Genomic DNA, 54984 nt, shown 5'->3' on the forward strand with positions numbered 1-54984 from the left:
TGGTTTAACTACCCCGCCACAACCTGGGGAAGCCAAGGTGGTGCGCAGTCTGCTCTTCCTGCTGGATCGCTGATTCAGTAGGCGCAGGTGCCGCTGGCACGCTGCTCACGCAGGCGCTCGTGCTGCTGGGCGATCAACTGCACCGCCAGGGTCGGGTGGTTATGCAGCAGGTTCAGGAAGCGCAGGCGATCGAGCTTGACCAACTCCACCGGCGTGCGGGCGACGGCGTCATTGCGATAGACACCGTCCTTCCAAACGATGTCCTGGTAGCTGAACAACTCACCCGGCCTGCAGCAGAGCTTGTCGCCGTTGGCATCAATCACCTCGACGATGCCGCGGCGCACGCCGTAAATGGCGTTAGCCGTCTGGCCACTGCTGAAGATCGCAGCACCGGTGGGGAACGAGAGGGTCTCGCTGTCCACCTGGGCGGACATCAACTCAATCGGGGTCGCGATGGTGGACGTGAGCATGCGTCTTTGACCTCCCGTACCCCAAAACCTGATCGGCTCAGCTTGACACCTACAGCCCGGCAATCCAGGACGCCCAGACAACAAAACAGAAGAGATCAGAAATCTTCGGTTTTGCTTCAGCTTTCGAGGACGTCCGTGAGGGCGAGCTGCCGATCGCGCACCGCCGGCTGAAGACCATCCCCCTGACCGACCACGGGCAGACGTGGCGGCCGAGCCGTCCAGTGATGGCACCACAACTCGCCTGCCAGCTCCGGATGAATCGGCAGCTTGCGCAGACGGCACCAACCCAATTCCACCCCCTTGGGGGAGGCGCAGTGGCGGCAACTTCTGCAGCAGGGACGCGGGCCTATCGCTTTGGAGGCTTGGGCTGCCAACCGTAATCAGGCCGTCCCGTGGCGGCCATAGGAAGCCGCAAAGCTCCGGGTTCTCTTCCCCTTGTTGAACAAGATCCATAGGATCCGCCTGAGCATTGGACTGCCATGGCCGCCTCGCCTTCCCTCCAGCGCACGCCGCTCTTCGATGCGGCGCGGGAGGCCGGCGGACGGATGGTCCCGTTTGCCGGCTGGGAGATGGCCGTGCAATTCAGCGGCCTGATCGACGAGCACCAAGCCGTCCGTGAGCACTGCGGCCTGTTTGACATCTCCCATATGGGCGTCCTGCGCCTGCGGGGAGCCAACGTCAAGGACGCCATGCAGGGCCTGGTGCCCAGCGACCTCTTTCGGATTGGGCCTGGCGAGGCCTGCTATTCGGTCCTGCTCAATGCCGAAGGGGGCATCCGGGACGACCTGATCATTTACGACCGTGGCTGGCTGGAGAACGAGCAGGTCCACGAACTGGTGCTGGTGATCAACGCCGCCTGCGCAGAGAGCGACACGGCCTGGATGCGCAGCCAGCTGGAGCCCGCCGGCATCGAGCTGATCGACCTGAAGGGCTCCGGCACGCTGCTGGCCCTACAGGGACCGGAGACCGCACAGCTCCTGGAGGAGTTGGCGGGCTGCTCCCTCGCTGGGTTGCCGCGCTTTGGCCACCGGGAGCTGACGCTGCCTGGCCTGGGTGAGGCGTTCGTTGGACGGACCGGATACACCGGTGAGGACGGCTTTGAGCTGCTGCTCTCCGCCGATGCCGGCCAACGCTTCTGGACCACCTGCCTGGAGCGGGGCGTCAAACCCTGCGGCCTGGGTGCCCGCGACACCCTCCGACTGGAGGCGGGCATGCATCTCTATGGCAGTGACATGGATGCCAGCACCTCGCCCTTGGAGGCCGGCCTGGGCTGGCTGGTGCACCTGGAGATGCCCAAGGACTTCATCGGCCGCCCGGTCCTCGAGCAGCAAACCGCTGACGGGCTGAAACGGCGCCTGGTTGGGCTGAAGCTCCAGGGCCGCGCCATCCCCCGCCATGGCTACCCGGTTCTCCAGAACGGAGAGGTGGTTGGAACCGTCACCAGCGGCACCTGGTCCCCGAGCCTGCAGGCCGGGATTGCCCTGGCCAGCGTGGCCACCGGCGCCGCCAAGCTCGGCACCAGCCTGGCCGTCGAAATCCGGGGCAAAGCCGAAGCCGCCGAGGTGGTCAGGCGCCCCTTCTACCGGCGCTGAGCCCACTCCAAGTGGGACAATCGCCGATCACCCACTTGTTTCCCCATGCGCAGCCACGGATGCGGCGACCTGCGTCAGAGCGCCACCGGCCAGGCTGTGCAGCTGTGCGGCTGGGTCGACCGCAGCCGTGACCACGGCGGTGTGATCTTCATCGATCTGCGCGACCGCAGCGGCACCGTTCAAATCACCGTCGACCCCGACAACGGCGCCGAGATGTTCGCCGTGGCGGAACACCTGCGCAACGAAACAGTGATCCAGGTGGAGGGCAAGGTGCGCGAGCGCCCCGCCGATGCCATTAACGACAAGCTCTCCACCGGTCAGATCGAGGTGCTGGCCAGCTCCATCCGCGTGCTGAACAGCGTCAAGGGCAACCTGCCCTTTGCCGTCTCGGTGCACGACGAGGAGAACACCCGCGAGGAGCTGCGGCTGCGCCACCGCTACCTCGACCTGCGCCGCGAGCGCATGAACAGCAACCTGCGCCTGCGGGCCCAGACGATCCAGACCGCGCGTCGCTTCCTCGAAGAGCAGGGCTTCATCGAGGTCGAGACACCCGTGCTGACGCGCTCGACCCCCGAAGGCGCCCGCGACTACATCCTCCCCAGCCGGGTCTGCGGCGGCGAGTGGTTTGCACTGCCCCAATCCCCCCAGCTGTTCAAGCAGCTGCTGATGGTGGGCGGCATCGAGCGCTACTACCAAGTGGCCCGCTGCTTCCGCGACGAGGACCTGCGGGCCGACCGTCAGCCGGAATTCACCCAGCTGGACATGGAGATGAGCTTCATGGATCAGGAGCAGATCCTGGAGCTCAACGAATCCCTGATCGCCGCCATCTGGAAGAGCGTCAAAGGCATCGAGTTGCCCCGACCCTTCCCGCGCCTGACCTGGCACGAGGCCATGGAGCGCTATGGCACCGATCGCCCCGACACCCGCTACGGCATGGAGCTGGTCAACGTCAGCGACCTGGTGGCTGACATGGGCTTCAAGGTCTTCAGCGGCGCCGTGGCCTCCGGGGGCTCGGTCAAATGCATCGCCGTCCCCGGCGGCAACGACGCCGTCTCCAACGTCCGCATCAAACCCGGCGGCGATGTCTTCAGCGAAGCCCAAAAAGCCGGCGCCGGCGGCCTGGCCTTCATCCGCGTCCGCGAAGGCGGTGAGATCGACACGATCGGCGCCATCAAGGACAACCTCAGCGACGAGAAGAAGGCGGAGCTGCTGAAGCGCACTGGCGCCGAGCCCGGCACCTTGATCCTGTTCGGGGCCGGCGACACCGCAACGGTCAACAAGGCCCTGGACCGCGTCCGTCAGTACCTGGCCCGGGAACTGGGCATGGTCAAAGCCGACGGCGAGAACGACAGCTGGAACTTCCTCTGGGTGGTGGATTTCCCGATGTTCGAGTTCAACGCCGACGAGAACCGCTACGAGGCGCTGCACCACCCCTTCTGCGCCCCAAACACCGACGACCTCGGCAGCGATCCGGCCGCCTGGGCCGAGACCCTGCCCGGCGCCCGCGCCCAGGCCTACGACCTGGTGCTCAACGGCCTAGAGCTCGGTGGCGGCTCTCTGCGCATCCACGATTCGGCCCTGCAGCGCCAGGTGCTGGAGACCGTGGGCCTGCCCCTGGAGGAGGCCAATGCCCAGTTCGGCTTCCTGATGGAAGCCCTCGACATGGGCGCCCCGCCACACGGCGGCCTGGCCTTCGGGGTCGACCGGATGGTGATGCTGCTGGCGGGCGAGGAGTCCATCCGCGACACCATCGCCTTCCCCAAGACCCAACAGGCGCGCTGCCTGATGACCAGCGCCCCCGGCGGCGTGGCCGAGAAGCAGCTCGAGGAGCTGCATGTGGCCAGCACCTGGGTGGACGAGGAGGACTGATCCTTCCCGGCAGAACCCGAATACAAACAAAGGCTTTTGGGCACTGTCTCAGTTGAGACCTGAAGCTTGATGGTGGCAATCGCCATCGGCCTATGGCCAAAGGTCCTCCCCGTCCACCAGCAAACTCCGGCAAAAAGCGCGGCAGCAGTGACCTGGTGCGCCTGTATCTACAGGACATCGGTCGCGTTGACCTGCTCAGCCATGAGGAGGAACTCACCCTGGCCCGGCTGGTCCAGCGTCGCGAACGGCTGCTGCAGGAACGCCGCACACTCGCCCAACAATCGCCGGAAGTCCAGGTCCTGGAGGAGCTGGAGCACAGCCGCCAACAGTTGGCCTCCCATCTGGGGCACTGGCCCAGCCTTCAGCTCTGGTCCGAACACCAGCAGCGCAGCGGCGCCGAGCTCAAAGAGTCCCTCAAGGCAGGCCATGAAGCCTGGGCCACCCTCTCGGAGCTGAGCATCGCCGAACTCAAGCAGGCGCTCCACCAGGGGCGCCGGGCCCGAGATCGGATGATCCAGGCCAACCTGCGCCTGGTGGTGGCCGTCGCCAAGAAATACCAGCAACGGGGCATGGAGCTGCTGGACCTCGTGCAGGAGGGCACCCTGGGCCTCGAGCGGGCGGTGGAGAAGTACGACCCCACCCGCGGCTTCCGCTTCAGCACCTACGCCTACTGGTGGATCCGCCAGGGGATTACCCGGGCCATCGCCACCCAAAGCCGCACGATCCGCCTGCCGGTTCACGTCACCGAGAAGCTCAACCGGATCAAAAAAGCGCAGCGCCAGATCGCCAGCGAACACGGACGTCTGGCCTCCGTGGCCGACCTCGCCAAGGAACTGGGCCTCAGCGAAGAGGTGATTCGCCTCACCCTGATGCGGGTGCCGCGCTCGGTCTCCCTGGACACCCGGGTGGGCCGCGACCAAGACACGGAGCTGGGGGATCTGCTGGAGGACGGCCACGCCACCCCGGAGCAGGCCCTGACTAAGACCCAACTCCACGACGACCTCGAAGCCCTCCTCGAGGAGCTGAGCGGCCGCGAGGCCGAGGTCATCCGCCTGCGCTTCGGCCTGGAGAACGACACCCCGCAAACCCTCTCCCAGATCGGCGAAGACCTGCACCTCTCCCGGGAGCGCGTCCGCCAGATCGAAACCCGCGCCCTGCTCAAGCTGCGGCAACCCCAGCGCCGCTGCCGGGTGCACGACTACTTGCTGAACATCGACGGAGACAGCGCTCCCAGCGGCTGAAAATCCAGCTATCAATCGGGCAGAGCCCAGCCAAGGGAGAGCGCGTGATGGCCAATTCCATGCCCAGCATTGACATCGGCATCCCCGAGGCCCAGCGCCAGGAGATCGCCCAGGGCCTCAGCCGCCTACTGGCGGACACCTATGTCCTCTACGGCAACACCCACGGGTTCCACTGGAACGTCACGGGGCCGATGTTCAACACGCTCCATTTGATGTTCATGGACCAGTACACGGAGCTCTGGACCGCCCTGGACGTCATCGCCGAACGCATCCGCGCCCTCGGGGTCGTCGCCCCCCATGGCGGCAGCAGCCTGGCCAAGCTCGCCTCCATTCAGGAAGCCCCCCAGCAACCCGCCGCCCTGGAGATGGTTCGGCTGCTGGTCAGCGGCCATGAGTCCGTGGCCCGCACCGCCCGCAGCATCTTCCCCCTGGCCGATGCCGCCAGCGATGAACCCACGGCCGATCTGCTCACCCAACGGCTGCAGATCCACGAAAAAACCGCCTGGATGCTCCGCAGCCTGCTGGATCAATAAGCCTTCGCGGCGAGGGCCCCTAGATCAGGCCGGTACATTGAAGGGTCGCTTCAAGAGCCATGGCCAAATTCGTCTTCGTGACCGGTGGCGTGGTGTCCAGCATCGGCAAAGGGATCGTGGCGGCCAGCCTGGGCCGCCTGCTCAAGAGCCGCGGCTACAGCGTCTCGATCCTGAAGCTCGACCCCTACTTAAACGTGGACCCGGGCACGATGAGCCCGTTCCAGCACGGTGAGGTCTTCGTCACCGAAGACGGCGCCGAGACCGACCTGGACCTGGGTCACTACGAGCGCTTCACCGACACCGCCATGTCGCGCCTGAACAGCGTGACCACCGGTTCGATCTATCAGTCGGTCATCAACAAGGAGCGCCGCGGCGACTACAACGGCGGCACCGTGCAGGTGATTCCCCACATCACCGGTGAGATCCGAGAACGAATCCATCGGGTGGCCGCCAACAGCGGTGCCGATGTGGTGATCACCGAGATCGGCGGCACGGTCGGTGACATCGAGTCCCTGCCCTTCCTCGAAGCCATCCGCGAATTCCGGGGGGATGTGGGCCGCAACGACCTGGCCTACGTGCACGTGACCCTGCTGCCCTACATCGGCACCTCAGGCGAACTCAAGACCAAGCCCACCCAGCACTCGGTCAAGGAGCTCCGCTCCATTGGCATCCAGCCCGACGTCCTGGTCTGCCGCAGCGACCGCGAGATCAATGAGGAGCTGAAGGGCAAGATCGGAGGCTTCTGCGGCGTCCCCACCCGGGCGGTGATCCCCGCCCTGGATGCCGACAGCATCTACGCCGTTCCGATCACCCTCGAGAAGGAGGGGCTCTGCCGCGAGGTGCTCGATCTGTTGGGCCTGACGGACCACGAGTCCGACATGCAGCGCTGGGAGCAGATGGTCGCCAAGCTGCGCAACCCCGGCCCCTCCGTGAAGGTGGCTCTGGTGGGCAAGTACGTGCAGCTCAACGACGCCTACCTCTCGGTGGTCGAAGCCCTGCGCCATGCCTGCATCGACCGCGATGCCGCCCTGGATCTGCATTGGATCTGTGCCGAGCAAATCGAAGAGCAAGGGCCGGAGGCCCTGCTGCGCGGCATGGATGCCGTGGTCGTCCCCGGTGGCTTTGGCAACCGGGGCGTCGACGGCAAGGTGGCGGCCATCCGCTGGGCCCGGGAGCAGCGGGTCCCCTTCCTGGGCCTCTGCCTCGGGATGCAATGTGCCGTGATCGAGTGGGCCCGCAACCAGGCCGGACTGACGGGAGCCACCAGCGCCGAACTGAACGCCGACAGCCCGCACCCGGTGATTCACCTACTGCCCGAGCAACAGGATGTGGTCGATCTGGGCGGAACGATGCGCCTCGGGGTCTACCCCTGCCGCGTCGCGCCCGGCACCCTGGCCCACCGCCTCTATGGCGATGAGGTGGTCTACGAGCGCCACCGCCACCGCTACGAGTTCAACAACGCCTACCGCAACCTCTTCCTGGAGTCGGGCTACGAGATCAGCGGCACCTCCCCCGATGGCCGCCTGGTGGAGCTGATCGAGCTGAAGAACCACCCCTTCTTCACCGCCTGCCAGTACCACCCGGAATTCCTCTCCCGCCCGGGCCAACCCCACCCGCTCTTCCGTGGTCTGATCGAAGCGGCGCAACAGCGCCTGCCCTCCAGCCCCAGTGAAGCGATTGCCCAAGGGGCGAACATCTCGGCGGCATGAGTGAGCAGGAGCCATTGGGCTCCAGCGGCCTACCCGTCGTGGAGACCTTCCACTCCCTGCAGGGGGAGGGCCTCCATGCCGGCCGCAGCGCCTTTTTCATTCGCCTGGGGGGCTGCAGGGTCGGTTGCAGCTGGTGCGACACCAAGCACTCCTGGCCCGCCGAGGTGCACCCGCAGCAGAGCCTTGAGGAACTGGCCTTGGCCTGCGCAGAGGCGGCCTCAGCGGGCGCGGCCTTCGTTGTACTCACGGGCGGCGAACCGCTGCACCACAACCTCGACGCGCTCAGCGCGGCCATCCGCCAGCACTGCTCGCTGCCCATCCACCTGGAAACCAGCGGCGTGGATCCCCTGACGGGATCACCCGACTGGATCAGCCTCTCCCCCAAGCGCCATCAACCTCCCAGGGCCGAGCTGCTGCAACGCTGCGATGAGCTGAAGGTCGTGGTGCATGAGGCTGCCGATCTGCTTTTTGCCGAGGTCAGCGCCAGCCAGGCCCCCCAGGCGACCTGGCTGCTGCAACCGGGCTGGGACTGCCGCGAAGGCCAGGCCCTGGCCCTGGAGTTTGTGCAGTCCCAGCCCCGCTGGCGCCTGAGCCTGCAATCCCACAAGTGGCTGGGGGTGCGCTGAGGCGAGTGGGCATCATGGAGTCGGTGCCCTCCACCGAAACCTTGCCCACTGCGATCGCCCTGCTCTCCGGAGGGCTGGATTCCGCCACCGCCGCCGCCCTCGCCCAAGCGGAGGGCTACCGCGTGATCGGCCTCTCCTTCGACTACGGCCAGCGCCACCGGCGCGAGCTGCAGGCCGCCGCGGCCGTCGCCCAGACCCTGGGCCTCGCCGAGCACCAGAGCATTCACGTCAACCTGGCCGCCTGGGGCGGCTCCGCCCTGACCGACACCGCCATGGATGTGCCCAACGAGGGGGTGCAGGAGGGCGTCATCCCCAGCACCTATGTCCCTGGACGCAACACGGTCTTCATCGCCATCGGCCTGAGCCTGGCGGAAGCGCGCGGGGCCGAGCGGCTGGTCCTGGGGGTCAATGCCGTCGACTACTCCGGCTACCCGGACTGCCGTCCGGATTACCTCGGCGCCTTCCAGACCCTGGCCGACCTGGCCAGCAAAGCCGGCCGCGAGGGCCATGGCACCCAGCTCTGGGCCCCCCTGGTGGAGTGGAGCAAGACCAAGATCGTCGAAGAGGCTCTGCGCTTGGGGGTCCCGATTGATCAAACCTGGAGCTGCTACAGCGGCGGCGAGCAGCCCTGCGGCGTCTGCGACAGCTGCCGCATTCGTGATGCGGCCCTGATCGAGGCCGGGCGCCCCGATCTGGCGAGCCGCTGAGTGATGGCCAGAGCGCCGCTGCCCTGGATCGAACCCGCTGATCTAGCCCGCCACCTCGCCGCCCGTTTTGGACCAGAGGGGCTGATCTGGCTGGATGGGGACGGCAGCGACTTGGGGCGCTGGGCCAGCCTGGCCGCCGACCCGCTCGAGCAGATCGTCTGCCGCGGCCTCCCCGGGGAAAGCGAAAGCCGCGATCCGTTTGCGGCCTTGCGGGAGCTCGGGGAAGGGCACTGGTGCGGCTGGCTGAGCTACGAGGCGGCGGCCTGGGTGGAACCCGCGGCGCACTGGAAGCCCGATGCGATGGCGACCCTCTGGATGGCGCGCCACGACCCCATCTTTCGCTTTGACCTGCAGGAGCGCACCCTCTGGCTGGAGGGGGTCGATCCAGAGCGCCTCGAAGCCATGGCCACCTGGGCCTCAGGACTGGCAGCCAGTAGCCCCGGCCCAGCAGCAGCGGCGGCCATTGCGGACTGGCAGTGGCAGACCAGCCCAGAGCAGTTCAGCGATGGGGTCCAGCAGATCCGCGAACGGATCGCCAGCGGAGACATCTTTCAGGCCAACCTCACCGCCTACTGCTCCACTGAGCTGCCCGCTCCCGCCGACCCGCTGCAGCTGTTTGAGCGGCTGCGGCGGCGCTGCCCCGCCCCCTTCGCCGGCCTGGTCGTGGCCCCCGGAGAAGCGGTGATCTCCGCCTCGCCGGAGCGCTTTCTGCAGGTCAGCCCCAGCGGCCAGGTGGAGACCAGGCCGATCAAAGGCACCCGGCCGCGGAGATCCGATCCGGAGCAGGACGCCGACCAGGCGGCGGACTTGGTCTGCAGCAGCAAAGACCGCGCCGAGAACGTGATGATCGTGGACCTGCTGCGCAACGACCTGGGTCGGGTCTGCCAAAGCGGCTCGATCCAAGTCCCGCAACTGGTCGGACTGGAGAGTTACGCGCAGGTCCACCACCTCACCTCTGTGGTGACCGGGCAACTGAAAGCCGGAGCCGACTGGGTGGACCTGCTCGAGGCCTGCTGGCCGGGGGGCTCGATCACAGGGGCGCCCAAGTTACGGGCCTGCCAGCGCATCGCTGAACTCGAGCCCGTGGCCCGCGGGCCCTACTGCGGCTCCTTGCTACGGCGGGATTGGGATGGCAGCTTCGACAGCAGCATCTTGATCCGCACCGTGCTGCAACACGGCACCACCCTGCGCTGCCATGCGGGCTGCGGCATCGTGGCCGACTCCGATCCCAAAGCTGAAGCCGAGGAGCTGGGTTGGAAGCTGAACCCGCTGCTGGAGGCCCTGGCATGACAGGCCACAGCCTGGTCTGGAGCGATGGGCGCTGGGGCGAAGCCAACGCCCTGCAACTCCCCCTGAATGACCGCGGCCTGCTGCTCGCCGATGGCCTGTTCGAAACGGTGCTGGTGCTGGACGGACGTGCCCGTCTGCTGGAGCCCCACCTTGAGCGCTGGCGCCGTAGTGCGGCGCTGCTGGGCCTGCCCGAACCGCCCCAAACGGCCGTGGTCCAACCACTGGTGGAGGAAGCGATTGCGCGTTGCGACCTGCCTGCAGGCCAGGGCGCCCTGCGGCTGAACTGGAGTGCCGGCAGCGGCGGCCGCGGTCTGGATCGCCCAAACGCCCTGGATCCGCGCTTCTGGCTGCAGCTCAGCGCCCACACCCCGACGTTTGAGCCGGTTCAGGTCATCATCAGTCGCCATGAGCGGCGCAATGGCTCCAGCCGCCTGAGCCATTGCAAGACCTTTGCCTACGGGCAGGCGGTGCAAGCCCGCCGCGAGGCCCGCGGCGCCGGAGCCGAAGACGCCCTACTGCTGAGCACCAGCGGTGAACTCTGCTGCGGGACCGCCGCCAACCTGCTGGTGCAGCGTCAAGGGCAATGGCTCACGCCCGCGCTCAGCAGCGGCTGTCTCCCCGGGGTCATGCGGGGGCAACTGCTTGAGCGTGGCCTAGCCACAGAATCGCAGTTGGATGCCACACCCCAAGACGGCGACCGTTGGCTGCTGATCAACAGCCTCAGCTGCAGGCCCATCACCAGCGTGGATGGAGCCGCTCTGACTCCCCTCAGCTTGGAAGAGGTCAGAGCGCTCTTTGATCCACTTCTGGCGGACTGAGCTCAGACGCTGAGGAAGCGATTGACTACGTCCTGACTGAGCTCACCGGTGGGACCGCTGGCCACGATGCCCCCCCGTTGCATCGCGTAGTAGCGATCGGCCTGGCGAACGAAGTGCAGGTGCTGCTCGACGAGCAGAACACCGATGCCGGTCTCAGCAATGATCCGGCGCACCGCGGACTCAATGTCCTGCACGATGTTGGGCTGAATCCCTTCGGTGGGCTCGTCCAACAGCAGGAGCTTGGGCTGACCCAGCAGGGCACGGGCAATCGCCAACTGCTGCTGTTGACCGCCGCTCAGGTCCCCGCCCTTGCGGGGTAAAAACTCCCTCAGGATCGGGAACAACTCATAGACGAAGGGATCAATGCGGCGGTGGCGGGCCAATCCGCCGGGGAGGGCCTCCATGCCGAGCATCAGGTTCTCCTCAACCGTCAGCTGCGGAATGATCTCGCGCCCCTGGGGGACGTAGCCCACACCAGCGCGCGCCCGTTGGTGGGGAGCCTGGCGGTCCAGGGCCGCACCGTTGAACACGATCGTGCCCTGACGGGCCCGCAGCAAACCGATCAACGACTTCAGCAGGGTGGTTTTTCCCACCCCATTGCGGCCAATCAGGCAGACCATCTCCCCGGCATTCACGGTGAGATCGACATCGCGCAGGATGTGGCTCTCGCCGTAATAGGTGTTCAGCCCGCGGATCTCCAGCAGGGCGGTCATGGGTGTTCCTCCTCTGATGTTCCGAGATAGACCTCAATCACCCGGGGATCGTCCTGCACCTGATCCATCGTTCCCTCGCAGAGGACGTGGCCCTGGTGCAGCACCGTCACGGGACTCTCCAAGCGGCGGATGAACTCCATGTCGTGCTCGATCACCAGCACGGTGTGATCACCAGCGAGGGACTTGAGCAAATCGGCCGTCAGGTCGGTCTCCTCATCGGTCAGGCCCGCCACCGGTTCATCCACCAGCAGCAGATCGGGGTCCTGTCCCACCAGCATCGCGATCTCCAGCCATTGCTTCTGGCCATGGGAGAGCGCTCCGGCCTGCCAATCGGCGCGGCTCTGCAGGTTGACGATGCCCATGAGGTGTTGAACCCGATCGCGCTCCCCTGAACCGAGACCGCCAAACAGCAGGGGCCAGGGCTGCTTCGGCCGGCTGACCGCTAAGGCCAAATTCTCCTGAACGCTGAGCTTCTCAAACACCCGCGGGCTTTGGAACTTGCGACCAATCCCCAACCGGGCAATGCGGTGCTCCGCGCGGCCCACCAAGGAGCGGCCCTTGAACACCACATCCCCCTCCGTCGGAGCGGTCTTGCCGGTAATCACATCCAAGAAGGTGGTCTTGCCAGCCCCATTCGGGCCGATCACCGCCCGCAGCTCCCCGGGCTGGAGGCTGAGATTTAGATCGCGCAGGGCCAGAAAGCCGTCAAAGCTGACGGTGATCTGGCTCAGCTCAAGCAACGGTGCACTCATGGCTGAACCTCCTCTTGTCCTTCCAGTTCCAGTTGCGGGTAGGTCCCCATGCGCCGGGCGATGCCCAGGCGCGAGAGCAGGTTGCGGGGGCCGTCGCTACGCCACCAACCGATCACACCCTCCGGCAGAGCGGTGACCACAAGGATGAACAGACCGCCCTGGATGAACAGCCAGCTCTGGGGCATGGCTTCACTCACGAGGCTCTTGGCGTAGTTGATCGCCACGGCACCCAAGATCGCCCCCACCAAGGTTCCCCGTCCGCCAACGGCGACCCAAATCACCATCTCGATCGAGAAGGGAACGGTCATGTACTGAGGCGAAACGATGCCCGATTGCACCGTGTAGAGCGCTCCGCCGATGCCGGCCAGACCACCGGCAATCGCGAAGACGATCGTCTTGAACAAGGTGGGGTTGAACCCCGCAAAGCGCAGCCGGGGCTCGTCATCGCGAATGGCGATCAACACATCGCCAAAGCGGCCACGAACCACCCAGCGCACAACGGCCCAGGCCGCAATCACCATCAAGGCGGTGAACCAGAAGAAGCCGCGCTGCATCTCTGGTGAACCCACCATCTGACCAAACAGCTGGGTCACATCGGTCTTGAGACCGTTGGTGCCATTGATCAATTTCTGCTGGCCGTTGAAGAAGTTGAAAAAGACCAGCAGGGCCGCCTGGGTCAGGATCGAGAAGTAGACCCCTTTAATGCGGTTGCGGAAAACCAGGTTCCCCAGAACAGCGGCCAACACCGCGGGGATGAGCCAGATCGCCACAAGGGTGAACAGGGGCGAATGGAACGGAACCCAGAACGCCGGGAGTTGCTTCACGCCGTAGAGACCGAAGAACTCCGGAATCCCATTGGGGAAACCCGCTGAACTATTCAGCTGCAGATACATGGCGGCCGCATAGCCCCCCAAGGCAAAGAAGATGCCCTGCCCAAGGCTGAGCAACCCCGTGAAGCCCCAAATCAGATCGATGCCCAGGGCGACGATCGCCAAGGAGAGAAAGCGTCCCAGCAGGTTGAGTCGAAAGACGGGAAGGACGGCCGGAGCCGCGACGATCGCAGCGATGATCACCACCCAAAGCAGCAGCTTTGGCCAGCGGGACTGTTGAAGGCGTACAAACATTGGTTCAGGCCTCCACCATGCGTCCCTTCTGCGGGAACAAGCCCGCGGGACGGAATTGCAGGAAGAGCACGATCAGGGCGAAGACCATCACCTGGGCCATGCTCGTGGTCGCAAAAAACTTCACCGTGGCTGCCAGCGGCGACGGCATGGCCGGCCAGAGGCTGAGCAGACGGCCGGCGCCGATCAGATCGGTCAGCCAACCAATCGCGAAGGACGCCAGAACGGCGCCAAAGAGGTTGCCGACGCCGCCCAGCACCACAACCATGAAGCAGCCCACGATGTAGGAACCCCCGACGTTCGGCCCCACCGAACCCAACAACGAGACAGCCACACCAGCGATTCCCGCCAGTCCAGAACCGATGCCAAAGGTCAGGACATCGACCGTGTCGGTGGGAATGCCCAGGCAGTCGCTCATCGTGCGGTTCTGGGTCACCGCCCGTATGCGTGTTCCCCAAACGCTGCGGTTGAGGAACAGGGTGACGCCCAGAACAGAAACCACCGTCATCGCGATGATCACCAACCGGGGCACCGGCAGGGTGAGATCGGCCCACTCCAGGCCGCCGCGCATCCATTGGGGCGCAGTCACATCAACGTTGCGGGAGGTCGCCCGGGCAATCCGCGAGATCTGGGAGGCCAGTCCGCCGGCCAACAGCACCCCGGCAAGCGCGGAGGTGGCCCAGCAGCCGGCACGCACCAGCCGCGCCCGCGGGCCTTCGAGCAGGGGGCCGGCAAGAGCAGCGGCAAGCTGAAGCCCACCACCAAGGCGAGAACCACTCCAGCAGCCGTCGCCAGCGGAACACTGCGCACAAACTGCTGGAGGATCAGGCTCACGCCCCAGGTCGCCAGCAGGGTCTCCAGGGGATTGCCGTAGAGACGGCGAATGACCGTGCGCTCCAGCAGGATTCCGACAACGCCGCTCACCACGAAGGCCAGCGGAATCGCCACCAAGACATAAAGGTTGTAAACGGGCTCAAAGGCCGGCAGCTTGAAGATCAGCTGCACGACGTAGGTCGTGTAGGCGCCGAGCATGATCAGCTCGCCATGGGCGAGGTTGATCACCCCCATCAAGCCGAACACAATCGCCAATCCAAGGGCGGCCATCAGCAAGACCGAGCCGATGGCCACTCCGTTGAAGAGGCTTTCAAACAGCAATTGCACGGAAATCCGAAGCAGGGCAGCAAGGGAGAAAGCAGAAAAAGAGGAGCCCCCGGAAGGACTCCTCCATCAGTCAGAGCAACCAGAGAGGGCGATCAGAGCTTGTAGCGCTCACCCTTGTTGGCATCGGTCCAGTCGCAGGCGTAGCCCTTGGAGCTGGGCTCGTACTGGTTCCAGGCCTGGGGAGCCACAGGACCATTGGTGGACTGGAGGATCTTGAACTGACCGTCCTTGGTGATCTCACCGATGCGCACGGTCTGGGAGAGGTGGTGGTTCGGCATCACCTTGACCTTGCCCTGGGGCGCATCGAATTCGATACCAATCAGGGCTTCGCGCACCTTGTCGTCATCGAAGCTGTTGGCCTTCTCAACGGCGGCCTTCCAGAGGTAGACCATGTTGTAAGCCGACTCCTGCGGGTCAGCGACCATGCGATTGCTGCCGTACTTCTTCTTGAAGTCAGCGGCGAACTTCTTCGATGCCGGGGTATCGATCGACATCATGTAGTTCCAGGCGCCGTAGTGGCCCTCAAGGAACTCAGGTCCAATGGTGCTGATCTCTTCTTCCGCGATGGAGTAGCTCATCACGTAGTAGCCATTCGCCGGGGTCAGACCGGCGTCCTGGATCTGCTTGAAGAAGGCAACGTTCTGGTCACCATTCAGGGTGTTGATGATCACACCGCCGTTGGGCATCGCCTTTTTGATCTTGGCGATGATCGGAGCCACCTCGGTGTTACCCAGGGGCAGGTAGTCCTCGCCAACCACCTTGCCGCCCAGGGACTTGAGCTGCTGCTTGGTGATGGTGTTGGAGGTGCGGGGGAAGACGTAGTCGGATCCCACCAGGAAGAAGGGCTTGCCAGCGGCAGGCGACTTCTTGAACATGAACTCAGTTGCAGGCTCCGACTGCTGGTTCGGAGTTGCACCGGTGTAGAAGATGTTCTTGGAACACTCCTGACCTTCGTACTGAATCGGGTAGTAGAGGAACGCGTCCTTCGACTCGTAGACCGGCAGCATCGCCTTTCGGCTTGCTGACGTCCAACCACCGAAGACCACAGGCACCTTGTCCTGATCGATCAGCTTTTTGGACTTCTCAGCGAAGGTCGGCCAGTCGGAAGCGCCGTCTTCAACGATGTATTCAATCTTGTATTTCTTGCCATCAACGGTGACACCACCGGCGGCATTAATCTCATCAATAGCCATCTTCTCAGTGTCCACCAGGGTGGACTCCGAGATCGCCATTGTGCCGGTCAAGGAGTGAAGAATCCCGACCTTGACCGTGTCGTCGTACTGAACATTGGAGGCAGAATCACCACCACCACAAGCCACCAGACTCACAGAGGTGGCGAGAGCCGTTGCACCGGTCAGCAGACGCAACGAAGACTTTCGCATCAAAGGAGATGCCATAACTTTGAATCAATGAAGGCCGCCGCCGTCGTTCAGCGGTTCAAGGAATGTATTGATCGAGGCAGGCGCTCACGGGTAGCAATAAGCACCAAATCGGCAATTGCGAGACTGATCAGACTCGCGGAAATTCTCCCGAGGATTCACCACCCTTTGTGCCGTATCAACGGCCACCAATCGGCGGCTACTTCGGTAGCTGTTGCAACAAAAACGCCTCGACCTGCTCGAGGCCCTCGCCGCTGTGGAGGTTGGTGAAGCACCAGCTCCGGCCCGAGCGCATCCGCTCGGTGTCACGCTCCATGACCTCCAGGCTGGCCCCCACCATCGGAGCCAAATCGATCTTGTTGATCACCAGCAGGTCCGAGCGGGTGATGCCGGGCCCTCCCTTGCGCGGAATCTTGTCGCCGGCGGCCACGTCAATGACGTAGATGCAGAGGTCCACCAACTCCGGACTGAAACTCGCCGCCAAGTTGTCGCCGCCGCTCTCGACCAACACCAGATCAAGATTCGGGTAGGCCGCCTCGAGGTCCGCGACGGCAGCTCGATTGATCGAGCAGTCCTCCCGGATCGCCGTGTGGGGACAGCCCCCGGTTTCCACACCGCGAATGCGGCCGGGCTCCAGAGCGCCAGCGCGGGTCAGGAACTGGGCGTCCTCCTGGGTATAGATGTCGTTGGTGACCACCGCCAGCTCCAACCGATCGCGAAGGCGCCGGCAGAGGGCCTCGACGAGGGCGGTCTTACCCGAACCCACGGGCCCAGCCACACCAACCCGCAGACGACTGGTGGTCATCTCCTTCGCCAATTCATTCTCAGCATTGTGCTCAGCTCAACTGCGGAACAGGCGGGAGTAGAGCTCTGCGTGGCGCAGCTGGGCCAGCCCCGCACCGACGCCGCCATTCCACTGCTGCTCTGGATCCATCGACGCCAGCTCCTGAGCCCGCTGAGCGAGAAGCGGAGCGAGCCTCAACTGCAGCCGCTGGGCCTGGGTTGGCCCAAGAGGCACCAAGCGCACCGCTGCACTGAGCTGGTTGGCGACCCAGGAATAGAGGTAGGCCTCCTCCACCTCCGGGGAGTCCAACTCCAAAACCGCGCAGGCCCAGGCATAGGCCGCCGGCCAGGCCAACAACGTTCCGGCTCGGGGCAAGGGCCAGCCCAGATCCGCCAACAACTGCAGGAGCGAACGCCCCATCTGCCGCTGCTGAGCCCGCAGCTCCGCTGATTCCCGCTGCACCAGCAACCACTGATCAAGGCTGCGCAGCTCCTGCTCCGCCTGAGGCTCACCGTCTTTCCAGGCGCGCATGAACGCCATCAAGGGCGCGAGCGCTGCGGCCTCAATCGCCACCCCACCACGCCGCAACTCAGCGCTGAGCCAATCCTCCATCGCCTGCTCGGAGGTGACCTGACCGGCCTGAACCAAGACCTCAAGACCCTCGGAATAACTGAAGGCCCCCACCGGCAAGGCCGGACTCACCAGTTGATAGAGCCTGAGCCGCGCCAGTTGCCGATCAGCCATGGGAGTGGGCATGGGGAACGCCCGCATAGGCACCGGCCTCCGGCTGAAAGGGAGCATCCAGGCAGTCCACCTGCAGCTGCCTTTGGCGCAGTAGCTCCGCCAACACGCTGTCCTGCAACAGAACCAAGCGGTCGGGATGCAGCTCCATCGCCACGTGGCGATTACCCAGGTGGTAAGCAGCCTTCAGCAGAGCCAGGGGCTCAGCGCTGCGCACCTGCATCACCGGCTCCGGTGCCGCCTCCACCAGAACCTGCCAACAGCCGTCGTCACTCAGAAGCTGATCACCGGGCTGCAGGGCAGCACCACGGGGAAGCTGCAGCACCAGATCCCGCCCGCAGCGACTGCGGCGATGGCCCCGCAGGCTGGTGCGCTCATCCGCCGTCAACGCCAAGGTCAACGCCTGGGGTCCAGGCTCCGGCAGCACGCCCTTGGGGCGGCGCTCCACCAACACGATCGCTGAACCCTGCTCCACCTGAGGCGACCCGAGGGCCATCACCCTGACGAGCCACTGCACTGGACCTTTGTGGCGATTGTTACCAAAGCTGGACCGGTGGGACCGGAGTATGCGGCCATGGCTGAGTCGCAATCCACCTGGAGGGGACGTGTCGCGCTCCAGTTCGAGCGAAGAGGCTCGGCGGGGGGCGAACGAACCATTCACCAAGGACAGGCCAGCTCCCCGCTCAAATTGCAGCGCGCCCAGTGGCAGAGCAGTGGCCACTGCGAGCTGCCGATCCTGCACACCGCCGGGGGCTTGGTCGGTGGTGACGAACTCGAGATCAGCGCCCAGCTCACACCCCAGAGCCAGGCCCTACTCACCAGCGTCGCAGCCCAGAAGGTCTACGGAAGCGTTGGACGCTCCCGCCAACAACCGCAGGGACGCTGGTCTCGGCAAGCCTTGAGGTTTGAACTCAAACAGGGCAGCCAACTCGAATGGCTTCCGCAGGAGCTGGTGCTCTACGCCAATGGCCTGTTCGAGCAGACCTGCCGTATCGAGCTGGAACCGGGTGCCAGCTTCCTCGGAGCGGAGGTCGTGCGCCTGGGGCGAACCGCCGCGGGGGAGTCCCTCGAGCAGGGCTGCTGGCGTTCCGCCCTAGAGATCCACCGCAGCGGAGCCAACGGCGGACGCTGGGAATTGGTCGATCGCCTGGAGCTCAAGGATGCAGCTCTGACGGGGGAACACGGCATGGCAGCCCAGCCGGTCTTCGGCTCCCTGACCTGGATCGCCGGGGACCCACTCCCCCCAGCTGTCATCGAAGAATTACTCCAAGCCTGCCGCCAGCAGCGCGCTGGTCTCGAAGGAACCATGGCCTGCGGCGCCCTCGAGCAGGGCCTGGTGGCCCGCTATCGCGGCCCCTCCAGCCAAGCCGCCCGGTTCTGGTTCTGCCGCATCTGGGCCTTACTTCGCTCCATCCAAGGGCAATCCCCGCCGGAGCTTCCCCGGGTCTGGCCCTTTCAGGAAAACCCCTTGGAGCAGGCGGCTGAGTGTTCAGCCTGAACAGAGGACGGTCCAGCGCGCAACCAGAGTGAAGGCTTCTGATCAACTGGATCAGGCTCCTGCCCCGCCATGCATCTGACCCCTCAGGAGAAGGACAAGCTCCTGATCGTCACCGCGGCCCTCTTGGCCGAACGCCGGTTGAACCGCGGCCTCAAGCTCAACCATCCCGAGGCGGTGGCCTGGCTGAGTTTCCTCGTGCTCGAAGGAGCACGGGACGGAAAAACCGTGGCGGAACTCATGGCCGAGGGGACCACCTGGCTGAGCCGAGATCAGGTGATGGAGGGCATCCCTGAGCTGGTCCACGAAGTCCAGATCGAGGCGGTGTTTCCCGACGGCACCAAGCTCGTGACCCTGCATGACCCCATTCGCTGATCGGCCATGGCTGCACTCATTCCCGGCGAACTGATTCCCGAACAAGGGGAGCTGGAGCTCAACAGCGGACGCCCCATCACCACGGTGCTGGTGGCGAACACCGGAGATCGCCCCGTTCAGGTGGGCTCCCACTTCCACTTCTTTGAGGCCAATGCCGCCCTGCAGTTCGACCGCGAGGCCACCCGGGGACAACGGCTCGACATTCCTGCGGGCACGGCGATCCGCTTTGAGCCTGGCGACAGCCGCGAAGTGCAGCTGATTCCCTTCGCAGGCGGACGACGCGTCTTTGGCTTCAACGGCCTGATCAACGGCCCCCTCGACTGAACGGACACCCCATGCCCTACCGGATTTCCCGCCGTCAGTACGCCGAGACCTACGGCCCCACCACCGGCGATCGCCTGCGCCTGGCGGACACAGAGCTGATCCTTGAGGTGGAACGGGACCTCACCGTCTATGGCGATGAAGTGAAATTCGGCGGCGGCAAGGTCATCCGCGATGGCATGGGGCAAGCCCAGACCACGCGGGCAGCCGGAGCGGTGGACACCGTGATCACCAATGCCCTGATCCTCGACTGGTGGGGCATCGTCAAAGCCGACATCGGCATCCGCGATGGCCTCATCTGCGGCATTGGCAAAGCGGGCAACCCGGATACCCAGGCAGGGGTCAACATCGTCGTGGGCCCAGGCACCGAAGCCATCGCCGGGGAAGGACACATCCTCACCGCGGGCTCGATCGACACCCACATTCACTTCATCTGCCCCCAGCAGATCGAAACGGCCCTGGCCAGTGGGGTGACCACCTTGCTCGGCGGCGGTACCGGCCCGGCGACGGGAACCAACGCCACCACCTGCACCCCCGGGGCCTTCCACATCAGCCGGATGTTGCAGGCCGCTGAGGGGCTGCCGGTCAACCTGGGCTTCTTTGGCAAGGGCAACGCCTCCACCCCAGAGGCGATTGAGGAGCAGGTCCAGGCCGGCGCTTGCGGGCTCAAGCTGCATGAGGACTGGGGCACCACTCCGGCGGCCATCGACTGCTGCTTGAGCGTTGCCGATCGGATGGATGTGCAGGTCTGCATCCACAGCGACACCCTCAATGAAGCGGGCTTTGTCGAGGACACGATCCGAGCCATCGGCGGCCGCACGATCCACACCTTCCACACCGAAGGGGCCGGTGGTGGTCACGCCCCCGACATCATCAAAATCTGTGGCGAAGCCAACGTCCTGCCAAGCAGCACGAACCCGACGCGCCCCTACACCCGCAACACGCTCGAGGAGCACCTCGACATGCTGATGGTGTGCCACCACCTCGATCCGAAGATTCCGGAGGATGTGGCCTTCGCCGAGTCGCGCATCCGCCGCGAGACCATCGCCGCCGAGGACATCCTTCACGACATCGGCGCCTTCTCAATCATCGCCAGCGACTCCCAGGCCATGGGCCGCGTCGGTGAGGTGATCACCCGCACCTTCCAGACGGCCCACAAGATGAAGATGCAACGGGGCGCACTCCCCGAGGACAGCGGCCGCAACGACAACACCCGCCTGAAGCGCTACATCGCCAAGACCACCATCAACCCTGCCATCGCCCATGGCCTCGATCAGCAGGTGGGCTCTGTGGAAGTGGGCAAGTTGGCGGATCTGGTGCTGTGGAAGCCAGGCTTCTTTGGGGTGAAACCAGAACTCGTGATCAAGGGGGGCTCCATCGTCTGGGCCCAGATGGGCGACGCCAACGCCTCCATCCCCACCCCTGGCCCCGTCCATGGACGGCCCATGTTTGCCGCCTTCGGGAAAGCCTTGGCCCCCAGTTGCCTCACCTTCGTGAGTCAAGCGGCCCTGGACAATGACGTACCCCGGAGACTGGGACTGGAACGCTCCTGCGTCCCGGTGCTCAATACCCGCAGTGGGATCAGCAAGGCGGCGATGAAAAACAACACCGCCCTGCCCAAGGTGGAGGTGGACCCCCAGACCTACGAGGTCTTTGCCAACGGCGAACTACTCAGCTGCGAACCCGCCGAGGTGCTGCCGATGGCGCAGCGCTACTTCCTGCTCTAATTGCAGCCCTGGACGGAGATCCGGTAGGTGAAGCCCGTGGCCGCCTGATCGCCGCTGGCGCCGATCTTGAAGTTCACCTGGTTCACCGTTTTGCCGGGAACAGCACGAACGGTCCACTGACGGCCGGTGCCGACATTGGGGGCATAGGAGTCATTGACGACCTGGAGATTGGAGCCATCGGTGAACTTCAGGTAGGCCTGAATCGGATACGTCGCGCTCACCGAGGAGTTGGCGGTGAAGAACAGCTTGTAGCTGCTGTAGGGCTGGTTAACGAAGAAATCGGTGTTCCAGTTCGGGCGGCTGAAGGGCAAGGGGCTGCCCAGGCTGATGGTCTTGGTGACGATGTTGCTCTGGCCATTACCGCCCACGGGGGCGAGGAACTGACAGGAGGCCAAAGCCGGGGCAGACGCCATGAGCGCACCAGCGCCGATCAAGGCGGTGACTCCAGCACGCATGAAAGCCGACATCGAAAAGAACGATCACTGGTTTCGCTCTAGCCAGAGCTGACCAGGATGGAAAGCACTGCAGGAAACACCTCGAATGGCCCTGTCGCGCAGCCTCGGCCTGCGCAGCCTGACCCTGGCGGTGGTGAGCGGCACCATCGGCTCGGGCTGGCTGTTCGCACCCTTCTATGCCGCCCGCAGCGCCGGGGCTGCGAGCCTGATCGCTTGGCTCCTGGGCGGAGTGCTGGCCTTTGGCCTGGCCATGGTCTTCGCCGAACTCGGGGCACTGGTACCCAGCTCCGGCGCCCTGGCGCAAATCCCCATGCTCAGCCATGGCCGCCTGGCCGGGTTCATCGGCGGATGGTGCGCCTGGGTGGCCTACCTGGCCCTTCCCACCATTGAGGTGCTGGCGATGATCGAGTACCTGGCCAGCGACCTGCCCTGGCTCACCCTCGATGGCGGCCAAGGCCAGGTGCTCAGTCCCTGGGGCATGGCCTTCGCCGCTCTGCTGCTGGTGCTGATGACCTGGGTGAACTTGGCGGGGGTGCGCACCCTGGCCCGCTGGATTGACACCCTGACCAGCTGGAAGCTGGTCATTCCTCTCCTGATTTCGGCCGTCCTGATGCTCAGCGCTTCGGACTGGAGCAATCTGCTGGTGACCGTGGGAGCACCCGGCGCAGGGGAGAACTGGCTGCCGGGCATTGTTCATGCCATCAGCAGTGGCGGCATCCTCTTCAGCCTGCTGGGATTTCGCACCGCCATGGATTTGGCGGGTGAAGCCAGAGACCCCCAACGCACCGTGCCCCTGGCCATGGGCCTGGGACTGGGGCTCTCCATCGCCATCTATCTGGCGCTGCAGCTGGCCTTTCTCGTGGCGGTGCCCCACAGCAGCCTGGGCGCGGGCTGGGGAGCGCTGCAGCTGAGTGCCCACGGCGGCCCCCTGGCGGCGATCGCCATGGGACTCGGTCTGAGCTGGGTCGTGGGGTTGCTGCTGAGTGATGCGGTGATCTCCCCGGGAGCGACCGCCATGACCTACTTGGGGCTCTCCGGCCGGGTGGCCTGGATGATGGGCAGCCTGCGTCTGCTGCCCAGACGGCTGGAGCACCTCAACCGCCAAGCCGTGCCCAGCACAGCACTCATCCTGAGCTTGGTGATTGGCGTTGTGATGCTGCTGCTTGGCCCCAGCTGGCAGCAGATCGTGAGCTTCCTGACCGCCTGCTTGGTGATTGCCTTGGCCGTTGGGCCCGTCAGCCTGCTGGCCCTCCGTCAGCAGCTCCCGACTGCCCATCGCGCCTTTGCGCTTCCTGCTGCCGCACTGGTCTGTCCGCTGACCTTCATGGCCGCCAGCTGGGCTGTGCTCTGGTGCGGACGCACAGCCGTTGAAGGCGCCATCGCCCTCGTCCTGGTTCCGGCCCTGATCTTTACGGGAGTCAACCGCTGGCAAGGCCGACCGCTCGATGGGACGCATGGCCGTTGGTGGTTTGGCTACTTAATCGGCCTGCTGCTGATTGCCGAGCTGAGCGGCTCCAATCGCCTGATTCCCGGCGGCGAACTGACACAGATCGCTCTGGCCAGCGCCTTCTCCTTGGCCGTTTTCCCCTTCGCTGTGCGATCCCGCCTGCCGCAGGTCTCGAGCGAAGCCCAGGTCCAAATCAATTAATCGACCGCCGCTCTCGATGGCCAGTTGCTGACACGGGTCGCGACCGGGGATCACTGGCGAACGGCTCAGGCACACCATGAACTAGGCACATTCACCTACAAAAACTAGAAATCGTGGCGCAATCAGGGGCGATCCCAAAGAAAACGTGAAGGGCTTTTTTGTTTGCCTTCCAAAGGCTCACGTTTGATTGCGTGGGGAAACGAACACAGAGCCGGGAGACATTCACCGGCCTTAGAAATCACCCAGTCAGCAGTCGGATTCATGGGCGACCATCTGCATCTCGTCGGACTCACCGGTGATGGCTGCCGGATCGCCCGTGACGGGGGCGGCGGCTATGTCGTGAACCACAACGACAGCGACGGAAGCTGGGAGCGGGTCGCCAACCTTCCCGCGGCCTATGCCGTTTGCGAGCGCTTCAGCCAACGGGACTCCCTCGGGTTGCCCAATTGGCGCGCCGAGGCCTAACGACCAGAAGGCAACTGGCCCAACCCTGATTAGCGTTAGCCCAACCCTTGGAAGGTTGTGATGACAGCCCCCTCCAGCAGCTGCACTGACCGCCCGAGCCGCGCCGGGATCAGCAGTGACAGCTTTTCTGCCCGCAAAGAACAGGCCCTGGTGATCTTGCTGGCCCAGTCCCTCGCCGAGGCACAGATCGGCCGGGCCGATGCCCAAGCCAGCCAAGGCCTCTGGAATGAGGTGGCGGAACTGGAGCTTGACCCAGATCGGATCATCAACCTGCTCTACGGCGGCGAAGACCTAAGCGATCGAGCAGCCCTCAAGGAACGGGATCAGCAGTGGCTCTCCGCCCAGGTGCGCCGAGCACCTCGCGGATGGTCCCTGCGAACCCTGCACCTGGGACGGCCTCAGCCCTATTTGAGCGGAATCGGCATCTCCACGAGGGCCGGCTCAGGGGCGCAGCTTTCAACGCGCTGACTGACGACATCGCCAATCACCACGATGGACGGGGAGGCCAGCTCCGCCTCCTGAACGGCTGCAGCCAAACCACCCAAGGTGGAGACCACCACCTTCTGCCCCCGCACCGTGCCTTGCTGCACCGCCGCAGCAGGGGTTGAGGCGTCCAGGCCGCCGGCAATCAACTCCTCGCAGATATGGGGCAGGTTGTGCAGGCCCATGTAGATCACCAGGCCATCACTGCTGCGGGCTAAGCCGCGCCAGTCCACCCCAGGACGACGCTTATCAATCTCCTCGTGACCGGTCACGAAGGTGACGGAACTGCCCGCACGGCGATGGGTCACGGGAATGCCGACATAGGCAGGGGCGGCGATCCCAGCCGTCACCCCGGGAACCACCTCCACGGCGATCCCATGACGCTCGAGGTGGGCCGCCTCCTCACCGCCACGACCAAAGAGAAAGGGATCCCCACCCTTCAGACGCACCACGCAGCGATGGCGCTTGGCCATCTCCACCAGCACGGCATTGGTGCTGGGTTGGGGCACAGAGTGATGGCCCCGGCGCTTCCCAACGAAGTGCTGCTCGGCACCGTCCGGCACCAAGGCCAAGACCTCGCGCGGCACCAGTGAGTCATAGACCAGGGCATCGCACTGGCTAAGCAAACGCTGGGCCTTGACCGTCAGGAGGTCGGGGTCACCGGGACCAGCTCCCACCAGATACACCTTGCCGGCAACGTCAGCGGTCATGGCAGATCGAGCAGGAGGTTGAACAAGAACTGACGGGTGGCCGGACGCTCCAGCAGCGCCAGACAGGGGGAGACGTCCGTCCGTAGATGGGCCGTCATCCGATTGGGCGCAAGGGCCAAGGGCAATGCCGCCGCATCGCTCGGGGCGCTTCGGTCTGCACTTAAGCAGGGCACCCCCAGGTAGCGGCTCAGGGCCGAGAGGTAGCGATCCGCCACCCCTGGCCGAAGGGGATGGTGCAACACAGCCGGAGCATTCAGCGCGCGCAAATGCTCCAACCAGGGGCCCCAGGCCCCGAGGAAAGGAAGCGTGCACACCTGATGCCCTTCTCGGCGCAGCCGATCACGGATCCCCGGGACATCACTGCGAGCATGGCTGCCGGGCGTCAGCAGCAGGGGCACCAACAGCAGCGATTGCCCCTGGGGCAGCTCCAGAGGATCAGCCGTGAGGGCTTGCAACCAAACCGGAGCCTGACGGGCCTGGGCGAGATCGTTCAGCAGCTCAGTGATGACCTGGGGAATCTGCCCACCGGCGTGGCCGTGGACCACCAAGAACAAGGGCGACTGCCCAGCAGCGGAGGGCTTCGGTAGCAACGGCCACCGCCAGCACCCCGGGCCTGCTGATGGAGTCACATACACCGGATTCATAGGAACACCATGCCAGCCGCCCGCCCCTTGCCCAGCTCCCGCCGCAGGCCCCAGAGCAGCTACGGACGCCCCCGCTACCGGGAGATGCAGCCCACCCCGCAGTGGAGGCGCGAACTCGATGCCGACTTCGCCGCCATGGGCAAGGTCTGGCAAATGATTCGCGGTGGAGCGACGCGAATGCTGGGCGAAATCGGACGCCAATACTGAGCTGCGCGGGGCCGAAGAGCGTGACCATCAACCCGGAAGATGGGACCCCTTTAGGTATCCGTTGACACCCTTTTCACCACTCCCCTTGGACGGCGTCGATCCGTAACAACGGCGACAAAGCAGTGCAGAGGGCGAATGATTTGATTCCCCCCACTAGTCGTTCTTTGTTTTGGAAACGGCTCAGTTGCTGACTTCATCTGAACCGATTTCCCATGGTGGCGACGCCAACGATGTCCAACGCAAACGAGATACCCAGCGCACTACCGAGCTGGCTCGAAGGTAAGAAGCTCAATAAGATTGAGCAGAACAAAGCTGACAAAGACGGCCTACTCGTCGGCAGCGAAATCGAGACGTTCGCCAAACTTGGATGGGAGAACGTCGATGAGACGGATCTTCAGCTGCGACTGAAGTGGTACGGAATGTTCTGGAGACCCAAAACTCCAGGGCTGTTCATGATGCGCCTGCGGGTTCCCAACGGGGTGATCTCCGCAGAGCAGCTTCGGGTCGTCGGCAACATCGTGGCTCGCTACGGCAGCAACGGAAGCGCTGACATCACCACGCGCCAAAACATCCAAATGCGCGGCATCCTCCTGGAGGACCTGCCCGAGATTCTGGGTCAACTCAAAGCGGTTGGCCTGACCACCATCCAGTCGGCCTTCGACAACCCCAGGAACGTCACCGGAAATCCCATTGCCGGCATTGACCCCCTGGAGATTGTCGACACTCGCCCGTACACCCAGGAGCTCGAAAACTTCCTCACGAGCAACCACCAGGGCAACCCCGAGTTCTCCAACCTTCCGCGGAAGTGGAATACGGCTGTCGCTGGTGCACGCGACAACTTCCTGCTCCACAACGACATCGCCTTCCACCCCGTTGAGCGCAACGGCGAGATGGGCTTCGGCGTCTGGATCGGCGGCATCCTCTCCTCCCAGATGAATGCCTATGCCATTCCCTTGAATGCTTGGGTCAAGCCAGATCAAATCTGTGCGATCACCGAAGCCGTGATCAAGATCTGGAGGGACAACGGCGAGCGGGACAAGCGTCCTAAGGGTCGCTTCCGTCTGTATCTCGACGAGGTTGGCCTGGAGGCTTTCCGGGCCATGGTGGAAGAACGCTTTGGTCCGCTGACCCCAGATCCAGGTTCAGTCTTCGACGCTGAACCCCGCTCCCACTACGGCATCCACCCGCAGAAGCAGCAGGACCTGCACTACGCCGGTGTCCATGTTCCCGTCGGACGCCTGCTGGCCGAAGACTTCCAAGACATTGCCGCCCTTGCCGAGCGCCATGGCGACGGCAGTGTGCGCCTGACGGAAGATCAAAACGTGATCTTTACCGGCATCAGCAGCGCTCAACTCCAGGCCTTTGAAACGGAACCACTGCTGCAGCGCTTCAGCCTGAACCCCAGCCACATTGCCGCTGGCACCGTCAGCTGCACCGGCAACAGCTACTGCAGCTTTGCCCTCACCAACACCAAGGATCAAGCCCTCGCTGCTGCTGAAGCGCTGGATCGTGAATTGGTCCTTCCGGAGGAACTGAAGATCCACTGGACGGGCTGCCCCAACACCTGCGGCCAGGCCTACATGGGCGCCATTGGTCTCACCGGAACCAAAACCAAACAGCCCGATGGCGGCATGGGCGAGGGCTACAACATCACCATTGGCGGCTCCCAAGGTGCCAACCCTCAAATCGGCGAGATGCACCGCAAAGGAGTTCCCGCCAGTGAAATCCAAGCGGTGCTGAAAGAGGTTCTCATTGAACAGTTTGGCGCCAAGCCCAGGACGTAAAAAGCCGCAGTCCGCACTACACATTTACCGGCATTTTTGAGACCAGGTGCTCCTTTCTTCTGAAGCCTGTCCTCAATCAGATCGCACCGTCTCACCCTCAACTTCGGACGCATGTCTTCATCAACGACGCAGCAAAAGGGAGATGTCTTCTCTCGGTTTGTGAATTGGCTGAGCAGCAGTGGCACTGACAAAGCTGCCGTCAACAGGCCCCAAGGCAGCCAAGACATCATTTCTCGCTTGATGAACCGCATTAGCGGTTAATTCCTTTCCTCACACATCACTTGCAGAGCAAAACATGAGCGCGACAGCTTCACAGATGGACTATGTCCTACCCAACGAATTAGTCGACGGCATGATTGCTGCCGGCGGCAAAAAAGCAACCGTCAGCGTCAAGAACCTGCTGATCCGCGGTTTCTATTCCGGAGCCATCCTCGGTCTCGCCGTGATCCTGGCCCTGACCGTGGCAGCCCAGAGCAAGATGCCCTTCCTGGGCTCGCTGCTCTTCCCCTTCGGCTTCGCCAGCATCGTCCTCTTCGGCATGGAGCTGGTCACCGGCAACTTCGCCCTGCTGCCCATGAGCGTCTGGGCCGGCAAGGCGAGCTGGAGCGCCACCTTCCGCAACTGGGCCTGGGTCTGGATTGGCAACTTCATCGGCACCGCCGTTGTTGCCCTGATCATGTGGGCCAGCCTGACCAGCGCCGGCACCGTTGAGCCCCTGGCCGCTGCCGACGGTGGCAAGGGCTGGCAGGTTGTGGCCGCCACGATCATCAAGCTCAACAAGCTGAATGTGGTCACCAAGTACGAAGCCCTTGGCAGCACTGGCTTCTTCCTGGCCTTCCTGCGGGGCATGGTCGCCAACTGGCTGGTCTGCCTGGGCGTGACCATGGCCCTGGTGAGCAAGAGCGTTCCCGGCAAGCTGCTGGCCTGCTGGCTGCCGATCACGGCCTTCCAAACGATGGGCATGGAGCACATCGTGGTGAACCAGTTCCTGCATACCGCCGGCCCGCTGCTGGGCTCCGGTGTGTCCTTCGGCAAGGTGATCGTCTGGAACTTCATCCCCGTCACCCTCGGCAACATCGTGGGCGGGATGGTCTTCATCGGGATGCTCTTCTACAGCACCCACCGCACCAAGATGCCCAACGTTCTCCCCAGTGAGCACGACGACAAGCTGGAGCGGGAACTGGCCGCCGAGCTGGGGGCTCGCTGATCAATGGGACTCGCTGTCGCCCCTGCCTCTGACCTTCTTCAGCCCCATGAGGAAGCTGCTCTGAGCGAGCGGCTCGGACGCTGGAGGCGGCAGCCCCTCACCCCTGAAGAACTGAGCGCTCTGCTGCCTCGGGTCTCCGATCCCACCCTTGCCCTCAGCCTGGCTGAGCGGCTGGGGATGGCCGGACCCGAGGCCATTGCCTTGATCCTTCCCCTCTGCCAATCGCAGGGCATTTCTCTGCCCCTCATTCGCGCCCTGGGAATCTGTCATCACCCCCAGGCCTGCACTCAGCTCCTTACCTGGCTGCCAGAGGCCGGACCCCTGGAGCCCGATGTGCTCGAATCCCTCGGCTGCTGGGGCAATCTGATCGATTTCAGGATCATCGAATCAGCGCTGAGCGCACCTGGCCAGAGCCATCGCCTGGCAGGCCTCAGCCTGCTGACCTTCCGCAATCGCAGCCTGACGGCCGAGGAGGTCCTACGCCTGACGACGCCTCTGCTGCAGGACTTTCGCGCCGATGTGGTGATTGCCACGATCAAGCTGCTGCAACGGCGCAACGAACCCAGCGTCTTAGCTGCCATTCGCGGCTGCATCAGCACCGAAGCTCTGCCCCGCGTCGCTGAAGCGGCACTCCAGGCCCTCGGTTGCATCGGCAGCCTGGAATGCTGCCAGCAGCTGCTGGAGCTTCGAGGCGAATTGGCTGGCACAGCCTTAGAAGAGCCGCTGCGGCGTCAACTCAAGGCTCAGGTCAGGCATCAAGCCCTGGTCGAGCAGGCCTTGGCATAACTATTCATTTCTACAATTCGCCACAAAAAAAGCCCACCGTTGGTGGGCTTTTGCTTTGGGAGCCGAAGCTCACCATTTCTTATAAGGAAGGAACTTGCCGCACATGGTGACCTTCACTCGGTTACCAGCAGGGTCTTCAACTTTGTCCACATCCAAGGTGAAATCAATGGCGCTCATAATGCCATCACCAAACTTCTCTTGGATCACGTCCTTCAGGGGCATTCCGTACACCTGCATGATCTCGTAGAAGCGATAGATCAGCGGATCAGTCGGGATCACAGGATCCAGACCGCCCTTGGTCGGGAACGACTGCAGTGCCTCGGTAATGGCATGGTCAAGGCTGAGCAGTTCAGCCAGCTTTTGGGCTTCTTCAGCCGAAGCGGTGGACTGGCAGTAGAACAGCGACGCGATCCACACTTCATCGCGACCCAGGGCGGCCTCCAGATCAGCGAAGCTCAGCCCTTTGGCCTTCTTCGCCGCCATCAACGTCGCCGTGATTGTGGCGGGAGAGGGAGCTGCCAACGAGGGCATTGAAACAGGAGTAACCGTCATGGAGACAGGCCAGAATTGATGAGAGGAGTGAACAGAATGAAGCGCAATCTGCGTTCTGCTCGCATGTCAGATTCGCTGCAGATGGGGATCAACTTCGCAGCCTTTGTTACCGAGCCTGAAACAACTTGGTAGCTGCTGCTACCAGATCGGGCCTTGTCGGCACGGAGAATCCAGTGAGAACGAGCTCTTCTGTCGGCTTGACCTACGCCGCTCCCCCAACCGACGGCCCACCGAATGGCCGTGAGCTGTTCAAGGCCTATCTCCGAAAAGTCGGCAGTGGCGAGCACACCAGTAGTGGACTGACGCGCGAAGAAGCCGCCCACGCCCTCGAACTGATGCTCGATGGGGCCGCTAGCCCGGCCCAAATCGGCGCCTTCCTGATCGCCCACCGCATCCGCCGGCCTGAGCCTCAGGAGCTCACCGGGATGCTGGATGTGTACCGAAAGCGGGGCCCGCAGCTGACAACCGGCAAGCCAGCCATCAGCTTCGGCATGCCCTTTGACGGGCGCACGCGCACCGCTCCGATCTACCCCCTAACCGCCCTGGTGCTCTCGAGTGCCGGACTCCCCGTGGTGCTGCAAGGGGCCGGCCGCATCCCGGTGAAATACGGGATCACGGCCCAGGAGCTGTTCGCCTGTTTGGGCCTGCAGCTCGCCGGCCGAAGCGTCGAGTGGGTCCAGGCCAAGCTCAACGCTTGCGATCTGGCGTTGGTCCATCAACCGGACCACCTCCCGGATGCCGAAACCCTGATCCCTTACCGCGAGGATCTCGGCAAGCGGCCACCGCTGGCCAGCCTCGAGTTGCTCTGGACTGCGCACCAGGGCGAGCACCTGCTGGTCAGTGGCTTTGTCCACCCGCCAACCGAAGCGCGGGCCTGGAAGGCACTGGACTTAGCGGGGGAAACCAACGTGCTGACCGTCAAAGGCCTCGAGGGAAGCACCGATCTGCCGATCAGTCGGGCCTGCGTGACGGGTCGTCCAACCCGAGAGGAGGACGGGCGCCAGATTCTCCACCCCCGCGACAACGGTTGCTACGGAGCCGACCCGCTTTGGGACGGGCTTGAGACCTGGGGGAACCAATCGGCCGCCGCCCTCGGCGGACAAGGGGAACTCGCGACCGCCTTGATCTGGAATGCAGGCACCTACCTCTGGCAGGCCGGACTGGAGGCGAACCTCACCGACGGCCTCGAGCGCTGCCGAGATCTTCTGAGCTCGGGGGTGGTCATGGCCCACCTCCAGCGTCTGCGCCAGGAGATGGGCTGAGAGCAACCAATCAGCGCTCGCCCAGCACCTGCCACATCGCCGCTTGGCCAGCAATCACGGGCTGCACCGACACGGGTGCGGAAGCCGAGATGGAGGCACTACGGATGAGTTGGACGCCCAAGGACGCGACAACAAAGGCTCCTAGGAAACCTGTGGCGATCGTCAGGGGATGGCGGCCCTGAACCGCAACTCCAGTTTTGGTTGCCATGACGGCATGGGGGATTCAACCCATCCACTATGGAGACGTCAGCCAACCCTCGCCAGCTGAACCGGTCCAAAACGTTGTGGACGCCGCCGGCGCCATGGACCAGGCGGCCGCGCCTGCCAGAAGTCGATCGCTGCTCACCCAGCCGTGGGAACTTCCCAGCAGAACCCCAAGAGCAACGGCCAAACGCATGGTGAACGGAAGAGTTGAAGTGAGTTTGAAGAGACCAACGCACCGATTTGGCCGCCGTTGACACCAAACCCATCCGCCGGGAGCAAGCAATCCTCAGAAGCGTCAAAATCACTACCAGAACGACGTCTGGCCGTGACAACTGAGGCCCCCTCAGCAAGCCATTGCTTTGACTTTGAAAGCGATTTCATCGGCAACTGGCGCTGCATTCCCCTCTGCGTGCGGCGCAAGCTGGACCTCTGCGGCATCAAGCTCAAGCTCAACCATTGGCTCGCCCTCAACCAAGACGAGCGGCAAACACTTGTCGACTGGCTCGACACCCAAGACGCGCTTGAGCAACTGGGAGAGCATCTCTTAAGTCGCACGGAGACCATGGCCGACGGTCAGGCCAAAACGCTGCCGATCGCCAGCGGCGAGCCCTGGCAAAACCCGCAGCAGATTCCCGAGGTCTTGATCGAGGCCGCGCAACTCCGCGGTATCCCCCTACAAACAGAGCAATGGGGCGCGCTCAACGAATTAGAGCGGTTTGCCCTGTGCAAGCTGGCCAGGCCAGGGCATGACCACCACAACTTGGAGGCCGCCTTTAGCGAAGTGCTGGGCTGAACCAGCGCCGCAGGGCCTCCAGGCGCCCCGCCTCCTGCTCCACCGGTTTGACCACCGACACCGCCGGGGCAACGATGACCGCGCAGGCCTTGAGTTCCGGCTGCTTGGAGACGGGACAGGCCTGATCGTGCATCAAGGTATTGGCCTCGCATGCCTTCTCCTGGGTAAACCCCCAATGCATCGGAAGAAACACCGACCCACGGCGGATGCGATCGGTGACTTTGACGTTGGCGGTGATGTGTCCGCGGCGTGAACTCACAGCCGCCAACTCCCCATCCCGCAGCTTGAGCTCAAGGGCATCTTGGGGGTGAATCTCAAGCAGCGGCTCGGGATGCATGGTCTGCAGCCGATCGACCTTTCCCGTGCGGGTCATGGTGTGCCATTGACCGAGATACCGGCCCACGGTGAGCACCAGTGGATAGGTCTCGCAGGGAGGTTCCGCTAATCCCAGGGGTTGGTCGATGCAGAAGCGAGCACGTCCCGAGGGTGTCGCGAATTGATGGTCGCTGTAGAGCCGCTTGGCCTCGGTGGTGGCTGAACTGCCCGCCGGGAAGGGCCACTGCTGGGGGCCGGCCTCCTCCAACAGGGCATGACTCAAGCCAGAGACATCACAGAGACGCCCGGCCGTGAGCTGACTGAATTCCGCGTACACCTCAGCCGCGGAGTCGTAGCTGAACTGCTCCTCAAAGCCCAGGCGCCGACCCACCTCCGCGAACACCTCCCAGTCGGGCCGGCTCTCGCCGTGGCGAGGGCGATAGGCCGGGCAATAGGTGACCCTGCGCTCGGAATTGGTCATCGCACCGGCCTTCTCGCTCCACTGGGCCGCCGGCAAGACCAGGTGGGCGTAGTGAGCCGTTTCCGTGTCGGCGTAGGCATCGCTCACCACCACCAGAGGGCAGCGCCGCATCGCAGCTTTGACGCGATCGAGGTCCGGCAGGCTCACCAGGGGATTCGTTGCGGCCACCCACCAGAGATCCAGCTCGCCGCGCTCCATGGCCTCCACCTGCTGCCAGGCCGCCAAGCCCGGCGTCGCCGCGATGCTGCCGGCGGGGAGTCCCCAGGCCTGCTCAACCTCCTGACGGTGTTCGGCGTTGGTCACCAGGCGGTACCCCGGCAACAGATGGGACAGGCCCCCGGCCTCCCGGCCACCCATGGCGTTGGGCTGCCCCGTCAATGAAAAGGGTCCCGCTCCCTCTTTGCCGATCTGACCGGTGAGCAGGTGAAGGTTGATCAGGCCGCCGACCACCGCGGTGCCCTCGCGCCGCTGATTGACCCCCATCGACCAGAGACTGAGGACCCGCTCACGCCGGCGAAACAGCTCCGCCACCTCCCGCAGCCGTTTTTCTGGGATGTTGCAAAAGCGGGCGACCTTTCGGGGCGTCCAACGGGCCGCGACATCAAAAAAAGCGTCGTAGTTCTCGGTGTGGTCGTCAATGAACGCCGGGTCTTGACCGTTCTCCCGCAGCACCAGATGGGCAAGACCGTGGAGCAGCGCCAGATCAGTGCCCGGGGCGATGGGCAGATGAATGTCAGCGGCCTTGGCTGTGTCCGTTGAGCGGGGATCGACCACCACGATCGTGACGCTGCCTGGATTGCGTTTTTTGCGCTTCAACAGACGCTGGAACAGGACCGGGTGGCACTCCGCGGTGTTGGTTCCAATCAGGAAAGCCACCGAGCAGTGGTCCAGATCCTCGTAACAGGCAGGGGGGCCATCGGAGCCGAGGCTGCGGGTATAGCCCGCCACCGCGGAGCTCATGCAAAGCCGGGAATTGGCATCGAAGTTGTTGGTGCCCAATGCACCCTTCAACAACTTCTGGGCCAGGTAATAGTCCTCGGTGTGGAACTGGCCAGAGCCGTACATGGCAATGGCGTCAGCCCCCTTGGTGGCCAAGGTGCTGCGGATCCGGCCCACCAGCAGGTCCATGGCCTGCTCCCACCGGATGGGTTGAAACGGGTCGTCCAGGCTGGAGCGATAGAGCGGCTCCCGGAGACGCCCACGGTCCAAGGTCTCGCCGACGGTCGCACCCTTGATGCAGACCTGGCCCAGGCTTGAGGGGTGCTGGCGATCGCCCCTCGCGGTCCAGATCGGATTGCCCTCGGCGTCGCGCTTGACCGCCTGACCGGGCAAAGCCGGCGGAATCAGCTCAAGCCCACAACCAACACCGCAATAGGGGCATTGGCTACGCACGTTGCCGGAAGCGGACTGGGCCATGACCAGGAACGAAACAAGGTCGAAAGAAAAAGGGGCGGCTCCTGATGGCCGCCCCCTGAGAACCCCAGCGACGGGGAGGATTAGGCGTTAACGAGAGCCTTCTCGTCCGCATGCTCTTCAGCGAAGGAGCCCTTGGGCTCTTTCAGGAAGAAGAAGCAGAGGAAAGCGACGATCAATCCCGCAGTACCGAGGATTTGGAAGAAGGCGCTGTTGGAGGAGGCAACGATCTCCGCAGAGGGATCTTTGCCACCACCCATCCACATCGGCAGCAAGCTGAAGATCGTCAGGTAAGCAACCGCACCAACGTTGCCGTAGGCGCCCACAAGACCTGCGATCTGCCCCGTCACACGCTTCTTGACCAGCGGCACCATCGCGAAGGTCGCACCTTCACCGGCCTGGACGAAGAACGAGGCCAGCATCGTGATCAACACCGCGACGGTGATGCCCAGGGAGCCGGAGAACGCGCCGGGCTTGATCATGCTCATGATCAAGTAACCAATGCCCAAGCCACCGGTCAGGAAGGCCATGGTGTTTTTGCGGCTGCCGAGCTTGTCGGAAATCAGACCGCCACCGGGACGAGCCACCAAGTTCACAAAGGCAAAACAGGACGCCAGGATGCCGGCTGTTGCCTTCGGCAGATCAAACGTGGTCTCAAAGAACGTCGGCAGCATGGAGACAACCGCCAACTCAGATCCGAAGTTCACGATGTAGGTGAGCTCCAGAATGGCGACCTGCTTGAACTCGTAGCGGTCTTCCTTGGGATATTGCTTAACGCCGTTGATCAGATCGCGGTTGGTGCGAATAATGCCCCAGGTCTGGAAGCCGAACCAAACCAGAACTGCCAGGAGCGCCAGGGGATAGGTGCCGGCATTCAGGAAGCCAACTTTTTGCAGGCGCCAGCAGAGCACGCAGAGAATGGCCGCGAAGGGAACATTCATGCCCAGCAGGCCCCAGAAATCCCGCATGGAAGTCACCTCAAGACCAGCAGACTTGGCCGGCTTTTGGTAGGCCTTACCGGGGGGAGTATCAGTGACGTTAAAGAAGTAGATAACCCCGTAAACCGCCGAAATAATGCCGGTCAGAGCAATCGCACCACGCCAATTCAAAATGGCGCCGGTGGGCAGCTCGAAGCCACCTGAGAAGGACAGGAAGCCAGCAAGGGCGACAAGAGTCAGCGCAGAGAAGGCCGAGCCAAAGTTGCCCCAACCGCCGTAGATCCCTTCCGCCAGACCGATTTCCTTGGGCGGGAACCATTCGGCCACCATGCGGATACCGATCACAAAGCCAGCACCAACGATGGAGAGCAGCAGACGAGCAACCACCAGTTGATTGAAGTCCTGCGCTGATGCAAACAGCAGGCAGGGGATCACCGAGAAGACAAGAATCGCCGAGTAGGTCTTACGGGGACCGAACTTATCCAGCAGCATGCCGATGAGCACGCGAGCAGGAATTGTGAGGGCAACGTTGCAGATCGCAACGGTACGGATTTGACCAAGGTCGAGGCCAAGATCGGCCTTAACCGTTGTAGCCAGTGGAGCCAGGTTGAACCAGACGACAAACGTCAGGAAGAAGGCGAACCAGGTGAGATGAAGAGTGCGATATCTCCCCTGGAGCGACCAAAGATCGCCAAGCATGGAGGACAGGGACAGTGGAGTAAGCCCAGGCCTTCAAAAAGCAGCGACCGGGGGAATCGCGCATCAAGCGCTGACGGAATTGGACCACCCGAGAGCCACCCCAACGGGTAACGACAGCTACCAAAGATCAATCCAGGCAGCGGACCGGACGCGGGCTAATCAATGCAATCAACCAGGCTTATCGCCTGTCCGAGCAACAAGGCCCAGGGATTTGCTTGGTAGCAACAGCGACATTAAGAGCGGTTCCCAGCGCTACATCGTGCATACATGACTCCAGTGCGGATCCATGGCGCCGTGCTCTGCGGCGGTGCGAGCCGGCGCATGGGCCAAGACAAGGCAGCACTCCCGCACCCCGATGGCGGGAGCTGGCTTTCACGCACTGCGGAGCTCCTCAGTCGAGTCTGTGAATCGGTCGCGGTTTGCAGCCAACACCCAAGCCATGCGGCATTGGTGGCCGGGCTCGAGCGGGTCCACCTCACCCTGGAGCCCCCGCCTGCCCAAGGCCCCCTCAGGGCCCTTGCACAGGTGCTTTCCAGCACAGGCGACAGCGCTGTGCTGATCGCTCCGGTGGACATGCCCCGCCTGAGCCAAGAGACGCTGGAGTCGCTGATCACCCAGTGGGAGCTCGCGCCAGGCCAGGCTGCGGTGGCCCATGACGGCCAACAGCTGCAGCCCCTGCTGGGGATCTACCCGGGTGGAGCCAAGCAGCGCAGCACCCTCGCCCAGGCGCTAGAGGCGGGGGAGCGGCGCTGGCAGGGCTGGCTCGCCACCATCCCCCATCAAGCTGTGGTGCTTCCTGCCCAGCAACTCCTCAATGCGAACACGCCTGCGGAGCGCGCCAGGCTGATGCCATGAGCCCAGGACCGGCCACCGATCAACTTCAGCGTCCCCTTGGGGTCCTGCGGCTCTCTTTGACAGCGCGCTGCAACTTGGCTTGCCCCTACTGCCAACCGGACGGGGAAGAAGCACCAGACCGACTGACAACGGAGCAGCGTCTGCGGGTGATCGAAGCGGCCTGCAGCCTGGGGGTCAGCAGCCTGCGCCTAACCGGTGGGGAACCGCTGCTGACGCCTGATCTGGAGGAATTACTGGAGGCCATCGGCCTCGCGCGAAGGCACACCAACAGCCCCCTGCGGGAGTTGAGCGACATCGCTTTAACGACCAATGGCCTGCTGCTCAGCCCTGAGCGAGCCCAGCGGCTGCGGCGAGCAGGGTTGCAGCGCATCACCATCAGCCTCGATGCCGTCGCGCCTGAGCGTGTCGGGGAGATGAGCGGCCGGCCGCACCAGGGAGTACAGCTCCTGCAGCAGGTCTTGGCGGCCATCGCCGCGGCCAAGGACGCTGGGTTTGATCCCGCCGTTGGAGAGCTCAAGCTCAACAGCGTGATCCAGCGGGGACGCAACGACGATCAATTGCTGCCCCTCGCCGCCCTCGCCCGCGACCAGGGCCTGGAGTTGCGGCTGATCGAAACCATGGATGTGGGCAACCGCAACGGCTGGTCCCCCGAGCAGGTCGTGCCCGCTGCCGAAATGATCGAGCGCCTGGGCAGCCGATGGCCCCTGGAGCCCCTGGGACGCCCTGCCCATAGCACCGCCAGCCGCTGGAGTTACCGGGATGGCCGCGGGGCCGTTGCCGTCGTGGCCTCCATCACGCAACCGTTCTGCGGCGACTGCAACCGGCTACGGGTCACAGCCAATGGCATGGCCTACACCTGCCTGTTTGCCTCGCAGGGCCAAGACCTCAAGCCTTGGCTACAGACCCCGGAAAGCCTTCGCCAAGCGATCGGCCAGCTCTGGAGCCACCGCCGAGATCGCTACAGCGAAGAACGTGCCTCGCGCCTGGCGCAGCCCAAAGCCGAGATGGCCTATCTGGGGGGCTAGAGCCAAGCCAACAGACCCGACAACTTGAGGCTGGCCAACAGCAGCACCAACGCCAGCAGTCGACGAATCCAGACCTCTTGAAACCGCCGGCTGCCGCACCAGCTCCCCAAGGCTCCTGCCAAGGCCACAAGGGGCAACGGGGCCAGCAGAACTGGCACGGGCGGCAGAGCAGAAGCGCCGTAGCTCAGCAGCCAACCACTGAGGCCCGCCAGGGAGTTGCACCAGATAAAGGCCGCTGAGACCCCGGCCGCCAGGCGGATGGGAAGCCAACCCGCCAGCAGCACGAGGGGAGTCAAGAAGATCCCTCCCCCGGTTCCACTCAACCCAGCCAACAGACCCAGCAGGGCTCCGGTGAACAAGACCCATGGGAGTGGAGGCAGGGCCAAGGCCGCCGCCCCAGGCCCCGCCGTCGGCCGCCAAAGCCGCAGGGCCGAAAAGAGCAACACCACGGCCAAGAACAGGCTCAAGCCATCGCTCGGGAGCTGCCAACTCCCACCCAGCAGCGCCGCGGGAATCGAGCAGGAGAGCAGGGGCAGCAGGAAACGGCGCTGGACGACTACCGGAAGGTGGCCATCGCGGTAAAAACGCCAACTGGCCAGGCTCGCCACCACCAGATTCATCACCAAAGCCATCGGCCGAATCCACTCCAGCGGCACGGCGAAGAGGGCCAGGCTGGCGATGTAGCCAGAGGCGCCCGCATGGCCAACGCAGGCATACAAAAAGGCGATGAGCCCCAGGGCTAAGAGCAGCCCGGGCTCCAGCGCAGTCATGGGGCCTCGGTCAGGCGCGGCAGCAACTGCACCAAGTTGCACGGACGGGTCGCCCCATCCAACTGAGCGGAGATCAGGCGATCCCAAGCCGTTTCCACCGCATCCAGGGAACCCGGCAGAACAAATACGACCGTGCCATTAGCCACGCCCGCCAAACAGCGGCTCTGGAGACTGCTGGTGCCGATGGTTTCAAACGACAGCACCCGAAAGAGCTCGCCAAACCCCTCAATGCGTTTATCGAGCAATGGCTCCACGGCCTCCGGAGTCCCGTCCCGCCCGGTCAAACCGGTCCCGCCACTGGTGATCACCACCTGCACCGCCTCATCGGCGATCCAACGGCTGAGTTCGGCGCGGATGCGGTAGCGGTTGTCCGGCACCAGGCGACGCTCCTGCAGAACATGGCCCGCCGCCTCCAGCCGCTGCTGCAGGGCATCGCCGGAGCGGTCCTCGGCAAGGGTCCGCGTATCGGAGACGGTCAGCAGAGCAATCGAAAGGCCCACGCGCGGGATCAAGGGGTCCGTTGATGCTGCCAAACCCCGATCGTCCGCTGGGTAGCGTTTGAACCATGGGCTCCAGCGCACCCGGCTCGATTCGCATCCGCCTGTTCGCCAGCCTGCGGGAGCAGGCGGGTTGGGCGGAGCGTCAATGGCCGCTCGAGGAGCCCACCACCGCCGAAGAGCTCTGGCGGACGCTGGAGTTGCCCGGGGCCATGGACGCGGTCCGGGTGGCCATCAATCAACGCTTTGCCAGCGCCGAGACGCCTCTGCAGAACGGAGACGAGTTGGCCTTTCTGCCACCGATCTCTGGGGGCTAATGGAGCAGCCCATCGCGATTCAGATTCGACTGCACCTGGAGCGGTTTGAGCCACTGGTCTCCCTACAGCAATGGGAACAACAGCTGCTCGAGGCGGGCCTGCAACGGGCGGCGGCCTGCAGTTCGTTCATCGGCCGTGTGCGCGCCGGCAACGCCAATGCCAGCAGCGCCAGTGCCGTTATCGCCCTCGAGCTTGAGCACTACCCCGGGATGACCGAGGCGGAACTCCAACGCATTGCCGAATCCGTCGGCAAGCGCCATGGCGCCTTGGCCTGCCTGATCGAACACCGCGTCGGCCGCATCGCGGTGAACGACGCCATCGTCTGTGTCGCGGTCTTGGCCGACCGACGCGGGCCAGCCCAACGCTGCTGCCAAGAGCTGCTCGAGGAGCTCAAGCACAACGCCCCCTTTTGGAAGCGGGAATGGAGCGCCGATGGATCCAGCCAGTGGATCGAGGGCAACACCCCGCTCTAGGGCTTCAAAAAATCGGCAGCCGCAGGAGCTGGGCCCAGAGCTCCGCACCCGCCTCCAAGCTCCCCAGCTCCGCGGGAATCTCCAGTAGCAAATCCGCCTGCGCCAGGGAGCCAATCCGGGAGGACGCCTGGGACCCCGCGACCCGGGCCAACAGGCGACCGTCGTCGGCCACCACCAAGGACGCCCGGGCCAATTCTGGGCGCCCCGAACCGCGCCGAAGGGGCTGCTCCAACTGAACCCGCAGACGCGGCAGCAGCGCAACCTCAGCCCCCTCCAGCCGTTGCAGCGCCGGCCAGAGCAACTGCAGGGCCGTCACGGCGGCGGCCACGGGATTGCCCGGCAGGCCGAAGAAGGGCCTCCCAGCCACCGTTCCCCAGGCCAAGGGACGACCGGGTTTGAGGAACAACTTCCAGAACCGCACCTCCCCCAGTTCCGCCACCAAGGGCCGGATCCAATCGGTATCCCCCGCAGACACGCCGCCGGTGCTCACCACCACATCAGCGTTCGCCGCCAGCTCGAGCAGGGCCTGACGCATCGGCTCGGGCTGGTCGCCAACCACCCTCTGCACGGCAACCCCGTAGCCCAGGCGTTGCAAGAGGGCGCAAAGCAACGTCGAGTTGCTCTCCCAGATCTCCCCCAACTGCCGGGGCTCACCGGGGGGAAGTAACTCATCGCCACTAATCAGCAGACCCACGCGCGGCCGTGACCAAACCCGGCACTGCTGAACGCCACAACTGGCCAGGCGCGCCAACTCCGCTACACCCAAGCGATCCCCGGCCTGGGCCAAGACCCCGCCCGCGGCCGCCTCTTCATCCATGGCGCGGATCCAGGGGTTGACCCCGCAGGCTTTCTGCAAACGGAGCTGGCCATCACAGGCCTCCACCAATTCCTGGGGCAACACCCAACCGCTTCCCTCAGGGACGACAGCCCCCGTCAGGACACGCACGGCCTGTCCCGGCTGCAGGCTCTCGCGAAACGGTGCCCCCGCGGCGGAGCGTCCCATCAGCTGCCAGGAGTCCCCCGGCTCAGGCGGCTCAGAGCCGGCGATGGCATAGCCATCCATGATCGAAGCGCGGAAACCTGGCACGGCTTCCGCCGCATGAAGCGTTTCCGCCAGGGTGCGGCCCAGACAGTCCGCCAGGGGCAAGGACTCCGAGAGCCCCAAGGGTTGCAGCGCCTCCAAGACCAGCGCCCGGGCCTGATCCAGGGGAAGTCCTTCGCGGGGATAGGGCTCAGTCATCACGCTGCCAATCGCCACGCCGCCCGCCGGTCTTGCTCAGGAGGCGCACGGGACCAATCGTCATGGCGGGATCGACCGCTTTAACCATGTCGTAGAGGGTGAGCAGGCCCACCTGCACGGCGGTCAGCGCTTCCATCTCCACACCGGTCACACCGGTGGTGCGGGCCGAGGCCTCGATGCGCAACCCATCCGCCACCGGCTCAATCGCCACGGAGACCCCGCTTAAGGGCAGGGGATGGCACAGGGGAATGAGTTCCCAGGTCCGCTTCGCCCCCTGAATCGCCGCGACCCGAGCAACGGCCAGAACATCCCCTTTGGCCGCACGCCCCTCCACCACCAGGGCCAGAGCCTCCGCCGAGAGCTGAATAAACCCCTCCGCAACGGCCACACGATCACTCACGGCGCGGCCACCCACATCCACCATGTGGGCCTCCCCGCTGGCATTGAGGTGACTCAGACCAGAAGGAGTGGAACTCACCGTGAATCGATCGCGCGAACCATCACGATGCATCCTGCCCGGAGCGAATCCAAAACCTAAAAACGTTCACTTCTGACGAGCGCAATCGAGACAGGGGGCATATCTTTCGCGCACCCAGCGGTTCATCTCATGCTTGTGAAAGGCGGGACTGGATCCTTTTCGATGGTGGGTGGCCTGGTGATGAGTTCACCGCAGCGCCAGTACCCCCGATCCGCACAGTCCTTTTCCCTGCGTCAGTTCATCCTGAAGCTGATCCGACGGATCCACTAAGGAGCGCTTAAGCCTCCATGGGAAGGTGAGGCAAACACTGGGGACAGCCCTGTGAGCTGGAAACGGCCCTCCACCTCTCTCTGCGCGTTCCTCACGCTGCTGAACGATCGGCTCGGGGAAAGCATTGTTTTCCCCTTGCTGCCCTTCCTGCTGGCGAGCTTCACGGACAACGGCCGCACCCTGGGACTGCTGGCCGGGAGTTACGCGATCGCGCAGTTCGCCGTCACCCCCCTGATTGGCTCCCTGAGCGATCGCTTTGGCCGCAAACCCGTCATCGGCATTTGTGTGGCGGGCTCGGTGCTCGGCTTGAGCCTCTTTGCGATCACGGTCAGCATTGATTGGCAGGCCATTCCCTGGGCCGCCGGGACGAGCCTTCCCCTGATCCTGCTGTTTACCGCCCGACTCATTGATGGGGTGAGCGGCGGCACCGCCGCCACGGCAGGGGCAGTGCTCGCGGATATCTCGACCCCAGAAAACCGTGCCAAGGCTTTTGGTCTGATTGGCGTGGCCTTCGGCCTGGGCTTCATCCTGGGCCCCGCCTTTGGCGGCCTGCTCTCCCAGACCAACGTCACCCTGCCGGTGTGGGCCGCCGCGGCCTTCGCCCTGATCAACCTGGTGCTGGTGCTGCTGCTGTTGCCAGAAACCCACCCGCCCGAGGCGCGGCTGGCGATGCCACGCAAACGGGACCTCAATCCCTTGATCGCCCTACAGAAGGTGTTCACCAACCCCCAGGTGCGCCGCTTGTGTGGGGCGTTCTTTCTCTTTTTTCTCGCCTTCAACGGCTTCACAGCCGTGCTGGTCCTCTATTTCAAACAGGCCTTTGATTGGGGACCGGGCTTAGCCGCGAATGCCTTCTTGGTGGTCGGCATCGTGGCGACGGTCGTCCAGGGGGGCTTGATCGGACCTCTGGTGAAACGCTTTGGCGAATGGCGACTGACCCTGGCTGGGTTGGGCTTCGTGATCGCCGGCTGCCTGCTGGTGCCGATGGCAACGGCCGACAACGCCACCCGTGTCGTCTTCCCCGCCGTTGCGATCCTGGCGCTCGGTACCGGCCTGGTCACCCCCTGCCTTCGGGCCCTGGTCTCCAGGCGCCTGGATGACTCCGGCCAGGGGGCAGCCCTGGGAAGCCTTCAGGGCCTCCAGAGCCTGGGCAGTTTTATCGGCCCTCCCCTCGCCGGCCTGGCCTACGACGTGGTGGGACAACGCAGTCCCTTCTGGCTGGGCATCACGGTGCTCGCGGGGGTCGCAGCCCTGGTGGCTGGAGGCCTTCCGCGTCGCGAGCAACACGCCTGAGATCCCTTCTGATTGCTACGTTGATCAGCAGAAAGTGATGGGTCATCCATGGCTGATCCAGTGGTTGCTCCGGAGCTCTACATCAATCGGGAGCTCAGCTGGATCGCCTTCAACCAGAGGGTGCTGGCCCAGGCCCTGAGCGAACACACGCCGCTGCTGGAGCAGGCCAAATTCAGCGCGATCTTCAGCAATAACCTCGACGAATTTTTCATGGTCCGTGTGGCTTCACTGAAGTCACAGGTGGAAGCGGGCGTTCAAACCCTGAGCGACGACGGACTAACCCCCACCCAACAGCTGGCGCTGGTGCGCAAAGAACTCGCACCGCTGCTGCAGCAACAACAGGCCCACTACCGCCACTACCTGAAGCACCAGCTGGCCGAGGCACGCGTCCATCTCCTCGACTACCGGGGACTGAATCAGAAGCAGAAGGCCTGGGTCAACGACTACTTCCAGCGCGCCATCTTCCCGGTGCTCACGCCCCTGGCGGTGGACCCGGCGCACCCCTTCCCCTTCATCAGCAACCTGAGCTTGAACATCGCGGCCCTAATCCGCGATCCCGATAGCGGCGTTCAACAATTCGCCCGGGTCAAGGTCCCGCAAAAGAACCTGCCGCGGTTTGTCGAACTGCCGGCCGAACTGAGCACCACCGAACCGCAACCGGTCTTCACCGCCGTCCCCCTGGAGCAGGTGGTGGCCTTCAACCTGCAGCTGCTCTTCCCTGGGATGGAAGTGGAAGGGCACTACTTCTTCCGGGTCACCCGAGATGCGGACCTGGAGTTACGGGACCTGGAAGCCGACGACCTGATGGAGGCCCTACAACAGGGCCTGCGCAAACGACGCATGGGCGGCGAGGTGGTGCGCCTGGAGGTCGCCGATGAGATGCCGGATGCCGTGGTGGAACTGCTGCTGGAGGGCACCGGCGTTGAACCGGAGGATCTCTATCGGGTCGGCGGTCCGCTGGGCCTCGATGACCTGATGAGCCTGCTGGCCATTCCGCTGCCGGCCCTGAAGGATGCCCCGCATCGGGGCCGCACTCCCACCAGCCTGGCCAGAGCTCAGAAGAGCCTCCTGGAGGACGGCTCGATTAAAGCCGAGGAATTCACCAGCATCTTCTCGGTGCTGCGCCGCGGTGACGTGCTCCTGCACCACCCGTTTGACCTGTTTTCCACCTCCGTCGAGGAGTTCATCAATCAGGCCGCCGATGACCCCTCGGTGCTGGCCATCAAGATGACTCTCTATCGGGTCTCGAAAGACTCCCCGATCATTGCCGCCCTGATTCGCGCCTCAGAGAACGGCAAGCAGGTGATGGTGCTGGTCGAGCTCAAGGCACGCTTCGACGAGGACAACAACATTCAGTGGGCCCGGCAACTGGAGCGCTCAGGCGTCCACGTGGTCTACGGGGTGATCGGCCTGAAAACCCACACCAAGATCACGCTGGTGGTGCGCAAGGAAAAGGATTTGCTGCGCAGCTACTGCCACATCGGCACAGGCAACTACAACTCCAAAACCGCAGCCCTCTACACGGACCTGGGTCTGCTCTCCGCCCGGCCGGAACTGGGGCAGGACCTGGCCGAACTGTTCAACTATCTGACGGGGTTCTCCAAGCAACAGGATTTCCGGCGCCTCCTGGTGGCGCCGGTGAGCCTGCGGCGCCGCATGCAAGAACTCATCCGACGGGAGATCGAGCACGCCAAGGCCGGTCAGCCCGCCGCCATCAAGGCCAAGATGAATGCCCTGGTGGACCCGCGGATCATCGCCCTGCTCTACGAGGCCTCCCAAGCAGGTGTCCAGGTCGACCTCGTGGTGCGCGGGATGTGCAGCTTGCGGCCTGGGCTGGCGGGTGTCAGCGACAACATCAGGGTGAGCAGCGTCATTGGTCGCTTCCTGGAGCACTCCCGTCTGTTCTGGTTCGAGAACGGCGGCAAGCACGAGACGTATATCGGCAGTGCCGACTGGATGGGTCGCAATCTCGACCGGCGCGTCGAAGCAGTGGTCCCCATCGAAGATCCCGATCTACACGAACGGCTGACACGGCTGATCGACAGCTATCTCAATGACAACTGCACAGCCTGGGACATGCAGAGCGATGGCAGCTTCAGCCGCCGCATTCCCGAAGAGGACAACATCGCCGTGCAAGCCAACTTGATGGATGGCTGGAGAAAGGGCCTGATCCCTGTCGAGGCGGGCGCGTAGCGAGGGCTACAAACAGAAAGAAAAACGAACGAAAAGGCCTTAGTAAGTCTTCCAATTCCTGACATCTCGCAGTGGCCAGGAGTGCTACATTCCGGCCAAATCAATTCGTTTTGCGGCCTTTAGTTCAGTTCTGCAACCCTGCAGAGACAACCAACCGCCCAAAGCAACCTCCGAAGCCTGCGCATCTGCTGCCATGCCTGCAAACAAGCCCGCTGCTTCAGGCTCTTCGAGCAACAAATCAACCGCTCGATCCGCCGCGTCCCGGCAGGGAGGTCGCCTTAGTGCTGACTCGATCGGCTGGTACCTGAGCAATATCGGCCGGGTACCCCTCCTCACTCCCGCCGAAGAGATTGAGTTGGCTCACCATGTGCAGGCGATGAAGCGTCTGCAGGAGCTGCCCGCCGCCGAACTCACCGCCCGCCAAAAACATCAGATCCGGATGGGCACCCGCGCCCGGGATCGAATGATGGCCGCCAACCTGCGGCTCGTCGTCAGCGTCGCCAAGAAATATCAGAACCAAGGCCTGGAACTGCTTGACCTGGTCCAAGAGGGCGCGATTGGTCTGGAGCGAGCCGTCGACAAGTTCGACCCCGCCATGGGCTACAAGTTCTCAACCTATGCCTACTGGTGGATTCGCCAGGGCATGACCCGGGCCATCGACAACAGCGCCCGCACGATTCGCCTGCCGATCCACGTCAGCGAGAAGCTCTCGAAGATGCGTCGCATCACCCGCGAGCTCTCCCATCGCTTTGGCCGCCAACCCAACCGCCTGGAGCTGGCCCATGCCATGGGCATGCAACCGGAAGAGCTGGAAGAGCTGATTACCCAAAGCGCCCCCTGCGCCTCCCTCGATGCCCATGCCCGAGGCGACGACGACCGGAGCACCCTCGGCGAGCTGATCGCGGATCCCAACAGCAACGAGTCCATGGATTCCATGGATCGCAACCTGCAGAAGGAGCACCTCGGCACCTGGCTCTCCCAGCTCAATGAGCGCGAGCGCAAGATCATCGAACTGCGCTTTGGACTCGCCGGCCAAGAGCCCCTGACCCTGGCGGAAATCGGACGCCAGATCAACGTCTCCCGCGAACGGGTGCGTCAGTTGGAATCGAAAGCGATTCTCAAGCTGCGCCTGATGACCAACTACCAGCAGGCTGCTTGAGCCGTATCGCCTGAGTTCTGTGGTCACGCAACAGCTCCTGGGCGTGGCCGCTGTCTTGGCCTGGCTTGCTGCTGTGCTGCTGACGGCCCTGGCGGTACGCCGGCGCTGGCCGCAACAGAAGGAGTGGAGCCGCAAGGTCGTCCACATCGGTACGGGCGCGGTCGTGCTCCTGGCCTGGGCCTTTGCGATTCCGCGAGGCCTGGCCCTGGGCGCCGCGGCCCTGGTCACGCTGGGCACCGCCCTGAACCACCGCTTCCGCCTGCTGCCTGCCGTCGAGGACGTCGGACGCCACAGCTACGGGACGATTGCCTACGGCGCCTCGATCACGATTCTCTTGGCCCTGTTCTGGCCCCAGCAACCGCTACCCGTGGCCGCAGGCGTTCTGGTAATGGCCTGCGGCGATGGACTCGCGGGGCTGGTGGGCCCCCAGATCCAGTCAGCGCGTTGGCAGATCTTCGGGCAAACCAAATCCCTGGCGGGCACCGCGACCATGGCCCTCACCAGCTGGCTGGTCCTGGCCCTGTTGATCGGAGTCGCCCAGGGAACGGGCGCAGTCGCACCCAGCTTGGTGGCTGCGGCTGCCATCGCGATCGCCGCCACGGGGCTCGAGCAACTGAGTGGCTTTGGCCTCGACAACCTGAGCGTGCCATTAGCCACCGCTTATCTCTGGCAACTCGCTATGCCCTGAGCATCGCCTCACAGCGCTGCTCCCAGTCCCGTTGGGTGCCAAGGCCGGTGACCAACTGGGTCTCTCCGGGTTCACTGCGCAAACACAACTGCCACTGGCGGATCGCCTCAGCGCGCTCCATCCAAGCGTTCATCACACTGCGCTGGGTCAGCTCTGGATCCCACTGGCGGCAACTGGCAGTCTCCAGGGCCCAGGCCATCAAGGCATCCAGCTGAACCGGGCGAAAGCCCGTGAACACCGGACCGGCACCATCCACGGAACTTTGCTGCAGGTAAAACAGCTGCAACGGATCAGACAGACCAAAAAACTGCAGCAGATAGGCCATAGGCAGCCCCCTTTCAGTTGCAGACAAGGTAATTGGACAGGCAGAAGATTCTGCTCACTGCCAACAGTTTTAAACCACACTATTGAGCACCGAAGGCAATTAGCACTCTCGATCTTCGAGTGCTAATTGAGCAAAATGCTTCGCTTAAACCGCGACGGCAGAAGCGCTCTGGGCCGCCGCAACCGCATCAGCCAAGCTCGCCAGCACCTCACGGGTCGTCTGCAGATCAATGCAGGCGTCGGTGATGCTCTGGCCATAGGTGAGGGCCGAGCGATCGGGGCTGATCTTCTGATTACCAGCCACCAAATGGCTCTCGATCATCACGCCCATGACATCGCGGGAGCCCGCCCGCAGTTGCTCAGCCACCTGCGCCGCCACCTCGCCTTGACGGCGGTAGTCCTTATTGGAGTTGCCGTGGCTGCAATCCACCATCACCCGAGCCGGCAGTCCGTCTTTCACCAGAGCAGCCGAGGCTTCTTCAATCGCCTCACGGTGGTAGTTGGTGCCCTGCTTGCCACCCCGAAGCACCAGGTGCCCATCGGGGTTACCAGTGGTGGTGACGATGGCCGCTTGGCCGTCCTTATTAATGCCCAGGAAATGGTGGGGGCGTGCTGCCGCCTCCATCGCATTGATGGCGGTGATGGCGCTGCCGTCGGTGCCGTTCTTGAAACCGATGGGCATGGACAGCCCAGAGGCCATTTCGCGGTGGGTCTGGCTTTCGGTGGTGCGGGCGCCGATGGCCGTCCAGCTGATCAGATCAGCGATGTACTGGGGAACGACAGGGTCCAACAGCTCCGTGGCAGCCGGTAGCCCCATGTCGGCCAGATGCAGCAGCAGGCCGCGTGCCAGGCGCAGACCGGTGTTGATGTCGTAGCTGCCGTCCAGATGCGGGTCATTGATCAACCCCTTCCAGCCGACGGTGGTGCGGGGCTTCTCGAAATAGACCCGCATGACCACCTCAAGCTGGTCACGGTGACGTTTGTGTTCTTCAGCGATGGCGGCGGCGTATTCCTGGGCCGCCTCCACGTCATGGACCGAGCAGGGTCCAACGATCACCAGCAAACGCTGGTCGTCACCCCGAAGAATGGCCTTGATGCGCTCGCGGGCCTCGCGCACGGTGCGCCCAGCGGTCTCGCTCAGTGGCAGCTCCCGGTGCAGCAGGGTGGGCGCCACCAGGGGCCGGGTTTCCACCACGTGGAGATCAGAGGTGGGAATCATGCCGGCAACCATCCCAGGGGCTCGGAGCAACCCACCCTAAAAGCCCAGTCGCATCGTTCGTCACAACGGGGGGGACCGGCGGCAAAGAACAATGGTCGGACGTCCACCGATCGAGGCCCCCTGGGGTTCCAGCGCCGATGTCCGCCAGCAGCTTCCTTGCCGACTACCGTGCCGCCGCTGCGGAGCGAGAAGCCCAAGGGGTCCCCGCCCTGCCGCTGACAGCCGCCGAAACTCAGGCCCTGACTGAACTGCTGCAGGCACCCCCCGCCGGGGAAGAGGAGTTCCTGCTGCATCTGCTCTCGGAGCGCATCCCCCCCGGCGTGGATGAGGCGGCCTACGTCAAAGCGGACTGGCTCAGTGCCGTGGCCCAGGGCAGAACCACCAGCCCCCTGGTCGCTCCCGTGGAAGCGGTGAAGCTGCTGGCCACCATGATCGGCGGCTACAACGTCGGCGCCCTGATCGAGCTGCTCTCCCACGCGGACGCAGCCATCGCTGACGCCGCCGCGACTGGGCTCTGCCGCACCCTGCTGGTCTACGACGCCTACAACGATGTCCTGGAGCTGGCCGCCAGCAACACCCAGGCCAAGCGGGTGATCGATAGCTGGGCCAATGCCGAATGGTTCACCGCCAAGCCCGAGCTGCCGGCGGAGATCACCGTCACGGTCTTCAAGGTGGAAGGTGAGACCAACACCGACGACCTCTCCCCGGCAACCCACGCCACCACCCGTCCGGACATCCCGCTGCACGCCACGGCGATGCTCGAGACCCGGATGCCCGGCGGCCTGGATCTGATCGCCGAGCTCAAGCAAAAGGGCCATCCCGTGGCCTACGTCGGCGACGTGGTCGGCACCGGCAGCTCCCGTAAATCCGCCATCAACTCGGTGCTCTGGCACACCGGCACCGACATCCCCCACGTGCCCAACAAGCGCAGTGGCGGGGTGGTGCTCGGCGGCAAGATCGCGCCGATCTTCTTCAACACGGCTGAGGACTCCGGCGCCCTGCCGATTGAGTGCGATGTCACCGCCCTGAACTCCGGCGATGTCATCACGATTCGCCCCTACGCCGGCACGATCGAGCGGGCAGCGGGCGAGGCCAATGCCGGTGACGTGGTGGCCCGCTTCGAGCTCAAGCCGAGCACGATCACCGATGAGGTGCGTGCCGGCGGCCGCATCCCCCTGATGATCGGCCGTGCCTTGACCGACAAGGTGCGAGCCCAGCTGGGACTCCCCGCCAGCGACCTCTTCATCCGGCCCAGTGCCCCCGCCGACACCGGCAAGGGCTTCACCCTGGCCCAAAAAATGGTGGGCAAGGCCTGCGGCCTGCCGGGCGTGCGCCCCGGCACCAGCTGTGAGCCGCTGATGACCACGGTCGGCTCCCAGGACACCACCGGGCCGATGACCCGCGATGAAATGAAGGAGCTGGCATGCCTGGGCTTCTCCGCCGATCTGGTGATGCAGAGCTTCTGCCACACCGCGGCCTACCCCAAGCCGGTGGACCTCAAGACCCACGCCGAGCTGCCCGACTTCATTAGCTCCCGCGGCGGCGTAGCCCTGCGCCCCGGCGACGGCATCATCCACAGCTGGCTGAACCGGATGCTGCTGCCCGACACCGTGGGCACCGGCGGTGACAGCCACACCCGCTTCCCCCTGGGCATTTCCTTCCCAGCCGGCTCCGGCCTAGTGGCCTTCGCCGCCGCCATCGGTGCGATGCCCCTGGACATGCCCGAGTCGGTGCTGGTGAAGTTCTCCGGCTCCCTGCAGCCCGGCGTCACCCTGCGGGATGTGGTGAATGCCATTCCCTACGTGGCGATCCAGCAGGGGCTGCTGACGGTGGAGAAGGCCGGCAAGAAGAACATCTTCAGCGGCCGAATCATGGAGATCGAGGGCCTGCCCGACCTGAAGCTGGAGCAAGCCTTCGAGCTGACCGATGCAACCGCCGAGCGCTCCTGCGCCGGCAGCACCATCAAGCTCTCTGTGGAGACCGTCAGCGAGTACCTGCGCAGCAACGTGGCGCTGCTCAAGAACATGATCGCGCGGGGCTACAGCGATGCCCGCACCCTGGCCCGCCGGATCAAGGCCATGGAGGACTGGCTGGCCAATCCCGTGCTGATGGAAGCCGACGCCAACGCTGAGTACGCCGCGGTGATCGAGATCAACCTCGATGAGATCACCGAGCCCATCCTGGCCTGCCCGAACGACCCCGACAACGTCAAAACCCTCTCGGATGTGGCCGGGAGTCAGATCGATGAGGTGTTCATCGGCTCCTGCATGACCAACATCGGCCACTACCGCGCCGCCGCCACCGTCCTGGAGGGACAAGGCGAGAACACGGCTCGCCTTTGGGTCTGCCCACCCACCCGGATGGATGAGGAGATGCTCAAGCAGGAGGGCTACTACGCCATCTTCGAGAAGGCCGGCTCCCGCATGGAGATGCCCGGTTGCTCCCTCTGCATGGGCAACCAGGCGCGGGTGGAGGACAACACCACGGTGTTCTCCACCAGCACCCGCAACTTCAACAACCGCTTGGGTAATGGCGCCCAGGTGTATCTCGGCAGCGCCGAGCTGGCTGCGGTCTGCGCCCAACTGGGCCGGCTCCCCAGCAAGGAGCAGTACCTGGCCATCGCAGCCGCCAAGATCGATCCCAAGGGCGCTGAGCTCTACCGCTACCTGAACTTCGATCAGATCGAGGGCTTTGAGGACAGCGGTCGCGTGGTCAGTAGCGACGACGAGGCCAAGGTCCTGGCAGGGGTCTAAAGCGTCTTGCAGACCCATGGCCTGAAGCTGGAACTGCAGTCCTGGAGGACCAGCCGCAACCTCGAGCGGATGGTCCAGCAGCGCTGGCCGGCCGTCGTTCTCACCCTGATCATCACCGGCCTGGGGGCTGCGGCCGCCGGCCTGCTGTTTAAAACGGGCGTGGGCTGGCTGGGCAGTTGGCGCCTAGGGCTCCTGCAAACCGCCAGCCCTTGGCTGGTCCTGCCCTTGATGGGAGGAATCGGCGGCCTGCTCTCGGCGGTGCTGATCAGCACCCTGGCGCCAACGGCGGCGGGCTCGGGGATCCCGCAGGTGATGCGCTTCCTCTCGCGCCAAAGCCTGCCGATGAACCTGCAGGTGGCCATCGTCAAATTGCTGGCGGGGATCCTGGCCATTGGCAGCGGCTTCCCACTCGGACCCGAGGGTCCTGCCGTTCAGATGGGCAGTTCCGTGGGCTGGCAGATGGCCCGCTGGTTCAAGGCCCCGCCCTCGCTGCTGCGGGTGATCGTGGCGGCCGGCGGCGGCGCAGGGATCGCAGCCGTCTTCCATGCCCCCCTGGGGGGCTTCTTCTATGCGATTGAGGAGCTGCTGCGGAAGTCCGGTCCGATCCTGCTGCTGCTGGTGCTCGGCACGGCCTTCGCCGGCAGCTTCTGGGCCGACGTCATGGGCCTGGCTGGCTTTGGCCAGCAAAGCGCGGGCATCGGCCAGAAGGGCTTCCAGATCAGCAGCGAGTACAACCTAGATATTCAGTTCCTGCCCAAGGACCTGATCTATCTGGTGGCCCTGGGGATTGTGGTGGGCCTGCTGGCCGAGCTCTACACCCGCTATGTGGTGAAGATGCAGTCCCTGGGGCAGCGCTTCTTCTCCGGAAAGATCGTGGTGCGGATGCTGCTGGGCGGCATCGCCCTTGGCTGCCTCTATGCCGCCCTGCCGGCTGAGTTCCGCAACAACGCCGGCCTGCAACACACGATCGTCGACGGCCACGTCGAGATCAACAAGGCCGTGGGCATTTTCACGCTGCTGTTTTTCGCCACCGGCCTGGCCGCCGCCACCGGGGCCCCGGGCGGCCTGTTTGCACCGATGCTCACCCTGGGCGGCGCCCTGGGGCTGACCGCCGCAGGCATTGCCGAGCACCTGTCAGGCCATGCCCCAAGCACCTACGTCTTCGCCGGAATGGCGGCCTTCATCGCCGCCTGCTCCCGCACACCGATCACGGCCGTCTTCCTGGTCTTTGCCCTGACCAAGGACCTGCTGATCCTCAAGCCCCTGTTCGTCTGCGCCGTGGTGAGCTTCGTGGTCTCCCGCATCACCCATGAGCACTCGATCTACCAACGCCAGCTGGCCCTGCAGAGCAGTGCCACCAGCACCCAGGGGGAGATGAAGCTGCCGGGCACGCCGCTCAGCCCGCGGGACCTTTGAACCAAGAAACCCTGCTGTTTGAGCCAGCTGCTGCGCAGCAGGGTGCCCTTCGGGCGGTGTTGGCCTTCCCCAGCACCTACACCGTGGGGATCACGAGCCTCGGCTACCAGGTGGTCTGGGCGACCTTGGCCCAGCGCGCCGATGTGGATGTGCGGCGGCTCTTCACCGACCAGGGCGATCCGCAGCACCGCCACTGCGACCTCTTTGGCCTCTCCCTGAGTTGGGAACTCGATGGACCGGTGCTGCTGGATCTGCTGGAACAGCAGCGCATCCCGATCTGGGCGAGTGAGCGCGGCGACAACGACCCGATCGTCTTTGGCGGGGGGCCGGTCCTCACCGCCAACCCCGAACCCCTGGCACCCTTCTTTGACGCCGTGCTGCTGGGCGATGGCGAGCTGCTGCTGCCGGCCTTTATCGATGCCCTGCAGGACTGCAAAACCGCCCCGCGGCAGCAGCGGCTGCGGCGCCTGGCGGAGGTGCCCGGTGTCTATGTCCCGTCGCTTTACGCCCCCCGCTACGGCGAGGACGGCGACCTACTAGCGATCGAACCGATCGAGGCCGGCATCCCCGAAACGGTTGAGAAGCAGACCTGGCGCGGCAACACCTTGAGCCACTCCACGGTGATCACCCCAGAGGCGGCCTGGCCCTCGATTCATATGGTCGAGGTGGTGCGCAGCTGCCCGGAGCTCTGCCGCTTCTGCCTGGCGAGCTATCTCACCCTGCCCTTCCGCACGCCGAGCCTCGATGACGGGCTCATCCCGGCCGTGGAAAAGGGCCTAGGCGCCACCCAACGGCTGGGACTGCTGGGGGCCTCGGTCACCCAGCACCCGCAATTTGGCGACCTACTGCAGTGGCTCGATCAGGACCGCTTTGACGACACCCGGGTCAGCGTCAGCTCCGTGCGGGCCGCCACCGTCACCCCCGAGCTGGGGCGGATCCTGGCCAAACGCGGCAGCAAGTCCCTGACCATCGCCATCGAGAGCGGCAGCGAGCGCATGCGCGAGGTGGTCAACAAAAAGCTGGCGACCGATGAGATCTACGCCGCGGCCCGCTACGCCAAAGAAGGCGGCCTCAGCGGCCTGAAGCTCTACGGCATGGCCGGCCTGCCTTCGGAAACTGAGGACGATGTTGAGGCCACCGCCGACCTGCTGCTGCAGCTCAAGAAGGCCACCCCTGGGCTGCGCCTATCGCTCGGGGTCAGCACCTTTGTACCCAAGGCCCACACCCCCTTCCAATGGCAGGGCGTCCGCCCCGAAGCCGAGAAACGGCTGAAACTCCTCGCCAAACGGCTGAAGCCCAAGGGCATCGACCTGCGCCCCGAGAGCTACGGCTGGAGCGTGATTCAGGCGCTGCTCTCCCGCAGTGACCGGCGCCTTGCACCCGTGATCGCCGCGGTGCGCGGCCGCCACGAAAAACTCGGCGGCTGGAAGCAGGCCTACCGCGAAGCCGAGACGCCCCTGCCCCCCTGGGAGGAGGTCATCCACGGGGCATGGGACGCCGATCGGGTCCTGCCCTGGGAGCACCTCAAGGGCCCCCTACCCAAG

56 protein-coding genes and 1 pseudogene (1 of these 57 only partly in view) are annotated in these 54984 nt (G+C 64.3%); 33 read left to right on the plus strand and 24 right to left on the minus strand.

The genetic code is table 11. The annotated features are described in order from the left end of the window. Nucleotides 1–74 precede the first annotated feature (74 nt). Together CB0205_RS0101925 and CB0205_RS0101930 are read right to left on the minus strand one after the other, a co-directional pair. A complete protein-coding gene (locus tag CB0205_RS0101925; RefSeq protein ID WP_010313705.1) occupies nucleotides 75–470 on the minus strand; it encodes a Crp/Fnr family transcriptional regulator in 396 nt (131 codons plus the stop codon). Between the two features lie 116 nt (nucleotides 471–586). Then, nucleotides 587–844, minus strand: coding sequence for a hypothetical protein (locus CB0205_RS0101930; protein WP_232197217.1), 258 nt, complete (start codon nucleotides 842–844; stop codon nucleotides 587–589). A 105-nt stretch (nucleotides 845–949) separates the two neighbouring features. Here CB0205_RS0101930 and gcvT point away from each other — a divergent pair, with 105 nt between their 5' ends. From gcvT to CB0205_RS0101975, 9 genes are all read left to right on the plus strand, one after another. After that, nucleotides 950–2062, plus strand: coding sequence for a glycine cleavage system aminomethyltransferase GcvT (gene gcvT, locus CB0205_RS0101935; protein WP_010313709.1), 1113 nt, complete (start codon nucleotides 950–952; stop codon nucleotides 2060–2062). Between the two features lie 45 nt (nucleotides 2063–2107). Continuing rightward, a complete protein-coding gene (gene aspS / locus CB0205_RS0101940; protein WP_010313711.1) occupies nucleotides 2108–3931 on the plus strand; it encodes an aspartate--tRNA ligase in 1824 nt (607 codons plus the stop codon). A gap of 92 nt (nucleotides 3932–4023) precedes the next feature. Next, nucleotides 4024–5172: an RNA polymerase sigma factor, RpoD/SigA family gene (locus CB0205_RS0101945; RefSeq protein WP_010313713.1), complete on the plus strand. Its 1149-nt coding sequence runs from the start codon at nucleotides 4024–4026 to the stop codon at nucleotides 5170–5172. Between the two features lie 47 nt (nucleotides 5173–5219). Further along, nucleotides 5220–5705 (plus strand): Dps family protein, encoded by a 486-nt coding sequence (locus CB0205_RS0101950; RefSeq protein ID WP_010313715.1) that lies wholly within the window; start codon nucleotides 5220–5222, stop codon nucleotides 5703–5705. Between the two features lie 59 nt (nucleotides 5706–5764). Beyond that, nucleotides 5765–7414: a CTP synthase gene (locus CB0205_RS0101955; RefSeq protein ID WP_010313717.1), complete on the plus strand. Its 1650-nt coding sequence runs from the start codon at nucleotides 5765–5767 to the stop codon at nucleotides 7412–7414. Further along, the gene (locus tag CB0205_RS0101960) at nucleotides 7411–8040 is read left to right on the plus strand and encodes a 7-carboxy-7-deazaguanine synthase QueE (protein ID WP_010313719.1); all 630 of its coding nucleotides are present in this window, start codon (nucleotides 7411–7413) and stop codon (nucleotides 8038–8040) included. The genes CB0205_RS0101955 and CB0205_RS0101960 overlap by 4 nt, the downstream gene beginning before the upstream one ends. 14 nt (nucleotides 8041–8054) lie before the next feature. Then, complete coding sequence (gene queC, locus CB0205_RS0101965; protein ID WP_043705224.1) at nucleotides 8055–8747, plus strand: 7-cyano-7-deazaguanine synthase QueC; 693 nt, start codon at nucleotides 8055–8057, stop codon at nucleotides 8745–8747. Nucleotides 8748–8750: 3 nt separating this feature from the next. Next, the gene (locus tag CB0205_RS0101970) at nucleotides 8751–10037 is read left to right on the plus strand and encodes an anthranilate synthase component I family protein (RefSeq protein ID WP_010313724.1); all 1287 of its coding nucleotides are present in this window, start codon (nucleotides 8751–8753) and stop codon (nucleotides 10035–10037) included. Then, complete coding sequence (locus CB0205_RS0101975; protein WP_010313726.1) at nucleotides 10034–10855, plus strand: aminotransferase class IV; 822 nt, start codon at nucleotides 10034–10036, stop codon at nucleotides 10853–10855. Before CB0205_RS0101970 ends, CB0205_RS0101975 begins: the two co-directional genes overlap by 4 nt. A 2-nt stretch (nucleotides 10856–10857) precedes the next feature. Here the strand turns inward: CB0205_RS0101975 and urtE are convergent, their stop codons facing one another. From urtE to ureE, 8 genes and pseudogenes are all read right to left on the minus strand, one after another. Continuing rightward, nucleotides 10858–11568, minus strand: a complete 711-nt coding sequence (gene urtE / locus CB0205_RS0101980; RefSeq protein ID WP_010313728.1) for an urea ABC transporter ATP-binding subunit UrtE — start codon at nucleotides 11566–11568, stop codon at nucleotides 10858–10860. Continuing rightward, a complete protein-coding gene (urtD, locus tag CB0205_RS0101985; protein WP_010313730.1) occupies nucleotides 11565–12320 on the minus strand; it encodes an urea ABC transporter ATP-binding protein UrtD in 756 nt (251 codons plus the stop codon). Before urtD ends, urtE begins: the two co-directional genes overlap by 4 nt. Then, nucleotides 12317–13444, minus strand: a complete 1128-nt coding sequence (urtC, locus tag CB0205_RS0101990; RefSeq protein ID WP_010313732.1) for an urea ABC transporter permease subunit UrtC — start codon at nucleotides 13442–13444, stop codon at nucleotides 12317–12319. Before urtC ends, urtD begins: the two co-directional genes overlap by 4 nt. 4 nt (nucleotides 13445–13448) lie before the next feature. Next, nucleotides 13449–14602 (minus strand): annotated as a pseudogene (locus CB0205_RS15000) (branched-chain amino acid ABC transporter permease). Nucleotides 14603–14694: 92 nt separating this feature from the next. Next, on the minus strand, nucleotides 14695–15984 hold the full coding sequence (urtA, locus tag CB0205_RS0102000; protein ID WP_029626040.1) for an urea ABC transporter substrate-binding protein: 1290 nt from the start codon (nucleotides 15982–15984) through the stop codon (nucleotides 14695–14697). Nucleotides 15985–16180: 196 nt separating this feature from the next. Then, nucleotides 16181–16786, minus strand: coding sequence for an urease accessory protein UreG (ureG, locus tag CB0205_RS0102005; RefSeq protein WP_029626041.1), 606 nt, complete (start codon nucleotides 16784–16786; stop codon nucleotides 16181–16183). A gap of 36 nt (nucleotides 16787–16822) precedes the next feature. Then, nucleotides 16823–17521 carry an urease accessory protein UreF gene (locus CB0205_RS0102010; protein ID WP_232197218.1) on the minus strand — a complete coding sequence of 233 codons (699 nt, stop codon included), beginning with the start codon at nucleotides 17519–17521 and terminating at the stop codon, nucleotides 16823–16825. Then, complete coding sequence (gene ureE, locus CB0205_RS0102015) at nucleotides 17502–18002, minus strand: urease accessory protein UreE (RefSeq protein WP_050778410.1); 501 nt, start codon at nucleotides 18000–18002, stop codon at nucleotides 17502–17504. Before ureE ends, CB0205_RS0102010 begins: the two co-directional genes overlap by 20 nt. Nucleotides 18003–18080: 78 nt before the next feature. Between ureE and CB0205_RS0102020 the strand changes: the two genes are divergently transcribed. From CB0205_RS0102020 to ureC, 4 genes are all read left to right on the plus strand, one after another. Continuing rightward, on the plus strand, nucleotides 18081–19004 hold the full coding sequence (locus CB0205_RS0102020) for an urease accessory protein UreD (protein WP_029626044.1): 924 nt from the start codon (nucleotides 18081–18083) through the stop codon (nucleotides 19002–19004). A 69-nt stretch (nucleotides 19005–19073) separates the two neighbouring features. Continuing rightward, nucleotides 19074–19376: an urease subunit gamma gene (locus CB0205_RS0102025; protein ID WP_010313747.1), complete on the plus strand. Its 303-nt coding sequence runs from the start codon at nucleotides 19074–19076 to the stop codon at nucleotides 19374–19376. A gap of 6 nt (nucleotides 19377–19382) precedes the next feature. Next, nucleotides 19383–19700, plus strand: coding sequence for an urease subunit beta (locus CB0205_RS0102030; protein ID WP_010313750.1), 318 nt, complete (start codon nucleotides 19383–19385; stop codon nucleotides 19698–19700). An 11-nt stretch (nucleotides 19701–19711) separates the two neighbouring features. Then, the gene (gene ureC, locus CB0205_RS0102035) at nucleotides 19712–21424 is read left to right on the plus strand and encodes an urease subunit alpha (RefSeq protein ID WP_010313752.1); all 1713 of its coding nucleotides are present in this window, start codon (nucleotides 19712–19714) and stop codon (nucleotides 21422–21424) included. Here ureC and CB0205_RS0102040 read toward each other — a convergent pair. After that, nucleotides 21421–21891 (minus strand): hypothetical protein, encoded by a 471-nt coding sequence (locus tag CB0205_RS0102040; protein WP_010313754.1) that lies wholly within the window; start codon nucleotides 21889–21891, stop codon nucleotides 21421–21423. The two genes, ureC and CB0205_RS0102040, sit on opposite strands and share 4 nt — an antisense overlap. A 73-nt stretch (nucleotides 21892–21964) precedes the next feature. Here CB0205_RS0102040 and CB0205_RS0102045 point away from each other — a divergent pair, with 73 nt between their 5' ends. The 3 genes from CB0205_RS0102045 to CB0205_RS0102055 all read left to right on the plus strand — a co-directional run bounded on the left by CB0205_RS0102045 (nucleotide 21965) and on the right by CB0205_RS0102055 (nucleotide 24460). Further along, entirely contained in the window at nucleotides 21965–23527 is a 1563-nt protein-coding gene (locus tag CB0205_RS0102045; RefSeq protein WP_010313756.1) for an APC family permease, read from the plus strand. Between the two features lie 261 nt (nucleotides 23528–23788). Next, nucleotides 23789–23992 (plus strand): hypothetical protein, encoded by a 204-nt coding sequence (locus tag CB0205_RS0102050; protein WP_010313758.1) that lies wholly within the window; start codon nucleotides 23789–23791, stop codon nucleotides 23990–23992. A 60-nt stretch (nucleotides 23993–24052) separates the two neighbouring features. Next, nucleotides 24053–24460 carry a hypothetical protein gene (locus CB0205_RS0102055; protein ID WP_010313759.1) on the plus strand — a complete coding sequence of 136 codons (408 nt, stop codon included), beginning with the start codon at nucleotides 24053–24055 and terminating at the stop codon, nucleotides 24458–24460. Here CB0205_RS0102055 and cobA read toward each other — a convergent pair. Together cobA and CB0205_RS0102065 are read right to left on the minus strand one after the other, a co-directional pair. Further along, nucleotides 24397–25185: a uroporphyrinogen-III C-methyltransferase gene (gene cobA / locus CB0205_RS0102060; RefSeq protein WP_010313761.1), complete on the minus strand. Its 789-nt coding sequence runs from the start codon at nucleotides 25183–25185 to the stop codon at nucleotides 24397–24399. The two genes, CB0205_RS0102055 and cobA, sit on opposite strands and share 64 nt — an antisense overlap. Then, on the minus strand, nucleotides 25182–25730 hold the full coding sequence (locus CB0205_RS0102065; protein WP_363155132.1) for a hypothetical protein: 549 nt from the start codon (nucleotides 25728–25730) through the stop codon (nucleotides 25182–25184). The genes cobA and CB0205_RS0102065 overlap by 4 nt, the downstream gene beginning before the upstream one ends. 108 nt (nucleotides 25731–25838) lie before the next feature. Between CB0205_RS0102065 and CB0205_RS0102070 the strand changes: the two genes are divergently transcribed. The 4 genes from CB0205_RS0102070 to CB0205_RS0102090 all read left to right on the plus strand — a co-directional run bounded on the left by CB0205_RS0102070 (nucleotide 25839) and on the right by CB0205_RS0102090 (nucleotide 29813). Next, nucleotides 25839–26036, plus strand: a complete 198-nt coding sequence (locus CB0205_RS0102070; RefSeq protein WP_010313766.1) for a hypothetical protein — start codon at nucleotides 25839–25841, stop codon at nucleotides 26034–26036. A gap of 212 nt (nucleotides 26037–26248) precedes the next feature. Next, nucleotides 26249–27820, plus strand: coding sequence for a ferredoxin--nitrite reductase (locus tag CB0205_RS0102075; protein WP_010313768.1), 1572 nt, complete (start codon nucleotides 26249–26251; stop codon nucleotides 27818–27820). Between the two features lie 316 nt (nucleotides 27821–28136). Further along, nucleotides 28137–29027 carry a formate/nitrite transporter family protein gene (locus CB0205_RS0102085; RefSeq protein ID WP_010313770.1) on the plus strand — a complete coding sequence of 297 codons (891 nt, stop codon included), beginning with the start codon at nucleotides 28137–28139 and terminating at the stop codon, nucleotides 29025–29027. A gap of 3 nt (nucleotides 29028–29030) precedes the next feature. Beyond that, nucleotides 29031–29813 (plus strand): hypothetical protein, encoded by a 783-nt coding sequence (locus tag CB0205_RS0102090; RefSeq protein ID WP_010313772.1) that lies wholly within the window; start codon nucleotides 29031–29033, stop codon nucleotides 29811–29813. Nucleotides 29814–29882: 69 nt separating this feature from the next. Here the strand turns inward: CB0205_RS0102090 and cynS are convergent, their stop codons facing one another. Then, nucleotides 29883–30335 carry a cyanase gene (cynS, locus tag CB0205_RS0102095; RefSeq protein WP_369791648.1) on the minus strand — a complete coding sequence of 151 codons (453 nt, stop codon included), beginning with the start codon at nucleotides 30333–30335 and terminating at the stop codon, nucleotides 29883–29885. Between the two features lie 227 nt (nucleotides 30336–30562). On the opposite strand from cynS, the gene CB0205_RS0102100 reads away from it, so the two are divergent. Further along, nucleotides 30563–31627, plus strand: a complete 1065-nt coding sequence (locus CB0205_RS0102100; protein WP_010313776.1) for an anthranilate phosphoribosyltransferase family protein — start codon at nucleotides 30563–30565, stop codon at nucleotides 31625–31627. Nucleotides 31628–31637: 10 nt separating this feature from the next. Here CB0205_RS0102100 and CB0205_RS0102105 read toward each other — a convergent pair whose 3' ends face one another. Both CB0205_RS0102105 and CB0205_RS15810 read right to left on the minus strand, forming a co-directional pair. After that, on the minus strand, nucleotides 31638–31835 hold the full coding sequence (locus CB0205_RS0102105; protein ID WP_010313779.1) for a hypothetical protein: 198 nt from the start codon (nucleotides 31833–31835) through the stop codon (nucleotides 31638–31640). Nucleotides 31836–31862: 27 nt separating this feature from the next. Beyond that, complete coding sequence (locus tag CB0205_RS15810) at nucleotides 31863–32024, minus strand: hypothetical protein (protein ID WP_156797755.1); 162 nt, start codon at nucleotides 32022–32024, stop codon at nucleotides 31863–31865. A 132-nt stretch (nucleotides 32025–32156) separates the two neighbouring features. Between CB0205_RS15810 and CB0205_RS0102110 the strand changes: the two genes are divergently transcribed. Beyond that, nucleotides 32157–32624, plus strand: coding sequence for a nitrate reductase associated protein (locus CB0205_RS0102110; RefSeq protein ID WP_010313781.1), 468 nt, complete (start codon nucleotides 32157–32159; stop codon nucleotides 32622–32624). On the opposite strand, the gene CB0205_RS0102115 is transcribed toward CB0205_RS0102110, so the two are convergent. Further along, nucleotides 32605–34836, minus strand: coding sequence for a molybdopterin oxidoreductase family protein (locus CB0205_RS0102115; protein ID WP_029626048.1), 2232 nt, complete (start codon nucleotides 34834–34836; stop codon nucleotides 32605–32607). The genes CB0205_RS0102110 and CB0205_RS0102115 overlap by 20 nt on opposite strands. A gap of 80 nt (nucleotides 34837–34916) precedes the next feature. Continuing rightward, nucleotides 34917–36470 (minus strand): NarK family nitrate/nitrite MFS transporter, encoded by a 1554-nt coding sequence (locus CB0205_RS0102120; RefSeq protein WP_010313785.1) that lies wholly within the window; start codon nucleotides 36468–36470, stop codon nucleotides 34917–34919. Nucleotides 36471–36737: 267 nt separating this feature from the next. Here CB0205_RS0102120 and CB0205_RS0102125 point away from each other — a divergent pair, with 267 nt between their 5' ends. Together CB0205_RS0102125 and moaA are read left to right on the plus strand one after the other, a co-directional pair. Then, on the plus strand, nucleotides 36738–37325 hold the full coding sequence (locus tag CB0205_RS0102125; RefSeq protein WP_029626049.1) for a molybdenum cofactor guanylyltransferase: 588 nt from the start codon (nucleotides 36738–36740) through the stop codon (nucleotides 37323–37325). Continuing rightward, nucleotides 37322–38350, plus strand: coding sequence for a GTP 3',8-cyclase MoaA (moaA, locus tag CB0205_RS0102130; RefSeq protein WP_010313788.1), 1029 nt, complete (start codon nucleotides 37322–37324; stop codon nucleotides 38348–38350). The genes CB0205_RS0102125 and moaA overlap by 4 nt, the downstream gene beginning before the upstream one ends. Here moaA and CB0205_RS0102135 read toward each other — a convergent pair. Together CB0205_RS0102135 and moaB are read right to left on the minus strand one after the other, a co-directional pair. Then, the gene (locus CB0205_RS0102135; RefSeq protein ID WP_010313790.1) at nucleotides 38347–39120 is read right to left on the minus strand and encodes a sulfite exporter TauE/SafE family protein; all 774 of its coding nucleotides are present in this window, start codon (nucleotides 39118–39120) and stop codon (nucleotides 38347–38349) included. The genes moaA and CB0205_RS0102135 overlap by 4 nt on opposite strands. Further along, the gene (gene moaB / locus CB0205_RS0102140; protein ID WP_029626050.1) at nucleotides 39117–39620 is read right to left on the minus strand and encodes a molybdenum cofactor biosynthesis protein B; all 504 of its coding nucleotides are present in this window, start codon (nucleotides 39618–39620) and stop codon (nucleotides 39117–39119) included. The genes CB0205_RS0102135 and moaB overlap by 4 nt, the downstream gene beginning before the upstream one ends. A 65-nt stretch (nucleotides 39621–39685) precedes the next feature. Here moaB and moaD point away from each other — a divergent pair, with 65 nt between their 5' ends. Then, entirely contained in the window at nucleotides 39686–39934 is a 249-nt protein-coding gene (gene moaD, locus CB0205_RS0102145; RefSeq protein ID WP_010313794.1) for a molybdopterin converting factor subunit 1, read from the plus strand. Continuing rightward, entirely contained in the window at nucleotides 39934–40407 is a 474-nt protein-coding gene (locus CB0205_RS0102150) for a molybdenum cofactor biosynthesis protein MoaE (protein ID WP_010313796.1), read from the plus strand. The genes moaD and CB0205_RS0102150 overlap by 1 nt, the downstream gene beginning before the upstream one ends. 4 nt (nucleotides 40408–40411) lie before the next feature. Here the strand turns inward: CB0205_RS0102150 and CB0205_RS0102155 are convergent, their stop codons facing one another. Then, nucleotides 40412–41647, minus strand: a complete 1236-nt coding sequence (locus CB0205_RS0102155; protein WP_043705232.1) for a molybdopterin molybdotransferase MoeA — start codon at nucleotides 41645–41647, stop codon at nucleotides 40412–40414. Beyond that, nucleotides 41640–42158: a cyclic pyranopterin monophosphate synthase MoaC gene (gene moaC, locus CB0205_RS0102160; protein WP_010313800.1), complete on the minus strand. Its 519-nt coding sequence runs from the start codon at nucleotides 42156–42158 to the stop codon at nucleotides 41640–41642. The genes CB0205_RS0102155 and moaC overlap by 8 nt, the downstream gene beginning before the upstream one ends. A gap of 288 nt (nucleotides 42159–42446) precedes the next feature. Between moaC and CB0205_RS0102170 the strand changes: the two genes are divergently transcribed. The 4 genes from CB0205_RS0102170 (at nucleotide 42447) to CB0205_RS0102185 (ending at nucleotide 47728) form a co-directional block, all read left to right on the plus strand. Further along, nucleotides 42447–43688 carry a tetracycline resistance MFS efflux pump gene (locus CB0205_RS0102170; RefSeq protein WP_010313804.1) on the plus strand — a complete coding sequence of 414 codons (1242 nt, stop codon included), beginning with the start codon at nucleotides 42447–42449 and terminating at the stop codon, nucleotides 43686–43688. A gap of 48 nt (nucleotides 43689–43736) precedes the next feature. Next, the gene (ppk1, locus tag CB0205_RS0102175) at nucleotides 43737–45881 is read left to right on the plus strand and encodes a polyphosphate kinase 1 (RefSeq protein WP_010313806.1); all 2145 of its coding nucleotides are present in this window, start codon (nucleotides 43737–43739) and stop codon (nucleotides 45879–45881) included. 193 nt (nucleotides 45882–46074) lie between these two features. Further along, on the plus strand, nucleotides 46075–47040 hold the full coding sequence (locus CB0205_RS0102180; RefSeq protein ID WP_029626052.1) for an RpoD/SigA family RNA polymerase sigma factor: 966 nt from the start codon (nucleotides 46075–46077) through the stop codon (nucleotides 47038–47040). A 19-nt stretch (nucleotides 47041–47059) separates the two neighbouring features. After that, nucleotides 47060–47728, plus strand: coding sequence for a dolichol kinase (locus CB0205_RS0102185; protein WP_010313810.1), 669 nt, complete (start codon nucleotides 47060–47062; stop codon nucleotides 47726–47728). Here the strand turns inward: CB0205_RS0102185 and CB0205_RS0102190 are convergent. Together CB0205_RS0102190 and CB0205_RS0102195 are read right to left on the minus strand one after the other, a co-directional pair. Continuing rightward, on the minus strand, nucleotides 47718–48053 hold the full coding sequence (locus CB0205_RS0102190; protein ID WP_010313812.1) for a hypothetical protein: 336 nt from the start codon (nucleotides 48051–48053) through the stop codon (nucleotides 47718–47720). The two genes, CB0205_RS0102185 and CB0205_RS0102190, sit on opposite strands and share 11 nt — an antisense overlap. Before the next feature lie 144 nt (nucleotides 48054–48197). After that, nucleotides 48198–49271, minus strand: a complete 1074-nt coding sequence (locus CB0205_RS0102195; RefSeq protein ID WP_043705233.1) for a 3-deoxy-7-phosphoheptulonate synthase — start codon at nucleotides 49269–49271, stop codon at nucleotides 48198–48200. 137 nt (nucleotides 49272–49408) lie between these two features. On the opposite strand from CB0205_RS0102195, the gene acnB reads away from it, so the two are divergent. The 3 genes in view from acnB to CB0205_RS0102210 are tightly spaced (at most 56 nt apart) and all read left to right on the plus strand, a layout consistent with a single transcriptional unit that may run on beyond the window. Continuing rightward, complete coding sequence (gene acnB, locus CB0205_RS0102200) at nucleotides 49409–52024, plus strand: bifunctional aconitate hydratase 2/2-methylisocitrate dehydratase (RefSeq protein WP_010313816.1); 2616 nt, start codon at nucleotides 49409–49411, stop codon at nucleotides 52022–52024. Nucleotides 52025–52030: 6 nt separating this feature from the next. Further along, nucleotides 52031–53440, plus strand: a complete 1410-nt coding sequence (locus CB0205_RS0102205; protein ID WP_010313819.1) for a ClC family H(+)/Cl(-) exchange transporter — start codon at nucleotides 52031–52033, stop codon at nucleotides 53438–53440. Nucleotides 53441–53496: 56 nt separating this feature from the next. Continuing rightward, nucleotides 53497–54984 carry the 5' portion of a radical SAM protein gene (locus CB0205_RS0102210; RefSeq protein WP_029626054.1) on the plus strand. It continues 39 nt past the right edge of the window, so only the first 1488 of its 1527 coding nucleotides appear in the window; it begins with the start codon at nucleotides 53497–53499; its stop codon lies off the right edge, out of view.

This window comes from Synechococcus sp. CB0205 (assembly GCF_000179255.1).
Classification (GTDB): Bacteria; Cyanobacteriota; Cyanobacteriia; order PCC-6307; family Cyanobiaceae; genus Vulcanococcus.

Bases quoted from the DNA above. Each gene is read 5' to 3' on its own strand.
- moaA (WP_010313788.1), top strand. From the start codon at position 37,322: ATGAGCCCAGGACCGGCCACCGATCAACTTCAGCGTCCCCTTGGGGTC.
- aspS (WP_010313711.1), top strand. From the start codon at position 2,108: ATGCGCAGCCACGGATGCGGCGACCTGCGTCAGAGCGCCACCGGCCAG.
- CB0205_RS0102085 (WP_010313770.1), top strand. From the start codon at position 28,137: ATGGACTATGTCCTACCCAACGAATTAGTCGACGGCATGATTGCTGCC.
- ureG (WP_029626041.1), bottom strand. From the start codon at position 16,786: ATGACCACCAGTCGTCTGCGGGTTGGTGTGGCTGGGCCCGTGGGTTCG.
- CB0205_RS0102025 (WP_010313747.1), top strand. From the start codon at position 19,074: ATGCATCTGACCCCTCAGGAGAAGGACAAGCTCCTGATCGTCACCGCG.
- acnB (WP_010313816.1), top strand. From the start codon at position 49,409: ATGTCCGCCAGCAGCTTCCTTGCCGACTACCGTGCCGCCGCTGCGGAG.
- gcvT (WP_010313709.1), top strand. From the start codon at position 950: ATGGCCGCCTCGCCTTCCCTCCAGCGCACGCCGCTCTTCGATGCGGCG.
- CB0205_RS0102190 (WP_010313812.1), bottom strand. From the start codon at position 48,053: ATGGCCTATCTGCTGCAGTTTTTTGGTCTGTCTGATCCGTTGCAGCTG.
- CB0205_RS0101960 (WP_010313719.1), top strand. From the start codon at position 7,411: ATGAGTGAGCAGGAGCCATTGGGCTCCAGCGGCCTACCCGTCGTGGAG.
- CB0205_RS0102125 (WP_029626049.1), top strand. From the start codon at position 36,738: ATGACTCCAGTGCGGATCCATGGCGCCGTGCTCTGCGGCGGTGCGAGC.
- CB0205_RS0102135 (WP_010313790.1), bottom strand. From the start codon at position 39,120: ATGACTGCGCTGGAGCCCGGGCTGCTCTTAGCCCTGGGGCTCATCGCC.
- CB0205_RS0102050 (WP_010313758.1), top strand. From the start codon at position 23,789: ATGGGCGACCATCTGCATCTCGTCGGACTCACCGGTGATGGCTGCCGG.
- CB0205_RS0101955 (WP_010313717.1), top strand. From the start codon at position 5,765: ATGGCCAAATTCGTCTTCGTGACCGGTGGCGTGGTGTCCAGCATCGGC.
- CB0205_RS0101925 (WP_010313705.1), bottom strand. From the start codon at position 470: ATGCTCACGTCCACCATCGCGACCCCGATTGAGTTGATGTCCGCCCAG.
- CB0205_RS0102040 (WP_010313754.1), bottom strand. From the start codon at position 21,891: ATGTCGGCTTTCATGCGTGCTGGAGTCACCGCCTTGATCGGCGCTGGT.
- cobA (WP_010313761.1), bottom strand. From the start codon at position 25,185: ATGACCGCTGACGTTGCCGGCAAGGTGTATCTGGTGGGAGCTGGTCCC.
- CB0205_RS0102020 (WP_029626044.1), top strand. From the start codon at position 18,081: ATGGCTGAGTCGCAATCCACCTGGAGGGGACGTGTCGCGCTCCAGTTC.
- CB0205_RS0102180 (WP_029626052.1), top strand. From the start codon at position 46,075: ATGCCTGCAAACAAGCCCGCTGCTTCAGGCTCTTCGAGCAACAAATCA.
- ureC (WP_010313752.1), top strand. From the start codon at position 19,712: ATGCCCTACCGGATTTCCCGCCGTCAGTACGCCGAGACCTACGGCCCC.
- CB0205_RS0102150 (WP_010313796.1), top strand. From the start codon at position 39,934: ATGGAGCAGCCCATCGCGATTCAGATTCGACTGCACCTGGAGCGGTTT.
- urtD (WP_010313730.1), bottom strand. From the start codon at position 12,320: ATGAGTGCACCGTTGCTTGAGCTGAGCCAGATCACCGTCAGCTTTGAC.
- ppk1 (WP_010313806.1), top strand. From the start codon at position 43,737: ATGGCTGATCCAGTGGTTGCTCCGGAGCTCTACATCAATCGGGAGCTC.
- CB0205_RS0102105 (WP_010313779.1), bottom strand. From the start codon at position 31,835: ATGGCAACCAAAACTGGAGTTGCGGTTCAGGGCCGCCATCCCCTGACG.
- moaC (WP_010313800.1), bottom strand. From the start codon at position 42,158: ATGCATCGTGATGGTTCGCGCGATCGATTCACGGTGAGTTCCACTCCT.
- ureE (WP_050778410.1), bottom strand. From the start codon at position 18,002: ATGGCCCTCGGGTCGCCTCAGGTGGAGCAGGGTTCAGCGATCGTGTTG.
- CB0205_RS0102010 (WP_232197218.1), bottom strand. From the start codon at position 17,521: ATGCCCACTCCCATGGCTGATCGGCAACTGGCGCGGCTCAGGCTCTAT.
- CB0205_RS0101950 (WP_010313715.1), top strand. From the start codon at position 5,220: ATGGCCAATTCCATGCCCAGCATTGACATCGGCATCCCCGAGGCCCAG.
- CB0205_RS15810 (WP_156797755.1), bottom strand. From the start codon at position 32,024: ATGCGTTTGGCCGTTGCTCTTGGGGTTCTGCTGGGAAGTTCCCACGGC.
- queC (WP_043705224.1), top strand. From the start codon at position 8,055: ATGGAGTCGGTGCCCTCCACCGAAACCTTGCCCACTGCGATCGCCCTG.
- CB0205_RS0102090 (WP_010313772.1), top strand. From the start codon at position 29,031: ATGGGACTCGCTGTCGCCCCTGCCTCTGACCTTCTTCAGCCCCATGAG.
- CB0205_RS0101945 (WP_010313713.1), top strand. From the start codon at position 4,024: ATGGCCAAAGGTCCTCCCCGTCCACCAGCAAACTCCGGCAAAAAGCGC.
- moaD (WP_010313794.1), top strand. From the start codon at position 39,686: ATGGGCTCCAGCGCACCCGGCTCGATTCGCATCCGCCTGTTCGCCAGC.
- CB0205_RS0102075 (WP_010313768.1), top strand. From the start codon at position 26,249: ATGGTGGCGACGCCAACGATGTCCAACGCAAACGAGATACCCAGCGCA.
- CB0205_RS0102195 (WP_043705233.1), bottom strand. From the start codon at position 49,271: ATGATTCCCACCTCTGATCTCCACGTGGTGGAAACCCGGCCCCTGGTG.
- CB0205_RS0102115 (WP_029626048.1), bottom strand. From the start codon at position 34,836: ATGGCCCAGTCCGCTTCCGGCAACGTGCGTAGCCAATGCCCCTATTGC.
- urtA (WP_029626040.1), bottom strand. From the start codon at position 15,984: ATGCGAAAGTCTTCGTTGCGTCTGCTGACCGGTGCAACGGCTCTCGCC.
- urtC (WP_010313732.1), bottom strand. From the start codon at position 13,444: ATGTTTGTACGCCTTCAACAGTCCCGCTGGCCAAAGCTGCTGCTTTGG.
- urtE (WP_010313728.1), bottom strand. From the start codon at position 11,568: ATGACCGCCCTGCTGGAGATCCGCGGGCTGAACACCTATTACGGCGAG.
- CB0205_RS0102045 (WP_010313756.1), top strand. From the start codon at position 21,965: ATGGCCCTGTCGCGCAGCCTCGGCCTGCGCAGCCTGACCCTGGCGGTG.
- CB0205_RS0102030 (WP_010313750.1), top strand. From the start codon at position 19,383: ATGGCTGCACTCATTCCCGGCGAACTGATTCCCGAACAAGGGGAGCTG.
- CB0205_RS0101975 (WP_010313726.1), top strand. From the start codon at position 10,034: ATGACAGGCCACAGCCTGGTCTGGAGCGATGGGCGCTGGGGCGAAGCC.
- CB0205_RS0102155 (WP_043705232.1), bottom strand. From the start codon at position 41,647: ATGACTGAGCCCTATCCCCGCGAAGGACTTCCCCTGGATCAGGCCCGG.
- CB0205_RS0102070 (WP_010313766.1), top strand. From the start codon at position 25,839: ATGCCAGCCGCCCGCCCCTTGCCCAGCTCCCGCCGCAGGCCCCAGAGC.
- CB0205_RS0102055 (WP_010313759.1), top strand. From the start codon at position 24,053: ATGACAGCCCCCTCCAGCAGCTGCACTGACCGCCCGAGCCGCGCCGGG.
- CB0205_RS0101970 (WP_010313724.1), top strand. From the start codon at position 8,751: ATGGCCAGAGCGCCGCTGCCCTGGATCGAACCCGCTGATCTAGCCCGC.
- CB0205_RS0102120 (WP_010313785.1), bottom strand. From the start codon at position 36,470: ATGCTTGGCGATCTTTGGTCGCTCCAGGGGAGATATCGCACTCTTCAT.